The organism is Candidatus Binatus sp. (assembly GCF_030646925.1).
Taxonomy (GTDB): Bacteria; Desulfobacterota; Binatia; order Binatales; family Binataceae; genus Binatus.
This window is the reverse complement of sequence record NZ_JAUSKL010000083.1, coordinates 1-56,037: the sequence shown is the minus strand read 5'-3', so window position 1 is coordinate 56,037 and position 56,037 is coordinate 1. Positions and strand designations below refer to the sequence as shown.

Annotated in this window: 58 protein-coding genes and 1 pseudogene (1 of these 59 only partly in view); 17 read left to right on the top strand and 42 right to left on the bottom strand. The window is 61.4% G+C overall.

The features are described 5' to 3' along the window. The 4 genes from accC to rsmI form a co-directional block, all read right to left on the bottom strand. Positions 1 to 636, bottom strand: partial view of an acetyl-CoA carboxylase biotin carboxylase subunit gene (gene accC, locus Q7S58_RS14535; RefSeq protein ID WP_304827084.1) — the 5' portion only. It extends 750 nt beyond the left edge of the window; the window shows 636 of its 1,386 coding nt (coding positions 1–636); its start codon is at positions 634 to 636; the stop codon falls past the left edge of the window. Positions 637 to 646: 10 nt separating this feature from the next. After that, positions 647 to 1,201, bottom strand: coding sequence for an acetyl-CoA carboxylase biotin carboxyl carrier protein (gene accB / locus Q7S58_RS14530; protein ID WP_304827081.1), 555 nt, complete (start codon positions 1,199 to 1,201; stop codon positions 647 to 649). Positions 1,202 to 1,209: 8 nt separating this feature from the next. Continuing rightward, complete coding sequence (aroQ, locus tag Q7S58_RS14525; RefSeq protein WP_304827078.1) at positions 1,210 to 1,737, bottom strand: type II 3-dehydroquinate dehydratase; 528 nt, start codon at positions 1,735 to 1,737, stop codon at positions 1,210 to 1,212. An 84-nt stretch (positions 1,738 to 1,821) separates the two neighbouring features. After that, a complete protein-coding gene (rsmI, locus tag Q7S58_RS14520; protein WP_304827075.1) occupies positions 1,822 to 2,706 on the bottom strand; it encodes a 16S rRNA (cytidine(1402)-2'-O)-methyltransferase in 885 nt (294 codons plus the stop codon). A 53-nt stretch (positions 2,707 to 2,759) separates the two neighbouring features. On the opposite strand from rsmI, the gene purU reads away from it, so the two are divergent. Beyond that, positions 2,760 to 3,623, top strand: coding sequence for a formyltetrahydrofolate deformylase (gene purU / locus Q7S58_RS14515; RefSeq protein WP_304827072.1), 864 nt, complete (start codon positions 2,760 to 2,762; stop codon positions 3,621 to 3,623). A gap of 216 nt (positions 3,624 to 3,839) precedes the next feature. Here the strand turns inward: purU and Q7S58_RS14510 are convergent, their stop codons facing one another. The 18 genes from Q7S58_RS14510 to Q7S58_RS14425 all read right to left on the bottom strand — a co-directional run bounded on the left by Q7S58_RS14510 (position 3,840) and on the right by Q7S58_RS14425 (position 19,293). Then, a complete protein-coding gene (locus Q7S58_RS14510) occupies positions 3,840 to 5,327 on the bottom strand; it encodes an NADH-quinone oxidoreductase subunit N (RefSeq protein WP_304827069.1) in 1,488 nt (495 codons plus the stop codon). A gap of 12 nt (positions 5,328 to 5,339) precedes the next feature. Next, positions 5,340 to 6,839, bottom strand: a complete 1,500-nt coding sequence (locus tag Q7S58_RS14505; RefSeq protein ID WP_304827065.1) for a NuoM family protein — start codon at positions 6,837 to 6,839, stop codon at positions 5,340 to 5,342. Between the two features lie 45 nt (positions 6,840 to 6,884). Then, positions 6,885 to 8,960: an NADH-quinone oxidoreductase subunit L gene (gene nuoL, locus Q7S58_RS14500; protein ID WP_304827062.1), complete on the bottom strand. Its 2,076-nt coding sequence runs from the start codon at positions 8,958 to 8,960 to the stop codon at positions 6,885 to 6,887. 19 nt (positions 8,961 to 8,979) lie between these two features. Beyond that, entirely contained in the window at positions 8,980 to 9,144 is a 165-nt protein-coding gene (locus Q7S58_RS14495; RefSeq protein ID WP_304827059.1) for a hypothetical protein, read from the bottom strand. Further along, entirely contained in the window at positions 9,137 to 9,451 is a 315-nt protein-coding gene (gene nuoK / locus Q7S58_RS14490) for an NADH-quinone oxidoreductase subunit NuoK (RefSeq protein ID WP_304827056.1), read from the bottom strand. Before nuoK ends, Q7S58_RS14495 begins: the two co-directional genes overlap by 8 nt. A gap of 13 nt (positions 9,452 to 9,464) precedes the next feature. Next, positions 9,465 to 9,962 carry an NADH-quinone oxidoreductase subunit J gene (locus Q7S58_RS14485; RefSeq protein ID WP_304827053.1) on the bottom strand — a complete coding sequence of 166 codons (498 nt, stop codon included), beginning with the start codon at positions 9,960 to 9,962 and terminating at the stop codon, positions 9,465 to 9,467. A 13-nt stretch (positions 9,963 to 9,975) separates the two neighbouring features. Beyond that, complete coding sequence (locus tag Q7S58_RS14480; protein WP_304827050.1) at positions 9,976 to 10,584, bottom strand: NADH-quinone oxidoreductase subunit I; 609 nt, start codon at positions 10,582 to 10,584, stop codon at positions 9,976 to 9,978. A 9-nt stretch (positions 10,585 to 10,593) separates the two neighbouring features. Continuing rightward, the gene (gene nuoH, locus Q7S58_RS14475) at positions 10,594 to 11,778 is read right to left on the bottom strand and encodes an NADH-quinone oxidoreductase subunit NuoH (RefSeq protein ID WP_304827047.1); all 1,185 of its coding nucleotides are present in this window, start codon (positions 11,776 to 11,778) and stop codon (positions 10,594 to 10,596) included. A gap of 131 nt (positions 11,779 to 11,909) precedes the next feature. Beyond that, positions 11,910 to 13,028 (bottom strand): NADH-quinone oxidoreductase subunit D, encoded by a 1,119-nt coding sequence (locus Q7S58_RS14470; protein ID WP_304827045.1) that lies wholly within the window; start codon positions 13,026 to 13,028, stop codon positions 11,910 to 11,912. After that, positions 13,025 to 13,534 (bottom strand): NADH-quinone oxidoreductase subunit C, encoded by a 510-nt coding sequence (locus tag Q7S58_RS14465; RefSeq protein WP_304827042.1) that lies wholly within the window; start codon positions 13,532 to 13,534, stop codon positions 13,025 to 13,027. The genes Q7S58_RS14470 and Q7S58_RS14465 overlap by 4 nt, the downstream gene beginning before the upstream one ends. A 2-nt stretch (positions 13,535 to 13,536) precedes the next feature. Further along, a complete protein-coding gene (nuoB, locus tag Q7S58_RS14460; RefSeq protein WP_304827039.1) occupies positions 13,537 to 14,043 on the bottom strand; it encodes an NADH-quinone oxidoreductase subunit NuoB in 507 nt (168 codons plus the stop codon). 11 nt (positions 14,044 to 14,054) lie between these two features. Further along, positions 14,055 to 14,447 (bottom strand): NADH-quinone oxidoreductase subunit A, encoded by a 393-nt coding sequence (locus Q7S58_RS14455; RefSeq protein ID WP_304827037.1) that lies wholly within the window; start codon positions 14,445 to 14,447, stop codon positions 14,055 to 14,057. A gap of 136 nt (positions 14,448 to 14,583) precedes the next feature. Beyond that, positions 14,584 to 14,844: a zf-TFIIB domain-containing protein gene (locus Q7S58_RS14450; protein WP_304827034.1), complete on the bottom strand. Its 261-nt coding sequence runs from the start codon at positions 14,842 to 14,844 to the stop codon at positions 14,584 to 14,586. 17 nt (positions 14,845 to 14,861) lie between these two features. Further along, positions 14,862 to 15,200: an FmdB family zinc ribbon protein gene (locus Q7S58_RS14445; RefSeq protein ID WP_304827031.1), complete on the bottom strand. Its 339-nt coding sequence runs from the start codon at positions 15,198 to 15,200 to the stop codon at positions 14,862 to 14,864. A gap of 211 nt (positions 15,201 to 15,411) precedes the next feature. Next, positions 15,412 to 15,651 (bottom strand): hypothetical protein, encoded by a 240-nt coding sequence (locus Q7S58_RS14440; RefSeq protein WP_304827028.1) that lies wholly within the window; start codon positions 15,649 to 15,651, stop codon positions 15,412 to 15,414. A 65-nt stretch (positions 15,652 to 15,716) separates the two neighbouring features. Then, positions 15,717 to 17,474: a glycosyltransferase family 39 protein gene (locus Q7S58_RS14435; RefSeq protein WP_304827025.1), complete on the bottom strand. Its 1,758-nt coding sequence runs from the start codon at positions 17,472 to 17,474 to the stop codon at positions 15,717 to 15,719. Beyond that, entirely contained in the window at positions 17,471 to 18,496 is a 1,026-nt protein-coding gene (locus Q7S58_RS14430; RefSeq protein ID WP_304827022.1) for an isoaspartyl peptidase/L-asparaginase family protein, read from the bottom strand. Before Q7S58_RS14430 ends, Q7S58_RS14435 begins: the two co-directional genes overlap by 4 nt. Beyond that, positions 18,496 to 19,293: a methyltransferase domain-containing protein gene (locus tag Q7S58_RS14425; protein ID WP_304827019.1), complete on the bottom strand. Its 798-nt coding sequence runs from the start codon at positions 19,291 to 19,293 to the stop codon at positions 18,496 to 18,498. Before Q7S58_RS14425 ends, Q7S58_RS14430 begins: the two co-directional genes overlap by 1 nt. A 100-nt stretch (positions 19,294 to 19,393) precedes the next feature. On the opposite strand from Q7S58_RS14425, the gene Q7S58_RS14420 reads away from it, so the two are divergent. Continuing rightward, positions 19,394 to 20,521, top strand: a complete 1,128-nt coding sequence (locus Q7S58_RS14420; RefSeq protein ID WP_304827016.1) for an alpha/beta hydrolase — start codon at positions 19,394 to 19,396, stop codon at positions 20,519 to 20,521. Positions 20,522 to 20,551: 30 nt separating this feature from the next. Here the strand turns inward: Q7S58_RS14420 and Q7S58_RS14415 are convergent, their stop codons facing one another. From Q7S58_RS14415 to Q7S58_RS14405, 3 genes are all read right to left on the bottom strand, one after another. Continuing rightward, positions 20,552 to 21,445 (bottom strand): SDR family NAD(P)-dependent oxidoreductase, encoded by an 894-nt coding sequence (locus Q7S58_RS14415; RefSeq protein WP_304827013.1) that lies wholly within the window; start codon positions 21,443 to 21,445, stop codon positions 20,552 to 20,554. A 126-nt stretch (positions 21,446 to 21,571) separates the two neighbouring features. Further along, complete coding sequence (locus tag Q7S58_RS14410; RefSeq protein ID WP_304827010.1) at positions 21,572 to 22,561, bottom strand: hypothetical protein; 990 nt, start codon at positions 22,559 to 22,561, stop codon at positions 21,572 to 21,574. Positions 22,562 to 22,638: 77 nt separating this feature from the next. After that, entirely contained in the window at positions 22,639 to 23,796 is a 1,158-nt protein-coding gene (locus Q7S58_RS14405; protein ID WP_304827007.1) for a CaiB/BaiF CoA-transferase family protein, read from the bottom strand. Between the two features lie 294 nt (positions 23,797 to 24,090). Here Q7S58_RS14405 and Q7S58_RS14400 point away from each other — a divergent pair, with 294 nt between their 5' ends. From Q7S58_RS14400 to Q7S58_RS14390, 3 genes are read left to right on the top strand one after another with little or no spacing between them, the layout of a single operon-like run. Continuing rightward, positions 24,091 to 25,245, top strand: coding sequence for an ABC transporter permease (locus Q7S58_RS14400; protein WP_304827004.1), 1,155 nt, complete (start codon positions 24,091 to 24,093; stop codon positions 25,243 to 25,245). A gap of 30 nt (positions 25,246 to 25,275) precedes the next feature. Continuing rightward, a complete protein-coding gene (locus tag Q7S58_RS14395) occupies positions 25,276 to 26,298 on the top strand; it encodes a methyltransferase (RefSeq protein WP_304827001.1) in 1,023 nt (340 codons plus the stop codon). 22 nt (positions 26,299 to 26,320) lie between these two features. Continuing rightward, the gene (locus tag Q7S58_RS14390; protein WP_304826997.1) at positions 26,321 to 27,484 is read left to right on the top strand and encodes an ABC transporter permease; all 1,164 of its coding nucleotides are present in this window, start codon (positions 26,321 to 26,323) and stop codon (positions 27,482 to 27,484) included. A gap of 2 nt (positions 27,485 to 27,486) precedes the next feature. Here the strand turns inward: Q7S58_RS14390 and malQ are convergent, their stop codons facing one another. The 4 genes from malQ to Q7S58_RS14370 all read right to left on the bottom strand — a co-directional run bounded on the left by malQ (position 27,487) and on the right by Q7S58_RS14370 (position 30,935). Further along, a complete protein-coding gene (gene malQ / locus Q7S58_RS14385; RefSeq protein WP_304826994.1) occupies positions 27,487 to 29,034 on the bottom strand; it encodes a 4-alpha-glucanotransferase in 1,548 nt (515 codons plus the stop codon). A 109-nt stretch (positions 29,035 to 29,143) separates the two neighbouring features. Further along, on the bottom strand, positions 29,144 to 29,791 hold the full coding sequence (locus Q7S58_RS14380) for an EthD family reductase (RefSeq protein ID WP_304826991.1): 648 nt from the start codon (positions 29,789 to 29,791) through the stop codon (positions 29,144 to 29,146). 18 nt (positions 29,792 to 29,809) lie between these two features. After that, a complete protein-coding gene (locus tag Q7S58_RS14375; RefSeq protein WP_304826988.1) occupies positions 29,810 to 30,568 on the bottom strand; it encodes an SDR family NAD(P)-dependent oxidoreductase in 759 nt (252 codons plus the stop codon). 10 nt (positions 30,569 to 30,578) lie between these two features. Next, the gene (locus Q7S58_RS14370; protein ID WP_304826985.1) at positions 30,579 to 30,935 is read right to left on the bottom strand and encodes a tetratricopeptide repeat protein; all 357 of its coding nucleotides are present in this window, start codon (positions 30,933 to 30,935) and stop codon (positions 30,579 to 30,581) included. Positions 30,936 to 31,032: 97 nt separating this feature from the next. On the opposite strand from Q7S58_RS14370, the gene Q7S58_RS14365 reads away from it, so the two are divergent. Next, positions 31,033 to 31,350 (top strand): metal-sulfur cluster assembly factor, encoded by a 318-nt coding sequence (locus Q7S58_RS14365; RefSeq protein ID WP_304826982.1) that lies wholly within the window; start codon positions 31,033 to 31,035, stop codon positions 31,348 to 31,350. Positions 31,351 to 31,501: 151 nt separating this feature from the next. Here Q7S58_RS14365 and Q7S58_RS14360 read toward each other — a convergent pair whose 3' ends face one another. Continuing rightward, positions 31,502 to 33,112 carry an FAD-binding oxidoreductase gene (locus Q7S58_RS14360; RefSeq protein ID WP_304826979.1) on the bottom strand — a complete coding sequence of 537 codons (1,611 nt, stop codon included), beginning with the start codon at positions 33,110 to 33,112 and terminating at the stop codon, positions 31,502 to 31,504. A gap of 130 nt (positions 33,113 to 33,242) precedes the next feature. On the opposite strand from Q7S58_RS14360, the gene Q7S58_RS14355 reads away from it, so the two are divergent. Then, on the top strand, positions 33,243 to 34,124 hold the full coding sequence (locus Q7S58_RS14355; protein WP_304826976.1) for a haloalkane dehalogenase: 882 nt from the start codon (positions 33,243 to 33,245) through the stop codon (positions 34,122 to 34,124). Between the two features lie 33 nt (positions 34,125 to 34,157). Then, entirely contained in the window at positions 34,158 to 34,952 is a 795-nt protein-coding gene (locus tag Q7S58_RS14350) for an enoyl-CoA hydratase/isomerase family protein (RefSeq protein WP_304826973.1), read from the top strand. 288 nt (positions 34,953 to 35,240) lie between these two features. Here the strand turns inward: Q7S58_RS14350 and Q7S58_RS14345 are convergent, their stop codons facing one another. Next, positions 35,241 to 35,408, bottom strand: a complete 168-nt coding sequence (locus tag Q7S58_RS14345; RefSeq protein ID WP_304826970.1) for a type II toxin-antitoxin system HicB family antitoxin — start codon at positions 35,406 to 35,408, stop codon at positions 35,241 to 35,243. A 114-nt stretch (positions 35,409 to 35,522) separates the two neighbouring features. Beyond that, positions 35,523 to 37,043: a hopanoid C-3 methylase HpnR gene (hpnR, locus tag Q7S58_RS14340; RefSeq protein WP_304826967.1), complete on the bottom strand. Its 1,521-nt coding sequence runs from the start codon at positions 37,041 to 37,043 to the stop codon at positions 35,523 to 35,525. Between the two features lie 290 nt (positions 37,044 to 37,333). On the opposite strand from hpnR, the gene Q7S58_RS14335 reads away from it, so the two are divergent. Together Q7S58_RS14335 and Q7S58_RS14330 are read left to right on the top strand one after the other, a co-directional pair. Further along, the gene (locus tag Q7S58_RS14335) at positions 37,334 to 38,347 is read left to right on the top strand and encodes an aldo/keto reductase (RefSeq protein WP_304826964.1); all 1,014 of its coding nucleotides are present in this window, start codon (positions 37,334 to 37,336) and stop codon (positions 38,345 to 38,347) included. A gap of 37 nt (positions 38,348 to 38,384) precedes the next feature. After that, positions 38,385 to 38,798, top strand: coding sequence for a VOC family protein (locus tag Q7S58_RS14330; RefSeq protein ID WP_304826961.1), 414 nt, complete (start codon positions 38,385 to 38,387; stop codon positions 38,796 to 38,798). A gap of 561 nt (positions 38,799 to 39,359) precedes the next feature. Here Q7S58_RS14330 and Q7S58_RS14325 read toward each other — a convergent pair. Next, a complete protein-coding gene (locus Q7S58_RS14325) occupies positions 39,360 to 40,904 on the bottom strand; it encodes a YifB family Mg chelatase-like AAA ATPase (RefSeq protein WP_304826958.1) in 1,545 nt (514 codons plus the stop codon). Between the two features lie 241 nt (positions 40,905 to 41,145). Here Q7S58_RS14325 and Q7S58_RS14320 point away from each other — a divergent pair. Beyond that, positions 41,146 to 41,852 (top strand): annotated as a pseudogene (locus Q7S58_RS14320) (DUF899 domain-containing protein). Positions 41,853 to 41,925: 73 nt separating this feature from the next. Here the strand turns inward: Q7S58_RS14320 and Q7S58_RS22240 are convergent. The 4 genes from Q7S58_RS22240 to def form a co-directional block, all read right to left on the bottom strand. Then, positions 41,926 to 42,117 carry a DinB family protein gene (locus Q7S58_RS22240; protein WP_370655524.1) on the bottom strand — a complete coding sequence of 64 codons (192 nt, stop codon included), beginning with the start codon at positions 42,115 to 42,117 and terminating at the stop codon, positions 41,926 to 41,928. A gap of 151 nt (positions 42,118 to 42,268) precedes the next feature. Further along, complete coding sequence (rsmB, locus tag Q7S58_RS14315) at positions 42,269 to 43,660, bottom strand: 16S rRNA (cytosine(967)-C(5))-methyltransferase RsmB (protein ID WP_304826951.1); 1,392 nt, start codon at positions 43,658 to 43,660, stop codon at positions 42,269 to 42,271. A 16-nt stretch (positions 43,661 to 43,676) separates the two neighbouring features. Then, positions 43,677 to 44,639, bottom strand: a complete 963-nt coding sequence (gene fmt / locus Q7S58_RS14310; RefSeq protein ID WP_304827141.1) for a methionyl-tRNA formyltransferase — start codon at positions 44,637 to 44,639, stop codon at positions 43,677 to 43,679. Between the two features lie 19 nt (positions 44,640 to 44,658). Continuing rightward, on the bottom strand, positions 44,659 to 45,201 hold the full coding sequence (gene def, locus Q7S58_RS14305; protein WP_304826947.1) for a peptide deformylase: 543 nt from the start codon (positions 45,199 to 45,201) through the stop codon (positions 44,659 to 44,661). Between the two features lie 158 nt (positions 45,202 to 45,359). Here def and Q7S58_RS14300 point away from each other — a divergent pair, with 158 nt between their 5' ends. Beyond that, positions 45,360 to 45,563: an addiction module protein gene (locus tag Q7S58_RS14300; RefSeq protein WP_304826943.1), complete on the top strand. Its 204-nt coding sequence runs from the start codon at positions 45,360 to 45,362 to the stop codon at positions 45,561 to 45,563. Next, positions 45,560 to 45,874 (top strand): hypothetical protein, encoded by a 315-nt coding sequence (locus tag Q7S58_RS14295; protein ID WP_304826940.1) that lies wholly within the window; start codon positions 45,560 to 45,562, stop codon positions 45,872 to 45,874. Before Q7S58_RS14300 ends, Q7S58_RS14295 begins: the two co-directional genes overlap by 4 nt. 11 nt (positions 45,875 to 45,885) lie before the next feature. Here the strand turns inward: Q7S58_RS14295 and Q7S58_RS14290 are convergent, their stop codons facing one another. Beyond that, the gene (locus Q7S58_RS14290; protein WP_304826937.1) at positions 45,886 to 46,839 is read right to left on the bottom strand and encodes an alpha/beta fold hydrolase; all 954 of its coding nucleotides are present in this window, start codon (positions 46,837 to 46,839) and stop codon (positions 45,886 to 45,888) included. A gap of 38 nt (positions 46,840 to 46,877) precedes the next feature. Then, positions 46,878 to 49,379: a primosomal protein N' gene (gene priA / locus Q7S58_RS14285; RefSeq protein ID WP_304826933.1), complete on the bottom strand. Its 2,502-nt coding sequence runs from the start codon at positions 49,377 to 49,379 to the stop codon at positions 46,878 to 46,880. Positions 49,380 to 49,557: 178 nt separating this feature from the next. On the opposite strand from priA, the gene aroC reads away from it, so the two are divergent. The 4 genes from aroC (at position 49,558) to Q7S58_RS14265 (ending at position 52,826) form a co-directional block, all read left to right on the top strand. After that, complete coding sequence (aroC, locus tag Q7S58_RS14280; RefSeq protein ID WP_304826930.1) at positions 49,558 to 50,724, top strand: chorismate synthase; 1,167 nt, start codon at positions 49,558 to 49,560, stop codon at positions 50,722 to 50,724. A gap of 51 nt (positions 50,725 to 50,775) precedes the next feature. After that, on the top strand, positions 50,776 to 51,351 hold the full coding sequence (locus Q7S58_RS14275) for a shikimate kinase (RefSeq protein WP_304826927.1): 576 nt from the start codon (positions 50,776 to 50,778) through the stop codon (positions 51,349 to 51,351). Between the two features lie 19 nt (positions 51,352 to 51,370). After that, positions 51,371 to 52,447, top strand: a complete 1,077-nt coding sequence (gene aroB / locus Q7S58_RS14270; RefSeq protein ID WP_304826924.1) for a 3-dehydroquinate synthase — start codon at positions 51,371 to 51,373, stop codon at positions 52,445 to 52,447. Positions 52,448 to 52,583: 136 nt separating this feature from the next. Continuing rightward, on the top strand, positions 52,584 to 52,826 hold the full coding sequence (locus tag Q7S58_RS14265) for a helix-turn-helix domain-containing protein (RefSeq protein ID WP_304826922.1): 243 nt from the start codon (positions 52,584 to 52,586) through the stop codon (positions 52,824 to 52,826). 47 nt (positions 52,827 to 52,873) lie between these two features. Here the strand turns inward: Q7S58_RS14265 and Q7S58_RS14260 are convergent, their stop codons facing one another. From Q7S58_RS14260 to Q7S58_RS14250, 3 genes are all read right to left on the bottom strand, one after another. Next, positions 52,874 to 53,824 carry a phosphotriesterase gene (locus tag Q7S58_RS14260; protein ID WP_304826919.1) on the bottom strand — a complete coding sequence of 317 codons (951 nt, stop codon included), beginning with the start codon at positions 53,822 to 53,824 and terminating at the stop codon, positions 52,874 to 52,876. Between the two features lie 112 nt (positions 53,825 to 53,936). Further along, the gene (gene lspA / locus Q7S58_RS14255) at positions 53,937 to 54,512 is read right to left on the bottom strand and encodes a signal peptidase II (protein WP_304826916.1); all 576 of its coding nucleotides are present in this window, start codon (positions 54,510 to 54,512) and stop codon (positions 53,937 to 53,939) included. A 4-nt stretch (positions 54,513 to 54,516) separates the two neighbouring features. After that, the coding region (locus tag Q7S58_RS14250; RefSeq protein ID WP_304826913.1) for a class I tRNA ligase family protein at positions 54,517 to 56,037 on the bottom strand (1,521 nt) is incomplete at its 5' end.

Genomic DNA, 56,037 nt, shown 5'->3' with positions numbered 1-56,037 from the left:
AAATTCCACGTGGCGCGCGCGCTCGAGATATTTCTCGAGATACATTTTGCGCGAGCTGAACGATGCCTCCGATTCTCCCTGCGCCAGCGGGAACAGGCGATTAAGTTCGGCCGCGTCGCGCACGATTCGCATCCCTTTGCCGCCGCCGCCCGCCGCCGCCTTGATCAACACCGGATAGCCGAGGCGTTTCGCGTCGGTCTGCGCCTCGCGCACTTCGGTCACGCCGGTACCTTCGCTGCCCGGCAAGACGGGCACTCCCGCCCGCCGCATGATTCGGCGCGCGCGCGGCTTGTCGCCCATCAATCGGATATGGCGCGCGCGAGGTCCGACGAAGCTCAGCCCCGACTTCTGGCACGCCTCGGCAAAATCGCCGTTCTCGGAAAGAAAGCCGTAGCCTGGATGCACCGCGTCGGCGCCGAACGTTGTCGCGGCGCTCAGGATCGCAGGGATGTTGAGGTAGCTGTCCTCGGCAGCCGGCGGCCCGATGCATACCGACTCGTCCGCCATGCGAACGTGGAGCGCGCCCTTGTCGGCGGTCGAAAATACCGCGACCGTCGAAATCCCCAACTCGCGGCAAGCGCGGATAATGCGGATTGCGATCGTACCGCGATTGGCTACCAGCAGTTTTTTGAACATCGGTGCTCCGTCACGCAACTTCGATAATCATCAACGGCTGTCCGTACTCGATCGGCTGTCCATTCGACGCAATTATTCTCACTACTCGTCCCGCCGCCGGCGATTCGATCTCGTTCATCATCTTCATCGCCTCGATAATGCAGAGCGGCTGTCCTTTGCGCACCGAAGTTCCTTCTTCGACGAACGGAGTCGAATCAGGCGACGCTGCCCGATAAAACGTTCCCACCATCGGGCTCTCGATCAGCTTCTGATTCGCGGCAAGCTCGATCCCGCCCGCGCTGCTGCCCTCTTCGGCCTTCGCCTCGAGATGCCGCGCCGCCATCTTGATCGGCGACGTTCGCGCCGACAGTTGAATGTTGCTATCAGCTTCGGTTTCGTCGGCGGTCGCGCGCGCGCCGCCGCGAACCAGGCGCACCTTGCCCTTCTTGTCCTCGATCTCGAGTTCGACCAGCCCGTAGTCTCTCATCAGGACCAGCAGCGCTTTGATTTCGCGAACTTCCATCTGCTCGTGAGTCCCTCTCAGCACCGATGCCCGCTTGGGAAATTTTGCGCCGTCGCTTCGCATACCTTCACCTACGTACGCCCTGCGCGAGACGTTTCGGCCCGCGCCGCTTCGACGATCGTGCGCGCCGCCTGCAAAGCCAGGTCGTAGCTCTCGGCGCCGAATCCCATGATTCGTCCATGCGCGATATCGGCGATCGTCGAATGATGCCGAAACGGCTCGCGCTTATACACGTTGGACAGATGCACTTCGATTACCGGAATCGCCACCGCGAGGATCGCATCGCGAATCGCGACGCTGGTATGCGTGTACGCCCCCGGATTGATAATCAGTATCTCAGACTTGTTCCGCGCCTGCTGAATCCGATCGACGATCGCGCCCTCGCTGTTCGATTGAAACGTCTCGACCTCGAGGTTCATCTCGCGCCCGCGCCGCTGCAATTCGCGATCGATATCGGCGAGCCGGGTGCGTCCGTAAACTTCAGGCTCCCGCTCGCCGAGTAGATTCAGATTGGGTCCGTGCACGACCAACACCGCGATTGGTCTCCCCGCAATGTCCCTGGCGCCCGAGCGGGCCTGTGGCGAGGCCTTCGTCCTCATCACCATCCGCACACTACTCCCTGTGGCATTGAACCCCACGGGGAATTCAACTGCAAGTGCACGCTGTCGCCTAATCTTCGCCGCTCATTCATCGCCAGCCTCCTCCGATGCGTTAGATTTGATCGCGTCCTGATAAATCTCGCGGCGCGGCCTGCCGCTCAAGCGCGATAGCACCGCGCTCGCCTGCTTCAGGCTTAAGCCCGCCTCTCGCAGAATCTCGACGGTTACCGGCGTTCCCTCGATTGTTGAATCTGTCGAATTTTCCGGCGCACCTTCGACCACGATCGTCACTTCGCCGAGCGCAGGTTGCTCGCGAAATCGCTTCGCCAGTTCGTCGAGAGTTCCGCGGATTGTCTCTTCGTAGGTCTTGGTGATTTCCCTCACCACCGCCGCCTTGCGCGAACCGCCGAATGCCTCCGCCATTTCCGCGAGCGTGTCGGCAAGCCGGCGCGCCGCCTCATAGAAGACCATCGTGCGATGCTCTCTTCGCAAGGCTTCGAGCAGTTTTCGCCGCGCTCCACCACGCTGCGGCAAGAATCCCTCGAACGTGAATCGATTGGTGGCGAGCCCCGCAATCGACAACGCCGCGACCGCCGCGCACGCGCCGGGTACCGCGATCACCTTGATACCCGCGTCGAGCGCCGCGCGCACCAGCCGAAATCCCGGATCCGATATCGCAGGAGTGCCCGCGTCGGTGACTAGCGCGATTTTCTGGTCCGCAGCCATCCGCTCGATCAGTTCCGGCGTCCGCCGCTCCTCATTGTGCTCGTAGTAGCTGATCATCGGGACGCGAATTGCGTGGTGCGCCAGCAGCAATCCCGTTCGCCGCGTGTCTTCGCAAGCGATCGCATCGACTTCGCTCAGGACGCGAATCGCGCGCGCCGAAATATCATCGGCGTTCCCGATCGGAGTCGCCACGACGTACAGCACGCCGGCGCCCGCGGTTTGTCTAATCTTCGTCGTGGACATTAGAATTCAGGAGAGCATCAACGACCGACTGCACTCCGACAGGACGTATCAACGTGGCGCAGGGTAAAGCGACTCTTCTCATTTCTTGCATCGATCGCCCCGGCATCATAGCGCGCGTCTCAAGCCATCTGTTCATGCTTGGCTGCAATATTATCACCTCCGACCAGTACGCCGACGACGAAGACGGACACTTCTTCTGGCGCATCCACTTCGAGAGTTTGCGGCTCCCGATCGCGGAATTGTCCAAGGAGTTCGACGCCAGCCTCCCGTCGCTCCTGCCGTGGGATCGCTTGCGATGGAATCTGTTCGACTCGGCGAAGCGCGATCGAATCGTAATAATGGCGTCGCGGCTGCCGCACTGCCTGATGGATTTACTGAGCCGCCATCGCTTCGGCGAGCTCGACGGCGACGTGGTGGGCGTGGTCAGCAATCATCCCGATCTGGAGCCGCTCGCGCGTCCGTTCGAGATCCCGTTCAAGGTGATTCCGGTGCTGAAGGATCGCAAACGCGAAGCGGAAGAGGAGTTGCTGAAGCATCTGACCGAGCTCCGCACCGACACGGTCGTGCTCGCGCGCTACATGCAGGTGCTATCCGGCGATTTTCTGCGTGCGTGGAACAAGCCGATCGTCAATATCCATCACAGCTTCCTGCCCGCGTTCGCCGGCCAGCGCCCGCACAAGCAGGCGCATGACAAGGGCGTCAAGTTGATCGGCGCGACCGCGCATTACGTGACCGAGGAACTCGACGCAGGGCCGATCATCGCGCAAGCGACGACCGCAGTGACTCATCGCGACACCGTCGCGGACCTCGCGCGCAAGGGCAAGGACCTCGAAGTGATGGTGCTGGCGACGGCGGTGCGAGCGCATCTGCGCAAGGAAGTGCTGTTGCATCACAACCGCACGATCGTGTTCAGCTAGTTCGCGCTAGTTGTTCGGTTAGCGCACGGAGTTTTTCGCTAACGCGGAAATCGCCCAGTTTGTCATTCTGAGGCGCAGCCGAAGTATCCCGGATCTTTTTCCGGCTTTTGTTCAAGCGCCGACTGCACCCTCACCGTCTCGTCGCGTTCCGCGACTTCGACCGCCTCTCCCGCAACGAAGCGGGCGAGGCAAAGGCAGAGCGGGTGAGGCATTCGATCAGGTGGGGCCCACAAAGAAAGTCAGCGATCGATCCGCGAACGCGATGATCGGCTGCCAGTAGAGTCCGAGCGCGATTGTCGCGCACGCCAGCACACCCATCAGTCCGTAATTCCACGTCTGGAATTTGACCACGCCTTCGTCGCCTTGCGGTTGATCGAAGAACATCGTGCGGATCGGTCGCAGGTAGTAGTAGAGCGAGACCACCGAATTCAAAATTCCGACGATCGCGAGCACGTAGAACTGTCCACGGATCACCGCGGCGAACAGATAGAACTTGCCGATGAAGCCAATCGTCAGCGGGATTCCGGTCAGCGAGAAAAGAAAGATCGTCAACGCCACCGCCGGCACGATTCCGCCGCGCCATGCGAGCCCGCGATACGCGTCGATATCTTCGCGACCGGTCGAGTTCGCGACGATCATGACGACCAGGAATGCGCCCGCGTCCATCAGGTAGTACGCGAACAGGTAGAACAGCATCGCGCGGATACCGTCGTTGGACAGCACCACGAAGCCCATCAGCGCGTAGCCGGCCTGCGCGATACTCGAGTAGGCGAGCAGCCGCTTCATGTTGGTCTGCTGCAGCGCGGCGAGATTTCCGAGCGTCATCGTGATGATGCAGACGAAGAGCAATAGCTGAGGCCAATCGACGCCCGCGAGCGCGGTCCAACTGCCACCCGCGGTGAGCGTCGAGATCGCCGGAAAAAAGAATCGCGTGAGCAGCGCAAAGCCGGCCGCCTTCGAACCGATCGCGAGAAAAGTCGTAATCGGAATGGGCGCGCCGGTATAAACGTCTGGCGCCCACATATGGAACGGCACCGACGCCACCTTGTAGCCCATGCCGGTAAGTATCAGCACCAGTGCGATGAACACCGCGAGCACCGGCAGATGCCCCGGCGCTGAAAGCGCGCGATTGATCACGGTGAAATCCAGCGAGCCGGTGATTCCGAAAATCCAGCTCATCCCGTAAATCATCGTGCCCGACGCGACGCCGCCGTAAATCAGATACTTGAGCGCGGCTTCCAGCGAGCGCCGATTGTGCCGCAAAAATCCGGTCAGGATGTATGACGTCAGGCTGACGAACTCGAGCGCGAGGTACGCCATCAGCAGGTTCGCCGACTCCGCCATCAGGAACATCGCGAACGCGCTCGCGAGCAGAATCGCGTAGTACTCGCCCTGGTCGCAAGTCTTCACTTCCTCCGAGCCGATCGACATCCACACACCAATCACCGCGGCCAGCGCGATCAGCGCGCGAAAGTAAATCGCAAACGAATCGAACACCAGCATCCGATGGAACAGCCATGCACCCGCATGCGGCGCTTCGAGGCCGATCGCCATCAGACTCGCAGCCGCGGTTATCAACGCTAGATCGCCGAGGTACTGCTTGTCGGCCACCACCAGATCGAGGATCACGATGATCAGGATGCCGGCCACCATGATCAGCTCTGGATAGAAGAGCGTAAGGCTCGCGATATTTCCGAGATCCATCTAGTCCGAGTCTCAGCGCATCATCGCGACAGCCGCGCCCGAGGTGGACAGCACGACCTGATTCAGGTGCACGAGCGACGTATTGAGCAGGTTCAAAATCGCCTGCGGATAGACGCCGAGAATCAGCACCAGCACGCCGAGCGGCACCAGCGTAAACGCCTCGCGGAACGTGATATCCGTCAGCGTGTTGTACTTTTCATTCAGCGGGCCGAGATAGATGCGCTGAAAAGTCCACAGCAGATAGCCGGCAGTCAGGACGGCCGTGGCCGCGCCGAACACGGTCATAATTGGATGGAGTTGCCACGCGCCGAGCAGCACCAGCACTTCCGAGATGAAAGCGGACATGCCGGGCAGTCCCATGCCGGCGAAGAATGCGAAGCCGGTAATCGCCGTGTAAATCGGCATCTGCTGCGCGAGTCCGCCGAAGCCGTTGATTTCGCGATGATGCGCGCGGTCGTAAATCATGCCGACCAGGATGAAGAGCATCGCCGTGATCGTGCCGTGGTTGAACATCTGCAGCACCGCGCCGTTGATTCCGGCCGTGGTGAACGCCGCCAGCCCGAGCATCACGTACCCCATGTGGCTGATCGACGAGTACGCGATCAGTTTCTTGTAGTCGGTCTGCGCCATCGCGCACATCGCGCCGTAAACGATGTTGACGGTTCCGATCACGCCGAGGAACAGCCACGCGAGCTGCATCGTAGCGGCGGGCAGGACTGCGAAATTAACCCGCAGGATTCCGTAGGTGCCCATCTTCAGCAGCACGCCCGCCAGGATGACCGAGATAGCAGTGGGAGCTTCGACGTGCGCATCGGGCAACCACGTGTGAAACGGGAACGCCGGTATCTTGATCGCAAAACCGATGAACAGGGCGATCCACGCGACGCGCTGGAATCCGATCGAGTATTGGCTAGAGTTCGCCGCCAACTCGGTGAGATCGAAGGTCGGCGTCGCACCGTAGTAGTAGAGGCCCAGCATCGCGAGCAGGATCAGCACCGAGCCGAGCAGCGTGTAGAGAAAGAACTTGATTGCCGCATATTCGCGGCGCGGGCCGCCCCAGATGCCGATCAGAAAATACATCGGCAGCAGCATCACTTCCCAAAAGATGTAGAACAGGAAGAAATCCAACGAGACGAACACGCCCATCATCCCGGTATCGAGCAAGAGCAGCATCGCGTAGTAGCCCTTCTCCGCGCGGCTGATGCCGAAGCTAGCGAACACCGAGAAAAAGCAGATGATCGCCGTCAGCAGCACCATCGAGATGCTAATCCCGTCGATGCCGAGGAAGTAGCTGATGTGATACGACGGAATCCACGGCGCTTTTTCGGCAAACTGCACCGCCGTCGTTGTCGTGTCGAAATGCTCGTACAGATACCAGGCAATCGCGAGCTGCGGAATGGTAGCGGCGACCGCAATCCATTTGAAGATCGCCTTCATCGTGTCCGGCAGCGCGAGCACGACGAACATCGCGAACAGCGGGATAAAAGTTATGAGCGTAAGCGGGTGACTCATTTCGCTTTTTGATCTCCGTTCAGGCCGTTCGCGGCGCTGAATCCATCAAGTCCTTGCGACCGCGCGCACCAGCAGTATCAGCATGATTGCGGCGAGGAATCCGTACAGGTAACCGTTAATCGATCCGGTCTGCAGCCGTCGCAGTCTGCCGCCCACGTCGAGCGTGAAGTTGGAGGCATAGTTCACCAATCCATCGACTATGTAGTTGTCGATCAGTCCCGAGATCGACGAAACCAGCACCGTGATTCGCCCCGCGAGATTCACCACGCCGTCGATGATGTTCGAGTCGAACCATGCGAACGCGCGGCACGCCATCAGGTACGGCTGCACGAACATGAAATCGTAAAATTCATCGACGTAGTACTTGTTCAGCACCCAGTCGTAAATCGCGCCGCCGAACATCTGGCTGAAGCGCTCGGGATCGATTCTCTTTTGCCGATACATCATGTCGGCGACGAACCATCCGATCACGACCATCGTGAAAGTAATGAACCCGAATGCAGCCTCGGTCGCATGACTATGGATTCCCGATTCGGTGAGATGCCGCGTCAGTTCCGAGTTGAAGATCGGCTCGAGAAATTCCTCGAACGGCTTGAACGTCGCGATGAACTCCGGAATTTTCACGATTCCGCCGACCACCGACAGCACGCCCAGCACGACCAGCACGTATGCCATCGACGGCGGCGATTCGTGCAGGTGATGCTCCTGCTCGTGGGTGCCGCGGAACTCGCCGAAGAACGTCATGTACACCTGCCGGAACATGTAGAACACAGTGAGGCCCGCGCCCATCAGCAGCATCGCCCACACCACGACGTGTCCATGCGCAAACGCCTGCCAGATAATCTCGTCCTTCGACATGAAGCCGGCGAACGGCGGAACGCCGGCCAGCGCGAGCGTCGCGGCGAGAAACGTGATGAACGTAATCGGCATCTTGTGCCGCAGCCCGCCCATCTTGGTCATGTCCTGCTCGCCGCCCATCGCATGGATCACCGAGCCCGAGCCGAGGAACAGGCAAGCCTTGAAGAACGCATGCGTCATCAGGTGAAACACGCCCGCGCTGTATGCGCCGACCCCGACCGCGGCGAACATGTATCCAAGCTGGCTGACCGTCGAGTATGCGAGCACCTTCTTGATGTCGTTTTGCGTGGTGCCGATCGTCGCCGCCACCAGCGCGGTCAGAGCGCCGATCACGGCGACCACTGTCATCGTGAACGGCGACATCGAGAAGAGAAAATTCAGGCGCGCAGTCATGTACACGCCGGCGGTCACCATCGTCGCCGCATGGATCAGCGCGCTGACCGGCGTCGGACCCGCCATCGCGTCCGGCAACCAGACGTACAATGGAATCTGCGCCGACTTGGCCGTCGCTCCGGCGAACATCAGGAGCGTCACGAAGCCGACCAGTTGATGCGCCGAATGGAAGCCGGCGAAGTTGATCGTCATCCCTTGCAGCAACGGCGCGTACTTTGCGACCTCGCGCGTCACCAACGTGGGATGTCCGACCGACTCGAGCGCGCCATACAAGCTGTAAAGCGCGATCACGAACGCCCAATCGCCAATGCGATTGACGATGAAGGCTTTGTTGCCCGCCGTGCTGTTCGCCGGGACCTTGTACCAGAAACCGATTAGCGCGAACGAGCAGAGGCCGACGCCTTCCCATCCGACGAACATCAGCCACATGTTGTCGCCGAGCACCAGCATCAGCATCATGGCCGTGAACAGGTTCAGCCATCCGAAAAAGCGCCAGAAGCCATCGTCGTCGTGCATGTAGCCGATCGAATAGATGTGGATGAGCCCGCCGACGCCGGTGATGACGAGCGTCATCACCAGCGAGAGCGGGTCGAGCCAGAACGCGATATGCAAATCGAGTCCGCCGACGTGAAACCAGGTCCAGAGATCGTCTAGCAGGAAGCGATTTTCCGGCGGCATTGCGATCAATCTGAAGAAGCCGGTGACTGCGATTGCGAACGCGAGTATGACGACGCCGCATCCGACGATGGCGATCGCGGTCTTGCCGAAGTTTTTCTGAATCCACTTGCCGGCGAGGAAATTGATCGCCGCGCCGATCAGCGGCAGCAGAATAATCAAGCGTATGAAATTGACCGAAGTCGGATGATCCATCGTCAGGCGAGCCGCAAAATCAGGCGGACCGCTCCCTGTTGCTCACGTCGAAGGAAAATTCCCGGGCGAAATCAATCGCGCTGATATAAGCAGAAAATTGGCGGCGATCAAACAAGATTGACCCCGCGAGCCGCGATCGCGCCCACGCCGCATCCACGCTCCAGACCCCGCCAACTTCATCCACTTAGGGTCTCGGTCGCGTCCACGTCGATAGTCTTGAAATTCTGGTAGATCGCGAGCACCACGGCGAGTCCGATCACCGCCTCGGCCGCCGCCAGCATGATCACGAAGATGGCGAAAATCTGGCCGTCGTATTTGCCGCCGCCGTAAAATGCAAAAGCAAGGTAGTTGATGTTCGCGGAATTCAGAATCAACTCGACGCCCATCAAAATTCCGATCGCGTTGCGCCGCGTCAGAACCGTGAACAATCCGAGCCCGAATATTATGAGGCTCAGGACCAGAAAGTGGTCCAGCGTGATTCCCCCGCCCATCCGATAGCCGCTCCTACTCCCTTGCTTCGTGGCGCGAAATAACGATCGCGCCGATTAGCGCCGCCAGCAGCACCAGCGACGCGACCTCGAACGGCAACACATACTCGCCGAGAAACGCGTTGCCAATTCCGTATGTCGTCGGCATCGGCGCTGCGACGGGCGCCTGATGCCACACCGTCCGCTCGACCGCATAGAGCATCACGGCGATCGCGACTCCGACCGTTACCAGCGCCGAGCCGGTACCGACGGCGCGATTCGACACGGTAACGTCGGCGATTCCGGCGGTCAGCATTACCGCAAAAAGCGTCAGCACCAGGATGCCGCCGACGTACACCAGCAACTGAACCATCGCGACAAAATCCGCCGCGAGCAAAATGTAGATGCCGACCACGCCCATGAACGCGCCGAGCAGCGCGAAGGTCGAATGCACGATATTGCGCGAAAACGCGACCAGCGCCGCCGAGCCAACCGTCAGCGCCGCGAGCGCGTAGAATATTATCTGTGGAAGCATCGCGATTGGTCCGTTACGCCGCGTCACCTGCGTCTGGCTGATCGAGAGCCTTATCCGCCGCGGCTTTGTTGGCTGCGTCCTTGTCGCTGCCGGGGATCGCCCACTGATCGAGATACGCCATGCCGCGATTCAGGATCGGCGCGATTCGCGGATCGGTCTCCGGACCTTTCTTCGGCTTGTACGCGATCACCGGATCCTTGACGAAGCGCCGAATCAGGCTTTCGAGTGAATAATCGGCGCCCTCGAACTCGGTCGTATGATGAATCGAGCCGGTCGGGCACGGTTCGCTGCAGAGCCCGCAATACATGCATTTGGCGATATCGATATCGAACTGTGACAGCAGCAACTGCTTCGTTACCGGATCCTTGTCGGCGACAATCGTGATGCAATCGATCGGACACGCACGCTCACACGCGAGGCATCCGGTGCAGATCTCCAAATCAACTTCCAGAATTCCGCGATACCGGAACGGCAGTGTATCCTGCACCCGCACCGCCATCCGATCGGGATACTGCACGGTGTACGGCTTGCGCATGAAGTGCGACGCCGTAATCGCCATCCCCTCGAAAATCGTGGAGACGGTCTGCTTGATATTCTGAACGTACGCGGAAACTCCGGTCATCGACTGCCTCTATATCGTCGGCTTGAAATACATTTCCATCCGCGAACGCCTTAGATAGAAGATCACGCGCTGGATGAAAATCACCGCGACCACGATCGCGCCGGCCAGCATGATGTAACCCATAAACGCGTTGCCGTCGGGCCAAATCGCGACCCAAATCGCGGTGCCGATCATGTTAATGAACGCAATCGGCACGAAATACTTCCAGCAGACCGACATGAGCTGGTCGATTCGCACGCGCGGCAGCGTCCCGCGCACCCACATCGAGACGAACACCAGCGCCAGCACTTTGACGTTGAAGGTGATCAACTCGAGCACGTTCATCAGCACGGGATTTTTCGTGACGTGGGGGAATTGCCATCCGCCGAGAAATAGCGCCGTGATGATCGCGCCGATGATAAACAGATTTCCCCACTCCGCCATGAAGAAGAAGAGATAGCGCATGCCGCTGTACTCGGTCGCGAAACCGGCCACGAGTTCCGATTCCGCTTCGGGCAAATCGAACGGCGTGCGATTGCCTTCCGCCAGCGCCGACACATACAGGATGTTCGCCGCGATAAACGTGAACGGGTTCGCAAAGATGAACCAATGCTGCGGCGCCCAGCCCTGCCCCTTGATAATTCCCTGCATCGAGAGCGTGCCGGTCATCAGCACGATCGGAAAAATCGAAAGGCCTGCGGGAATTTCATAGCTGACGATTTGAGCCGCCGAGCGGATCCCGCCAATCAGCGACCATTTATCGTTCGACGCCCATCCCGCCATCAGCACGCCGACCACGGTGAGCGCGGTGACCGACGTCATGTACAGGATGCCGACATTGAGGTCGGCGAGAATCAGCGACGACGAGAACGGCATCACCGCCCACGGCAGTACGAACGCCAGCACGACCAGGTACGGCGCGATCTTGAACAGCGTCGCGTCTGAATCGTCAGGGACGATGTCTTCCTTGCAGACGTGCTTCACTCCATCGGCCAGCCATTGGAGGAAACCGTTGGGCCCCACGCGATTCGGCCCGACTCGCGACTGGATACGCGCCCATACGCGGCGCTCGACCCAGCTAACGATTCCGGCGAACGGGAATGCGACGCCGAGGAACACAACGGCGCTCAGCACAAAGATCACGAGCGCAGCGACGAGGCTCGAATTGGTGCCGAAGGTGCCCGCTGCGACGAGGTTATGGATTAAGGTTTCCATCAATTATCCAGATCCGGGATTCCTCGCGGCAACTTACCTACTTCGAGTCGGCCCTCCGGCCCGACTCGGCTCCGCGCGCGCGGGAATGACAGAAGGCAGAAAAGACGAATGATAAAAGGAAGCGCATCGACTTAGCGATCAATCTCCGGCGCGATCACGTCGAGGCTCGCGATCAGCGTGACGAGGTCCGCGATCATCAACCCCCGGCTGAGTTTCTGGATGATACCCATCGCGGCGAATGAACCGGTCCGCACGTGCACGCGCCACGGATAGCCGGTGCCGTCGCTGACGACGTACCATCCCATGTCGCCACGCGCACTCTCGACGCGAATCTGGCATTCGCCCGCGGGCGGTTTGAAATTGCGCGGTACCTTGGCCAGCACCGGTCCCGACGGAATCTTCGCGAGCGCCTGGCGCAGGATCTTCACGGACTCCCGCATCTCGTAAACCCGCACCATGTAGCGGTCCATCGAGTCGCCGAGCGTTCCCCACTGCCCGTTGCCGATTGGAATATCGAAATCGAAATCGGGATACACGGAATACGGGATGTCCTTGCGGATGTCCCACTTGATTCCGCATCCGCGGAGATTCGGCCCGACCAGGTTGTAGTCGATCGCCTCGGCCGCCGTGATTATTCCGATATTCGCGAGGCGCTGAACGTAGATCTGGTTGAACGACAGCAGATTGTTGAATTCGTCGAGAATGGGCTCAAGGTGATCGAGATAGGCCGACGCCTTCTCGCGCCACCCCGGCGGAAGATCCCACGCGACGCCGCCGATTCGCATGTAGTTGAAGGTCAGCCGCGCGCCGCATAGCTCCTCGATCAAGTCGTTGATCATCTCGCGCTCGCGGATCGCATGCGTAAATGGCGTCATCGCGCCGATATCCATCCCCATGGTGCCGATCGACAGCAGATGAGACGCGAGCCGGTTGAACTCGGCCGCAATCACCCGGCAGTATTCGCCGCGCTTCGGCACCTCGATATGGCCGAGGCGCTCGCACGCGCTGCCCCAGCCCTGATTGGTGAACATCGCGCACACGTAATCGACCCGATCGGTGTACGGCATGAAGCCGTGATAGCCGACCTTCTCCGCGATCTTCTCGATCGAACGATGCAGGTACCCGACGTCGGGAATCGCCTCGCGCATCACCTCGCCGTCGGCGCGCACGACGAATCGCAGCACGCCGTGGGTCGAGGGATGCTGCGGGCCCATGTTGAGCGTCATTTCTTCGGTGCGCAGAGTACTCATTTCTTTTTGGTGTCGAGCCGGATAATCGGGCTCTCTCGTACGGTTGAGATACCGTGATATTCGAGCGGTTCAACGAAGTCCTTGCGCAGCGGATACCCCTGCCAGTCCTCGGGCAACAGGATTCTCCGCATGTCGCTGTGGCCTTCGAAATTCACCCCGAGCAGATCGAAAATTTCGCGCTCCATCCAGTTCGCCGACTTCCAGACGTTCTCGAGCGTCTCGATCGACGGATTGTCGCGCGGCAATTTCACCTTCAGCACCGCGCCGTGGCGTTTCTGGTACGAGAAGAAGTGATAGACGACCGCGATATGATCCTTGTAATCGACGCCGCTCTGATTCGAGAGGCAATCCATCTGCAACTCGGGGTCGCTTTTCAGAAAGCGCCCGATCTCGACGATCGATTTCGGATCGACCACGGCGAACGGATCGAGCTTGCGATCGGCTACTTCCAGCACGCGATCGCCAAACTGATTCTTCAGCCGTTCAAGTATTTGCAGCGGTTCCATGCTCAGGCGGCGGCGACTCCGTTCGCGCTCGGTCCGCGCGAGAGCCAGCGCTCGGTCATCATTTTTTCCTGCAACTTCAGCAGGCCTTCGGTGAGCGCCTCGGGACGCGGCGGACATCCAGGCACGTACACGTCCACCGGCAAGATTTTGTCCACGCCGTCGCAGACCGAGTAGGCAAGCTGGAACAGCCCTCCGCAACTCGCGCACGAGCCCATCGAGATGACGTACTTCGGGTCGGGCATCTGATCGTAGAGCAGGCGCGTGCGAAGCGCCATCTTCAAGGTCAGCGTGCCCGCGACGATCATCAGATCGGATTGGCGCGCCGAGGCCCGCGGAGTGGCGCCGAAACGTTCGATATCGGCGCGCGGCCCGCCGGTATGCATCAATTCGATCGCGCAGCACGCGAGCCCGAACAGCATGTACCAGATGCTCGATTTGCGCATCCAGTTGAGCAACTCGTCGGTTTTCGTCGTGAGGACGTAGTCCGGAAGCGTATTGAGCAAAGGCATTAGAATAGACCTCAGTCTTCAGTCGGCACTTTTTTGACCCATTCAAGGTCGTGCTTGACCCACACGTAGGCCAGGCCGACGAACAGGATAGCCAAGAAGATCAGAATTTCGCTGAGCGCGTAGAGTCGGCGGCCGGAGCGAACCCAATCGAGATAGACCGTCGCGATCGGATAAACGAAGGCGACTTCGACCTCGAACACCACAAAGATCAGCGCAATTATATAGAACCGGACGTTGAAATTGATCCACGCGCGGCCGGTCGGCGGCTCGCCGCATTCGTACGGAATCAGCTTGCGATCATAGGGATTCGAGGGCGCGAGCAGCTTCTGCAAGCCGAACATCAGCGCAACGAAGCCGATTCCGATGATCGTCAGGGCCAGCGGGACGCCGAAGTTAAAATACATTTGATGATACCGAGTTCTGCTTAGTTGGCCCAATAAGGACTGTCAAGAAGCCCGCCTTGATTCACACACAGCCCAGCTTAAGCAATACTTAATCAACGATTCGCCTCTACTAACCCGACACAGTGTCGATACGCGCCTACTTTCCCGCCTTTTCCATCAGCGTATTGAGCGCCTTCTGATCGAGCCACGCGCCCTCGCCTTTCGGGCATACCAGCATATGGATTCCGCGATCGTGCTTCGCTTCCAGAAATTCCTTGCAGTGCGGACAGGCGATGTGCTCCATCCGCTTGCGCATCGATTCGAGCAGTTCGGCGTCGCGCTGGCGCGCCCATTGATCCTCGCGGGCGGCCTCGACGTCCTTGAACTTTTCACCCAGCCGGTTTTTCTCATCGCTCATGACGATTCCTCGGCGATTCAGGTCATTTCTTTGATCAGTTTGCCGCTGCGAGCTTTCTCGACGGTCGATTCGAACTTGGGGCCTAAGTCAACGCCCATTTCCTTGGCCCGCTTCTTCGCCCAGATGCCGACGTTGCGCGAATCCTTGTAGAACGATTCGTCGCGCGGCTTCGACGAATCGAAATTGTTGAGCCGCGAGGCTTCGCTCTCAACCACCGCGAACGACGACATCACGCGCTTGAGCCGCACCGAGCCGCACTCGGGGCATTCACGACGCTCGCGCCGGCGCGCCGAACCCATCACGACGTGCGAGCTGATGAGCTTGCAGCGCCCGCATTCGTACTCAAATATCGGCATTGGATAATCAGGATATCGCGCCGGAGTCAGCCCCGCAATTGAGCCCTGTAGTCGCCATGCTTGTGAATTTCCGGCGATGATTTTCTCCGTGTCATTTCGAGCGCAGCGAGAAATCCCGGATCCGGGTTCCCTCGTCGCTTCGCTCGCTCGGGATGACACGAAAATGCGGCACAAGGAATGTTGAGGTGTAACGAAGCTAAGTAGTCGCAGCTCACCCCGGCGGCTTGCGCCAGGTCTCGCGATTATCGAGAATCGGCGCCGCGAGCGGATTCCCCACCAGCAGCAACAGCCCGATCCCACCGACGACCACGCCGCATCCGAGCCACCAGAGCGAGCGATACTCGATCCCCAGCGCGAGCATCGCGAGCGCCCAAAGCGGGATTATCAGCGAGGTGACGAAACGCATCATCGCACTCATCGCGTTTTCTGCTCTTTCGCGTGGATCGGCCATCAGCAGTTATCTAGCCGCTTAGGGCCCGAGTTTCAAATCGATGAGATCAAACTCGAGCGCCGACGTTAATCATTGGGCGGTGGCGACGGCATCAATTCGTACAGCGCGGGCGGACCGCCGCCGCCGATCAGTTCGGATTTCAGAATCAGCCTGAGGCGCGCGCGATCCTCGGGACGCATCGCATCGAATTCGCGTGGCGTCGCGACCAGGTACACGGGATGATCCGCGGCGGGCTTGGGGCAGAGGCCTTTCCGCAGCGCTGGAACCGCGCTGCCGTAGTAGTAGGAAAATTCGTAGTTGATGCCGGCCGGAATGCACACCGGCGCACCCTTCGCCGTCTCGGCAACTTGCGGCGCGAAATTCTTGAGACTGCGCATCGCAGCGAGCTTCGGTCTCAGCGTCGCGGTCCACAAAATACTCGCGGCGAGCCCAGTCAGCGCAAACGCGAAGCCTGCACCGACGGCAAGTCTGCGCTTGTAACTCCAGACTGCGAGCGCCGCCGCGGCGATCAGCGCGATTGCGCACGCCACGAAGGGAAATTGCATCGACGCCATTCCCTGGCCGAAAATCGCGGCGAAGGCAGCGTCGCTCGATTGCAAATTTATTCCGAGCGGCAAATCGGGACGCGACCTCGCCAGCATAAATTCCGCGATGATCGCGACGGCACATCCGGCGGCGAATATCACGACGATCAAGTCGCGGAGTTTCGCGGCGGGTCCGCGCGCGCGATCGATTTCGGCAAGAGAAAATATCGACGCGCACAGGATCGCGATTCCGGGCAGCGCCGGCAGCACGTAATCGTCGCGCTTGACGCTCGCAATCGAGAAAAACAACAGCACCGCAATCGTCATGCTGGCTTGATAGATGATCGCGCGGCGTTTTTCGCGTGCGAATTCGCCAGTCCACAGCGCCGTAACCGCCGGCGCCACTAAAAGAATCATCGGGAACGCAGCGCCGAGTAGTCGGGTCGCGATGTAATAAAATGGCCGATAGCTCTCGCCGGTGCCGCCGAGCTTGGCCGGCATGAAATGCCCAAAATTTTCGGCGAACAAAATCCTGAAGAAGCGCTCCTTGCCGTAGATCGCGGCCGGCACGTACCAGAGCGCGCCGATCGCAATTGCGGTCGCGGCGATTTGCCAGACCCATCGCCTGCGCGCGATCACAAGCGGGTTCCGCCACCGAAGCAAAAGATAAATCGCTGGTGCAAGCGCGCATAGCACGATCGCAACCGGTCCCTTGGTCAGCACTCCAAGTCCAAGGAATACTCCGGCCGCTATCGGTACCCGATTCGTACGACTCGATTGGTCCGCATTATCGCTTTCATCGCCGGCGACCAGCGGAAACATCGCGGCGTTAGCCGCAAACAGCAGCAGCGTGAGCAACATGTCGGTGAGCGCGGTGGTCGCGCGCGACGCAAATCCGTAGGTGCCAATCAGGAACAGAAACGCGAGCCATCCTTCGACCACGCCGACGTGCGACGCGGTCCACGCGAGCACCGCAAGTGCGAGAATCGTCCCCGCGACGAGCGATACCGCCCGCGCGCGGACCTCATCGACGTTGCCGCCGGAAATTTTCGCCGTACTCGCCGCCAGCCAGTAAAACAGCGGCGGCTTGCGATCGGCGAAGCCGTACGCATCGGCCGGAATCAGCCAATTGCCGTCGCGCACAATACTTTGAATCCACTCGGCAGATTGCGGCTCGGCGTCCTTTTGAAACGGCGCGCCGATTCCCTGTCCAAGCACGATCAGCGCGAGCACTGCCGCGAGCGCGAGCATCGAAGAACTGATTGCCGGCGACTTCGATACCGCCGACTGCGCGTTCACTTGCGATCCCGGCCGACCCGCGCGATCGGTGCGAGCCACAGATGACGCAATCCGCCCGCCGGATCGAAGCGCGCCACCTGCATCGAGGCCGCGTTGTGCGCGTAGCCGATTCGTCTGCGGCGATCGAGCAGGATTACTCCGGCCTCGGCACCGGTCGCGTCGATCATCTCGGCGATTGCTTCGCGCGCGACCACCTCGGGCGATCCTTCCGCGAGCGCCAGCACCGCCTCGCGGCATAGCGACGTCAGGATGATCGCTTCGCCCTGTCCGGTCGCCGACGCCGCGCCCAACACATGCGCGAAAGTTCCCGCGCCGATGATCGCCGAGTCGCCGATACGCCCGAAGAGTTTTCCTGGCACGCCGCCGGTCGAGGTGGCCGCCGCGATTCCGCGGTCCTGGTCGATCGCGATTGCGCCAACGGTGCCGTGCTCCGGCAGCATCGATGCGCGCGCCGCGGCCTGCGCGAGTTCCTCGGCCTGCTGCCGCTTCCGCGCGCGCCATCGCTCGCGGGCGCGCGGCGAAATCATTTCGGCCGGCTTGACGAGTCGCATCCCGCAGTTCCGCGCGAAGCGCTCCGCGCCGAGCGCGGCCAACAGGATATGCGGCGAGCGTTCCATCACCGCGCGCGCGAGCATCACCGGATTTCGCACCCGGCTCACGAGGGCGACCGCGCCCGCACTCACATCATAGTCGTCGTCTTCCGCCGGATGCCGCGTCTCCTTGCCGCGCTTCACTTCCGGGCCGCTCACCGGATGCGCATACATCACCGACGCATCCATCTCGAGGTTGCCTTCGGAATTCAGCAGCGAGCCGTATCCCGCGTTGAACAGCGGATGATCTTCGAGCGCCGCGACCGTCGCGACGACCGCGTCGAGCGCGCTCCCGCCGCTTTGCAGGATCTTTGCGCCGAGCCGCGCCGCCGCGAGCATTCCGCGCCGGCGCTCGCCTCGTTCGTCACCGGCAGTTGCTGCGCCCGCGCCGCCATGCGCGACCAGCGCCGGAATCGTGCGCCGCGACGCCATCAGCCGGGCCGGCGGCCCCAAATGAAGATGCGCCTGAAGTCGAACGTCATCGGACCGGTGGCGCCGTAGGCGCGCTCGAGCCGCTCGGTGTAGGCGGCGAGGAATTCTCCCTGGCGATCGTCAGGCAGCGCATCGACGAACGGCCGGAGCCCCGTCGAGCGATACCACTGAACGACCTCCGCCGGGCTGTCCATCGGATGATGAAACGTGACGTAGTACGAATCGACGTCCGCGTATCCAAGTTCGGTGAGCATCCTAAGATAATGCTCCGGCACCGCGTCCTTGCGAAAAGGGATCTGGATACCGCCGAGCAATTCACGCCACGGCGATTCGCCGAGCAGCCGGTCCATCTCGACTTTGGCGGTCTCGATCGCGTTGGCGGGCATCTGGACCGCGAGCCGTCCGCCGGGCTTCAGCGCCGCGAGGCATCGTGTGAAAACGCCGCGATGGTCCCGCAGCCACTGGATGGTCGCATTCGAGAATATCAGGCTGTATTCGCGGTCGGCGCTGAACGTCGAGACGTCGATAACTGCAAACGACAGGCGCGACTTCAGATCGATCGGCAAGCTATCGCGCAGCTTCTCCGCCGCCTCGATCATCGCGGGCGACGAATCGACGCCGCGCGCCGCGCCATGCGCCGAGCGCCGCGCGAGTTCGACCGTGTTGTCGCCGGGGCCGCATCCGAGATCGATCATTTGTTCGTCGTCGGCAAATTGAAGTCGCGAAAAAATGTGCTCGACCGGCTCCGCGCGATAGCGGCGGAAGCGGTTGTAGAGTTCGGGGTTCCAGTCGGCCATCGATATCTCTTTTCCTTGAGCGAGGAGCATAGGTGGGACAAGTATTGCTAACAACCCACGCTGCTTGCGGTCAGGGCTGCTTATGACAAATCATAACCTCATGAGCGACGAGTCAAATCCGCAAGCCGTCGGCGACGCCGGCGAACCCGAACCAAAACGGCGTGGCATCCTCGGCGTCGGGTCAATCATTCTCGGCGTGCCACTGCTGCTGTGGATGGTCACGGCCTTCATCGTCTCTCGCAGCCTCAAGTATCCGCCTTCCCTGGAGAAGGGCACCGGCCATGACGTCCTGGGAGAGCATATCCCCATTTTCACTCGCGGGTCGGTGAGCAACATCCGCGCGGCGACGGGGCTCGAACCGCAAAGGCTGGATTGTGGAGCAGTGCGGGACGATAGCTTTCGCGGGCGCTCGGTGCCGGTGATCGGATGGTTTTTCGCAGGCAGCCGTCCCGAGGTCATCGTGCTGCTGCCGCCGGCTGGAGGGGACGAAGTCCAGATAATACCCTACGTCAAGTTTCTTCACGCGGCGGGTTACAACATTCTGGCCGCGTACAGCGCGAACAATCCGAAATACGGGATTACCTGGGGCTTAACCAAGCGCAAATTCGCGTTCGAGATCGTTCGCGAACTTAACGAAGACGGCTACGACAAAGTGGCTGCAATCGGGATTTCAGAAGGAGGTGCGGCAGCTATCCTTGCGCAGTCCGAAAAGCCGGTGTTCAAAGCGATCGTCGTCGACAGTTCGTATGCGAACCTCGCCCAAACTCTGTTGCACAGTCCCGCAATGGCAGGCCTCAATCCCGCGTTTGCGCGCACCGTGATTTGGGAGGCGTACTGGTGGTTCGGCAAAAACCTGTTCAACGTCTCGCCCGCGAAAGCGGCAGCCAATCTCGGCAAGTGTCCGCTGCTCATCATCCAGAATAGCGGCGATCCGCTGACCCCGGTCGCTGACGGCGAGGCGATACGCCAAGCCGCCAGTGGTCCCGCCGAACTGTGGATTACGCCGTCGAAAGGCCACGCCGACGCGATTTTCCAGGTGCCGAAGGAATACGCCGCTCACGTGACCGCGTTCCTGGACAAGGTCTTCGGGCCGGCGCCCGCCGTTGCTCAGGCAATCCCCTCGCCGATTCCCGCGGCATCGCCGTCGCCAAGCCAGCACAAACTCCGCGAGCGATTGAAGATGCGTCATCGCACGACCACGACCAAAGCCCAAGCCGCGTCGCAGTAACGGCGCATCCGCGTGGCGAGCGCGATCCGCTTACATCCGCGGCGGTTCCAGATCGACGAGCAGCGTGGACTTCAACTGATCGAATAGCCGATCGATATTCCATGGGCCGTCATTGTAGAGGATCTTGTCCGCTACGATATGGCGATAACGCATGATTCGATAACCCGACGCACCGAAGCACTGGCCAGTGACTTTCTCAGCAGCGTCGCTCGCGAGGAACACCACGATCGGCGCGACGTTGGCCGGATCGCGCGGCGTGCCCTCGACGTTCTCGGACTGCGGGATTCCCGTCGCGCCCGGCATCCGGCCGGCAGGGATCGTATCGGTCATTCGCGTCGACGCGCCCGGCATGATCGCGTTCACGGTGATGCCGTATTTCTGAAGCGCGTTCGCGCTCGAATACGTCAATCCGAGGATTCCCGCCTTGGCCGCCGCATAGTTCGGCTGGCCGGGACTGCCGAGCGCCGAGTTCGACGAAAAGTTGATGACTCGTCCGAACTTGCGCTCGCGCATATGCGCCGTCGCCGGACGCATCGTGCAGTAATGCCCCTTCAGATGCACCCGGATCACGTCGTCCCACTCCTGCTCGCTCATGTTGAACAGCATGCGATCGCGCAGGATGCCCGCCACGTTGACCAGGATGTCGAGCTTGCCGAACTCCTTGATGGCCTGATTGACGAGGCCTTCGCCGCCCTCGACCGTCGAGATATCCATGTGATTCGACACCGCGTTGCCGCCCGCCGCCTTGATCTCTTTCGCAACGTCGTCGGCCGGCGATGAAGTCTCCTTTTGCCCGGCGACCGTCACGCCGAGATCGTTGATCACAACTGCGCATCCCTGCGCGGCGAATGCCCTCGCGATTCCGCGGCCGATACCGCGGCCGCCGCCGGTGATAGCGGCTACTTTCCCGTCGAGCTTGCCCATGCTGAATCTCCTTGTCGTGTGTGATGTGGGAATCCAAACTTGAGTTTTGGTTCCCTGAGGCTTATAGCGCAAATCTCGCGATTCGGAACAGAAGCGCTCCGGGTATCGCGCAAATCGAGGCTTGTCCTACTTTGCGAACGGCTGCGAGTAGAGAAACTCGCCGTCGATATCGCCGGACGTCGTGAGCTTGCCGATCTTCCCGTTCGGCTCGGTGAACCATAAATTGCCGTCGGGACCCGCCGCGATAAAGGTCGCCGCCGTGGTCTCCGACGTGCGGAATTCGGTGAATTGTCCATCGGGGGTGACGCGATAAATCAGATGCGCCTTGACCATCGTCACCCACAGGTTTTTGTCCGAGCCGCTCGCGATACCGAGCGGCACTCCCGAGGTGGGAAACTGGAATTCGCTGATCGCACCCTGCGGCGTGATTCGACCGACCTTGTTCACCTGCGGCTCGGTAAACCAGACGTTGCCGTCGGAGCCGAGCGCGAGCATCGCAGGACGGCTATCGGGCGTGCCGATTTGAAATTCGGTCAGCTTGCCCGCCGTCGTCATCCGCCCGATGCGATTCACCTTGTCTTCCGCGAACCACAAATTGTTGTCGCTGCCAGCGATGATCTCGGCCGGGCCCGATTTTTTTGGCACGGGAATCTCAGTCAGCGTGCCGTTGGGGCTTAGCCGCCCGATCCGATCCGCGACGTGCTCCGTGAACCAGAGATTGCCGTCGGAGCCCGTGGTGATACCAGCCGGGCCGCTGTTCGAGTTGGGCAGTTTGATGTACGCGACCTTGCCGTCGGCGGCTACGCGCCCGATTCGATTGCCGAACGTGTCGGTGAACCAGATTGCGCCGTCGGGTCCGGTCGTGATTCGCTCGGCGAAGCCGTCTTCATCGATCTCGAATCGCTTGGTCGCGCCGTACGGAGTTATGCGCCCGATACCCGCGCCCTGGAACTCCGTGAACCACAGATTGCCGTCCGGCCCGGCAGTGATCGCGTAAGGAGCATGGGCGCTGATCGCGGCGCCACCCGGCGACGGCGTCGCCGACGGGATTGCCTGCGCGTGCGCCGACGGCGCCGTCACGGTTGGCTGCTTCGCGCCGCAAGCTCCGATGCTCAATGCGGCAATCGCGCAGCCAAGCAATCGCGAAATCGACGCGATGCGCGCCCGCTGATTCGGATTTGCCGCGGGCCTGCTCACCTCACAACTTGATCGGCTCGCAGCTTCGCAATCTCGTTCGCACTGAATCCGAAGTCGCTCAGTATCTCATCGGTATGCTGACCCAGCGCCGGCGCGTGCCGCCACAGTTCCGGTTGCGTGCGCGAGAACTTCGCCGGCGATCGCACCGCGCGCACACGCCCGGCCGCCGGATGCTCATACTCGAAGAAAGTCTGGTTCACGGTGAACTGCGGATCGGTCCAGATCGAATCGAAATCGTTGAGCGGACCGCATGGAACGTCCGCCGCCTCGATCCGCTCGAGCCAGTACGCCGACGGCTTCGTGGGAAAGAGCGTGATCAGGCTCTTGATCGATCGCTTGACCCGTTCCATGCGCGGTTCGTCGCCCTCGAACCATTCCAGATGCCCCACCGCACCGAGAATTCCCGCCCAATGCTTGTCCGTAAGCGGCGCGATCGTGATGTAGCCGTCGGCGGTCTGGAACGGCTCGAGCGTATTCATCGAAGGCGGCACGCCGCGCTGATCGGGCAGATAGGTATGCCGCGAGGCGACGTCGGGCATCAGGTAGTACGCGACCGCATCGATCATCGCGATCGTCAGATGCTGTCCGCGTCCGCTGCGCTGCGCTTCGTTGAGCGCCGCGAGAATCGAGATCGCCGCCGTCATCGCAGTGACCTTGTCGGCGATAATATTTTTCACCGCGCGCGGCCGCCCCTGCGTACGCTGCGAAACCATCACTCCCGCCATACCCTGGATGATCGGATCGTAGGCAGGCTTGTTCACGTATGGGCCTTCGAAGCCGTAGCCGGCAATCGAGCAATAGACGATCTTCGGATTGCGCGCCGCGACCGCCTCGTAACCCACGCCCAGCCGCTCGACCACGCCGGGCCGCACATTCTGGATCACCACGTCGGCCTGCTCCGCCATCTTGAGCAGCACCTCCGCTGCGCCGTCGCGCTTCAGATCGAGCATGATCGCGCGCTTGTTGCGATTCCAGTTGAGAATTCCGATCGTCATGCCGCCGCGATCGCTGCCGCTCGGCATGCGCGTCACGTCGCCCACGGGCTGCTCGAACTTGACTATGTCGGCGCCCAAATCACCGAGCATCATCGTGCAGAACGGTCCCGATACGACCATGCTCATATCGAGCACGCGGATCCCTTTCAGTGGTCCCATGAAAATCTCCCCGAGTTGCGCATCAAGTCCTGCTTATAGTTCAAGCCGATAGGCCGTCACAACTTGGCTTCGATCCGCTGCGCGCGCAGATCGCCGGGCCTACGGTATCGAGATGATCGAAATGGTCAACTCCAGGAGTTGATCGAACTTGCACAACGTGTCGCGTTTGGGCGATAACTGCCGGACTGATCGATTCGGTTATTCGTCGGTGACCGATGGCGCGTCTTACAACATCATCAGCAGCGCTCGCGGCGTCAAATTCCTCGGCGGATTACTCGGATTAAGGGGACCGGGTTGAACCTGTTCAAACTCGTCGGACGCAACTTGCAGCGCAATCCAGCGCGATCGATTCTGACCGCGCTCACGATCGCGCTCGCCACCTTTATATTTCTCGTGCTCGCGTCCGTGCCCGCCTCGATGGACAAAATTGTTCGCGACGCTTCGGCGACGCTGCGCCTGATCGTGCTCAATCGAAGCCTGCCGCTCTACGGACTCCCCGCCCGCTACTGCAACGACATCCGCGAGATGCCCGGATGCGCCGCGTGCGTCGCAATCACCGGATGGCCCGCGACCTACCGCGACGCCAGCGCGCAAATCCTTGCCGTCGCCGAAGGCCTCGAAATCGCCGACGTGTTTCCCGACTACGATCTCGGCGGCGAGGCGAGCCGCGCGCTGCAACGGGAGCGCCGCGGCGCCTTCGCTGGGCGAATATTGATGGCCCGCAACGGATGGCGGCCCGGGCAGCAGGTGACGCTGCGCGGCGTCGATCGCGATCATCTCGCGCTCGATTTCGTGATTCTCGGCGAGATGCCCGCGAAGCGCTATCCAAACATGTTCGCGTTCCGCCGCGACTACCTCGAGGAGGCGCGCCGCGCGATCGGCCATCCCAATCCGGACCTCGCGCTGAACCTCGTCGTGCGCGTGAACAGCCCCGCGCAGGTCGATTCGTTGATCAAGGAAATCGATCGCTACTTCCGCAACTCCGACTATGAAACCCGCACACTGACCGAAAGCGACGCGCTGGCCGGCGGCCTTTCTTCCGTCGGCGATATCCGCGCGATCGTGCTGAGCCTGTGCGCAATCGTGATTCTCACTTTTTTCCTGATCGCCGCCAACTCGACCGCCATGATGGTGCGCGAGCGCATGAACGAAGTCGCCGTGATGCGCGCGCTCGGCTTCAGCCGCTCGACGATTTCGCTGATGCTGTTTGGCGAGTGCGGCGCGATCGGCCTCGCCGGCGGTGTGATCGGCGGAACGACCGCGCTTTACATTTTCGGCGCGGGACTGTCGCTCCGGGTGACGGGCGATATCGGCGCTCTGTGGGTTACGCCCTCCGGCGCGATTGCGGCTATTATCATCGCGGTCGCAATCTCTTTGATCAGTGGTCTCGGTCCTATCTGGAGCGCTATCAGGACGCCGCCTGCGGAGGCGATCGGCAAAGTTGTTTGAAGCAGAGCCCCTTGTTCGACGGTTTTCGGCATGAACGATTCGCTGCTCGATAATTCATCCCTGCGGGAGAAAATCTCCAACCTGTTCGTAGGCGGCATCGTCACCCAGATCGTTTACGTCGCGGCCAAACTTGGAATTCCTGATTTGCTCGCCTCGGCTCCGATGACCGCGGAGGAAATCGCCGCCAAAACGGGCGCGCATCCTCCTACACTGGTAGGCATCCTGCGCGCGCTGGTCGCGCTCGAGGTGCTGGGCGAGATGCCCGACCGGCGCTTCGCGCTCAAGCCAATCGGCGAATTCCTGCGCTCGAACCCCGGATGGCGCACGCAGGCGATCTTGCTCGGCGAGGAATATTTTCGCGCCGCGGGTGACCTGCTCCACACCGCCCTCACGGGAGAGCCTGCATTCGACCACATCTTCGGCATGGGCTTTTACGAATACTTCACCCGCAACGAAGCCGCCGCGTCGCGCTTCAACGAAGTGATGACGATGACGGCGCCGCTCCGCTATTCCGACGTGACGGCCGCCTTCGATTTCTCCCGCGCCAAAAAACTCGTCGATATCGGCGGTGGCCACGGCGCCATGACGTCGATCGTCCTGCGCGCCAATTCTGGCTTGCGCGCGGTGCTTTTCGACTCGCCGCCGGTGGTCGAGGGCGCCCGGCGCAGAATCGAAGTGGAAGGCCTGGGAGCGCGCTGCGAATTCGTCGGCGGCGATTTCTTCAAATCGGTGCCGGCCGGCGGCGACGCCTACCTGCTGTCATCGGTGATGGTGAATTGGGACGACGAGCGCGCGCTCGCGATCCTGCGAAACTGCCGCGCCGCGATGACAGTCGGCGCCGACCTCGTGATCGCCGAGTATGCGATGCTCGAAGGCCGGAATTACGCAACTTCGACGTATGTCGCCGCGGTCGCGGCGCTCGCAATCCAGGGCAGTCACGCGCGGTCGCAAGCCGACTACGATACGCTGCTTGCGAAAGCCGGCTTCCGAATCGAAAAGATCACCCCCCTCCTGTACGAACCCTACGTCCTGCTTCACGCGAGACCAGTCTGAGAGAATTGGCCGGGCGCGCCGCGTGATACCGATCAAGTACAACGTGCGCAGTCTGATGGTGCGGCGGATGACGTCCGCGATGACCGCGATTGGCGTCGCGATGGTCGTGTTCATCCTGTTTATCCTGTTCGGCTTCGTCGCCGGTCTGCGCGCCACCGTTCTCCGGGCCGGCTCGCGCGGCAACTGGATCGTGCTGAGCCGCGGCACCACCGCCGAGCCGCAGAGTTTCGTGACGCGCGAGCAGTACAACGTGATCAGGACGCGTCCCGAGATTGCTGCGAACGCCAACGGCGCTCCGCTGGTATCGCCCGAGATGGTCACCGCGTTCAATCCGCTGCCCGATGGCGCGCTCGATCAGAGCAACTTCACCTACTTGCGCGGCGTTTATCCCACCGCATTTCAGGTTCATCGCGGGATCGAGATCGCCAGCGGGCGGATGCCCGAGCCGGGCCAGGCCGAAATGATCACCGGACGGCGGCTCGCAAAAAAATTTCCGCATCTTGCGCCGGGTCATGAGCTGCATTTTGGACATCGCACCTGGCGTATCGTCGGCACATTTTCCGATCGAGGCAGCGCGCGCGAATCCGAAATCTGGACCGACCTCGACGTGTTGCAGCAGGACGTCCACTTCGGCAACGGATTCTCCTCCCTGCACATCGTGATGAAGCCCGGGATGGACGAGAGTCTGCGGGCAGCGCTGCTTAAGGATGCGCGACTCAGCCTCGACGCGATTCCCGAGGATCGCTTTTACGAGCAGCAGTCGCGGCTCGCGGATAGCTTTGCCGGACTCGGACTCATCGTCGCGGGGATTCTCGCAATCGGCGCGATCTTCGGCGGCATGAACACGATGTACACGTCGGTTGCGCGGCGTACGCGCGAGGTCGGCATCCTGCGCGCGCTCGGCTTCAGCAATTCGTCCATCCTCGTGAGCTTCATCGTCGAGAGTATCGTGCTGGCGCTGGCCGGCGGAGTGATCGGCGAGGTTCTCGGCGTGCTCGTTGCCACCATGACCGGACTGAGCTCGCATCTGATGAGCGTCGAGATGCTCATCTTCTCATTCAGGATGACGCCATCGGCGTTTATCTCTGGACTTGTCGCGGCGCTGATAATGGGCGTGCTCGGCGGATTGCTGCCGGCATGGCGCGCCGCCAAAATCACCCTGCTCGATTCGATTCGCGCCGCGTAGCGCTATGCGCTGAACCGTCCGCTGCGCATCGCGATCTCGCGAACCAGCGCGACCTGTGCTTGAATCGCCCGGCTGCGCCGCAGTTTTTCGATCGGGAGCGGCAGTCGATAGGTCCAATTCGAATCGCCGACCTGCCCCGGCCGATTGATCTGTACGCTCCAGCCGAACAAATCCTGGAACGGAGTTAGCACCAGGCGCGACGGCGCCTGATAAAGCGCGCCGAGAATCGCATCGCGCGCGCGCCGATTCAGCATCTCGCGCGGATTTGCTTGCGCCTCGACGCCGAGCGCTCGCACCAGTTTCTCGCGTTCGCCAATCGGCTGTTCGCGCCACCAGATCGTCAGCGCTTCGGTATCGTGAGTGCCGGTCGTCGCGAGCGAAAGCTCGGGATACTTAACCGGGCTCAAGTATGTTTCGGCGGGAGAATCCCAATCGACGCGCTCCCACTGCATCACCTTGTACCCGGCGACGCCGAGCTCCGTCAGCGATTGCCGAACCCACGGCGGCACCGTGCCGAGATCCTCCGCGATGATCGTCGCCGCGCCGGCCTCGTGCTTGATCGCGTTGATTATCTCTTCGCCCTGCGTCTTTTGCTGCGCTTCATCCGCGGGAGTGAAAATTCCGGGCTGATTTTCGTCGGCGCCGAAGTTGAAAGTGCGATACAAGCCGACGACGTGATCGATCCGAATCAGGTCGAAGAGCGCGCTCGCGCGGCGCACTCGCGAACGCAGAATCCGGTAGCCACCCGCGCGCATCTTTGCCCAATTCGGCAGCGGCAGTCCCCAGCGCTGACCCCTCGCGTTGAAGGTGTCGGGCGGCGCGCCTACGCTGCGCGTCAGGTCGAAATCATCCTGATTGGCCCAAACTTCGGCACTGTCGCGGCCCGGCGAGAACGCCAGATCGCCGCCCAGCGCCACGCCGCGCGACGACGCGTACCTCCGAATCTCGTTCCATTGCCGATGCGCAATAAATTGCCAGTAGCAATACATCTCGATTTTGTCGGCAAGTTCGCGCCGCGTTTGCTCGAGCGCCGTGGCCTCGCGACGCATCAACTCGCGCGGCCACGCTTCCCACTTCGCCCACTCGAAGCGATCCTTCAGCGCGCGAAACAGCGCGTAGTCGTGGATCCATTCCGCGTTGTCCTTGATAAACGCGTCGAGTTCCGGTCCTTCGTCGCGGCCGCCGCGCGCGCGAGTCGCGCGGAATGCGCGCTCCAGCAGCGCGAGCTTTTCGCGCCGCACGACTGCGCGCGGAATCCGCCGTCCGTTGCCGATATTCGTGCGCGCGCGCCCGAGCACGACACGTCCCACGCCGCCCAGGTCGCGGATCGCGATGTACATCGGATCGATCGCCTGCACGCAAATCGCGCTGTACGGACTCAGTTCTCCGGGCGCCGTCTCGTCGAGCGGCAGAAGCTGGATCGCGCGATGCCCCATCGAGAGCGCGAAATCGATCATCGGCGCCAGATCGGCAATTTCGCCGCGGCCGAGTGTCGCGCGCGTGCGCAAGGAAAACAGCGGTATCAGAATTCCCGCGGACCGTGCCAGCATGATCAACAAGATTACTGAGACTCGTGCCGCGAGATCGATTGTGCCGGCAAACCTGCGGATTCAGTCGGCGAGCGTGAATCCAGTTCTGAATCGGATCCCGAATTCGATCTTAAATTTCCACTCGAGCATCGAGGCGCCGCACCTGCGCGTTGCGAATCGTCGCAGCTTCGTCCTGCTGCAATTCCAGACCGAGCTGCGACGCATACGCCGCCCGATATGCCTCGAGCGAATCGAACACCAGGATCGCCATCCGGTTGCGCGTGACATCGCCGCCCGGCGCCTGCATCAGCTTCCCGATGATGTAGTTGCGCAGCCCCGGCAGTCGCCGCGCGATCCCGGTATGCTTGCTGAGATAGCGCTCTTCCGCCGCGCTCGCCCCCGCACTCTGCTCGAGATCGAACTCGGCGATCATCGTGAAGCATCGCTGCTCCGCGCGCCGCGAATCGAACGGCACGATCACTTCGCCTTCCGCCGAATGCGACGTCAGATCCTTCAGATGCGCCTGCGTATCGGTGATTAGCGGCGGCACTACGTCCGATCGCATCGCGGCTTCCGCCGCAGTGCTGCTGTCGTAAGTCATGATCGCGCCGCGAATTCGATCAGGCTCCTTGCCGCCCGTCTTCATCAGGCGTCCGGTGTAGTACTGCCGAAGCCCGGGGAAGCGCCTCGCCAGGGCTACGTGATGCCCCAGGTAGTTTCGCTCTTCCGCTTCGAGATCGCCGCTCTGAAAGTTGAACGAGACGTATGTGATGTACATTTGTGCTCCGAAATACTTTTAGATGACGAAGCCGCCGTTCGGACTGATCACCTGCCCCACCATGAATTTCGAATCGTCGCACGAGAGATAAAGCGCCGCCGCCGCGATATCGCTCGGCTCGCCGAATCTTCCGATCGGCGTCATCGCGATCACCTGCTGCTTGAATTCCGCTTCGATCGGCGCGGTCATCGGCGTGTTGATAAATCCGGGCGCGATACAATTCACCAGGATGCCCATGCCGACCACTTCGCGCGCCACCGATTTCGTGAACGAGATGATGCCGCCCTTCGCCGCGCAGTAATCCGCCGCGAACGCGAGCCCGGTCGTCCCCGCGATCGAGCCGATATTCACGATTCGCCCCGCGCCTTTCGGAATCATCACCTTGAGCGCTTCGCGGGTGCAGAAGAACGTCGAATCGAGATGCGTCGATAGCATCTTGTGCCAGTCTTCGTCGCTCTTGTCCTGCGTCGGAATGATCTCGCTCGATTCGCGCGTGCGCCCGATCCCCGCGTTGTTGATCAGCACGTCGATCGTGCCGAACGCCGCGATAAAATCCGCGAACATCTTCTTCACCGCCGCGCTGTTCGCCACGTCCGCGACGAACGGCCGCGCCTTGCCGCCCGCGCGCTCGATCTCCGTCACGACGTTCTGCGCCGATTCGGGCCTGATGTCGTTAACGCCGATCGTCGCGCCCTCGCGCGCGAACGTCAGTCCCATCTCGCGCCCAAGCCCCGAACCGCCGCCCGTGATCAGTACAATCTTGTCCTTCAGCTTCATCGCGACCTCGCTACGCTTTTGGCTTGCCTTCTTTCAGTTGCCGTTTCCAATCGAGCCGGCGCGCCTCTGCGCCAGCGGCTTCAGCTTCGGGGACCATCCCTTTCTTCTGATAGAACATGCTGAGGTTGGTATGCGCCAGGATATCTTCGGGATCCTCCGCGATATGCCGCCGCGTGAGTTCGATCGCTTGGTCGAGATCGCCCTTCGCCTGGTAGCACATCGTCAGCCCGTGGAGCGCATCGATATACTTGGGATCGATTTCGAGCGCCTTCTGGTAGAGCGCGATCGCCTCGTCGTATTTTTCGTCGGCGTAGGCGTCGATCGCATCGTCGTACAATTCCTCTTTCTGATTTTCCGCATCGGCCATGATTGATGAAGTCTCCCGGGCCGCCCGCGCGAGCGACAACGCGATCGTCGATGCCGATATCGCCCGGCAGCACCCTCTTATATACTAGATACTGCCGATGGAGAATTCACCCGCACCGACGGAGGCCGACGTTTACGAGGTTCTCCGCGAATGCTACGACCCGGAGATTCCGGTCAATCTCGTGGACCTCGGCCTGATCTACGGCGTCACGATCGAAAATCGAAACATCAACGTGATTATGACGCTCACCGCACCCGGCTGCCAGATGAGCACAATGATCACGCAGGACATCCAGGACAAGCTGCTCGGCATCCCGGGCGTCGAAGATGCCGCCGTCGAGATCGTCTGGGATCCGCCGTGGACGCCGCACCTGATGAGCGAGGCCGCGCGCAAACAACTCGACCTCAACGACTGAGCGCGAATATCTATTACATCGAACGCCGAAGTCGCGGAACGCGACGCGAAGCCGACTTCGGGCCGAAGGGCCGAATCGCTCCAAGATAAAGGTGCAGGTGAGGGTGTCGTCGGGCCGTTCGGAAATCCGAACGGCTCGACGACGCTCCCCTTCACGGATCGATAAGCACGCCCGCATTCAGAATTCCGCGCGGATCGAGCGCCCGCTTCGCCGCCCTGAGCGCATTCGCAAACCCCTCTGGCCGTTGACGATCGTACCACGGCCGATGATAGCGCCCGACCGCGTGATGATGCGTGATCGTGCCGCCCAGCGCGATCAATCGATCCGAAACTGCCGCCTTGATTTCATCCCACTGCTCGATCTGCGAGCCGCGCTTGCCCGGCGCCAGCACTGTGTAGTACGGCGCTGGCCCGTCGGGATAAACGTGCGTAAAGCGGCACGTCACCGAGCCTTTGCCGCACACTCGTTTGATCGCGTCGGTCGCGGTCTCGATCATCTGGCGATGAAATTCCGGGAAGCGGTCCCACGTGATCGAAGTCTCGAACGTATTGCTCACCATCCCCATCGCAGCGACCGTGTCCATCAGGTACGGCGCGTTGAGAAACGAATTGCGCCACGCACCCGCCGATCCTTCGTGTGTCGCCTCGGCGTCAGTCCGCGTCTTCGTCGCCTCGGTCGGCACCTTGCCGCCATGATCGGCGCAGCATTCGAGCGCGCGCTTCATCCACGGTTCCAGCGGATGGTCCGCTGACTCGAATGCGAGCACCAGCACCGCTTCGTTGCCATTGCCGGCGCCGGAGTTGAAAGCCTCGCCCTCGTCGAGCACGCGGCAATTCGCCGGATAGAGTCCGGCTTGCGAGATCTGCCGCACCGCCTCGGCGGCTTTGAGCAAATCCGGAAACGGCACCGACGCACCCGCGCGATACGTCGGACGATCTTGCACGCGCATCCACGCTTCCGTGATGATTCCTAAAATTCCCTCCGAGCCGATGAACATTCGATCGGGACTCGGACCGGCGCCCGAACCGGGCAATCGCCGCGATTCGACGATTCCCGTCGGCGTGACGACGCGCAGCGACTCGACGAAGTCATCGATATGCGTGTAGAGCGTCGCGAAATGCCCGCCCGATCGCGTCGCGATCCATCCGCCCAGCGTCGAGAATTCGAACGACTGCGGAAAATGCCGAATCGTGTAGCCGTGCGGCTTCAACTGCGCGTCGAGCGCGGGGCCATACACGCCCGCCTGGATTCTTGCCGCGCGCGAAATTTTATCGACCTCGAGCACGTTCCCGAGATGCTTCAAATCGATCGAAACCGCGCCCTTGAAATTGCCGCTGGACGGCGGCTCGACTCCGCCGACCACGCTCGACCCGCCGCCGTACGGCACCGCCGCGAGATTCGCGCCGTCGCACCATTCGAGCACGCGCACCAGTTCCTTCTCGTCGCGCGGAAACGCGACCACGTCGAACGGATTCGGATACTCGCGCCGATACGCGCGCACCAGGTCGCGAAAATCCTTGCCATACGAATGATTCGCGCGCTCGTGCGTGCTGCTCGTGCAGATTGCCTCGAGCGCCGCGGGCGGTTGCACGCGCGGCTCGCGCAGATTCAACTCGCTTTCCTTCGGCGCCGGCAAAATTTCGAGGGGACCTAAGTCGAAGCGCTTCGCCATCCGCTCCGCGATATGCCTTTGCTGTTCCGCGTTCGGGCCCTGGTCTTCGAAGCCCCAGCCCCAGAATTTTCGCTTGCGTTCCTGAGCCATCTTAAGTCGCCTCGCGCGATTTTTCGATTCCGATTTCGCGATTCTGCGCCCGCCGCGCGCGCCAGCGCAAACGTCGGCTTGCACCGCTCGATGCGAGGTCGTATCAATCTCGATCATTCAGGAGAAAATCATGAGCGACGCGCAAATCTCCGCCGCGGATCCGCATCCGCGCAAAAAAATCGATCTGCTTGGCACCTCGATTTCCTGCGTCGATACCGGCAGCGGTGACCCGGTCGTGTTTCTTCATGGCAATCCTACTTCGTCGTATCTCTGGCGAAATATCATTCCGCATGTAGCGCCGCTCGCGCGATGCATCGCGCCGGACCTGATCGGGATGGGCGCGTCCGGACCTTCTGCCACCGGCAGCTATCGCTTCGTCGATCATGCGAAACATCTCGATGCGTTCTTCGACGCGCTGAATCTCAATCACCGCGTGACGCTGGTGGTGCACGATTGGGGCTCTGCGCTCGGCTTCTATTGGGCCTCGAGGCATCCCGACGCCGTCATAGGAATCGCGTACATGGAAGCGATCGTGCGTCCGCTCGAATGGTCCGAATGGTCGAAGACTGCGATTGAAATTTTCAAGGCGCTCCGCAGTCCCGCCGGTGAAAATATGATTCTCGACAAGAACATCTTCGTCGAGCGCATTCTGCCGGGCAGCGTGATGCGCAAACTCACCGACGCGGAAATGGATGCCTATCGCAAGCCGTTCGTGACCGCCGGCGAATCGCGCCGCCCGATGCTCACCTGGCCGCGCGAGATTCCGCTCGACGGCGAACCGGCCGACGTCACCGCGATCGTGCGCGGCTACTCCGAGTGGCTTGCGAAAAGCCCGATACCAAAATTGTTTATCAATGCGGATCCCGGCGCGATCTTGATTGGCGCGCAACGCGAGTTTTGCCGCCGATGGCCCAATCAGCGCGAGCTGACCGTCAAAGGAACCCACTTCATCCAGGAAGATTCGCCCGCCGAAATCGGCGCCGCGATCGCCGCTTGGTATCGCTCGCTCTAACCCGCGCAGTTCGAAGACTATCGAGGCGAAAAAATGGCTGAATATTCAAAATTGATTTTCGATCTCCGCGATCACGTCGCGCACATCACTCTCAATCGGCCTGACGCGGCCAACGGAATCGACCTCGAGCTCGCATCCGAGATTCGGCACGCGGCGCGGCGATGCGCCAACGATCGCGCGGTGCGCGCGGTACTACTTAGCGGCGCCGGCAGGATGTTTTGCGCCGGCGGAGACCTCAAGAGCTTCGCCGCGCAGCCGCCAGAAGAATTGCCCGGATACATCGAGCAGGTGACCTTGCATCTGCATCAGGCGGTCGCGCATTTCGCGCGGATGGACGCGCCGGTCGTTGTCGCGGTGCATGGCAGCGCCGCCGGCGGCGGCTTCAGCCTCGCATGCTCGTGCGATTTCGTGTACGCGGCGGAGTCGGCGAAATTCACGATGGCCTACACGCGGGCCGGCCTCACGCCCGACGGCTCCTCGACGTACTTTCTGCCGCGGATAATCGGCTATCGGCGCACGCTCGAACTCGCGATCACCAATCGCGTGCTGAGCGCGCGCGAAGCGGCCGAAATGGGACTGGTGACGCGCGTAGTGCCCGATGCAGACCTGATGAGCGAGGCGTCGAAGTTCGCAACTCAGCTCGCCACTGGTCCGACCGCCGCATACGGAGGCGTCAAGCGCCTGTTAATCGAAAGCTCGACGAACACGCTCGAGGCGCAACTCGCGCTCGAGACGGATTACATCGCAAGGATGTCGGCCAGCGCCGACGGCCGCGAGGGCATCGCATCATTCCTCGCCAAACGCCCCCCCAAATTCTCCGGCAGGTGATGCGTAGTCGTTATCCGGTGCGCGAGAGGGGGTCTGCCCCGACTTGGTCATTCTGAGAGTTGGTGAATTTTTCGTCGATGAGCGAACCTCACCACTTTGTCATTCTGAGCCGAAGGCCGCGTAGTCGAAAGATCCCGGATCTCTTTTGATCGGCTTTGCGTCGCCTGCACCCTCACCAGCCTCATCGCTAACGCGCTTCGGCTACCTCTCCCGCAACAAAGCGGGCGAGGTATTTAGAGAGAGATCCTTCGACTCCGGCAGCCTTCGCTCAGGATGACGGAGCTAGGCTTACCGAACCGGCGTCTGCCGCTCCGCCAACACTTCGACGGCAAGCAGGATGATTGCTTCGCGGGCCGCGGCTCGCGTCTCACCATACGCAAGTACGCCAGGCAATTCAGGAACTTCGGCGATCCAGCGCCCGTCGGTCTCGCGATCAAATTCAATTCTGAACTTCAAATCACCCCTTTTCTAACAGCGCGTAGCGCGCATCTTTTTCTTACTGCCCCAGGAAGCCCTGAAACCAGTGAGGGGTTTCAGGCATTGTTCCGCTCCGCTCTCTCCTCGCGACGACTATCTGCCGCCGCCGGGCGCGACGATCGGCGTTTCCGCCTGCGGCCGCCCCGGCTTTGGCATGTGTATATACAGTTGTTCCGCCGACGGCCGCCCCTCCGCATGCATCGGCGGCGGACGCATCGCGTACTTCACTTCCTTCGCGTGCTCGGCCACTTGCCGCTCCGCGTTGTACACGCTGTTGAACTTCCAGAGCATCTTAATGAAGTTGGTCTGCCCTTGAAGCGCGAGCTTGCCCGCGATCGACGCCACCTGCCTAAGCGCCGCGAACCCTAGATGCTTCCGATTCAGCACGTCCTGCGTCTTCACCAGCTCCTGGTAGAATTGCAGGAGCGGCAGCTTGGTCGGCAGCACCGCATGCTGGATATCGAACAGCCGGTAGTCGAGCGTCGTCAGCTTGCGCGCTTCGGTGAACCACAACTCGGTGCCGGGATACGGCGTCGCGACCGTCAGATGCACGATCTCCGGGATGCTCATCGCCCATTCGCGAATCACCTCGAAGCGCTTCTCATCCCACGACGGGTCCGCGATCAGATTGATCGCCACGGTGATCCCGATCTCGCGCGCGATTTCGAGCGCCTTGAAATTCACGCCCATCGACGAGCGCTTGCGATGCAGCTTCAGGCCCTCTTCGTCGATCGCCTCGAGCCCGAGGAACATGTATTCCATCCCGAGCTTGCGCCAGTACCGGAACACTTCCGGATTGCGGCACAGCACGTCCGCGCGCGTCTCGAGGTAGTACTGCTTCTTGATTTTGCGTTTCTCGATCTCGTTGCCGATCGCAAACCCATGCTCAGGATGAATGAACGCGACGTCATCGACGATGAAAACATTGGGCTCCTTGATCGAGAGCATGTCTTCGGCCGCGGCCTCCGCCGTCGATTTGCGATAGCTGCGGCCGTAGAAAGTCCACGCGCTGCAAAACGAGCAATCCCACGGGCATCCGCGCGTAAACTCGATCGACGCGCAGGGATCCAGCACTCCGATGAAATACTTGTTGCGCCGCCGTCCGAGGTCGCGCGCCGGAAAAAACTGGTCGAGATTGTCGAGCATGATCGGCGTGGGACCGGCGCCCTGCGTCGTCACCACGCCCGGCACTTTCGCCATCGCGTTGGTGCCGATCGCGTCGAGCAGCATCGGCGTCGCCGTCTCGCCTTCGCCGCGGATCACCGCGTCGATCGATCCTTCAGCGTGCTCTAGAATCTCGTCCGCGACGAACGACCCGCTATGCCCGCCGGTGAACACGAAGCAGTCCTTCATCAACTGCTTCACGTCCTTGGCGAGATCGATCACCTCGGGCACGTTGGCGAGGTAATTCAGCGAGAACCCGATCGCCTGCGGCCGGAAGTTCTTCAGCTCATCGAACAGATCGCTATGCTTGAATATCTGCAGGTCGATAATCCTGACATCATGCCCCGCCGCTCGCACCGCCGCCGCCACGCGTTCCATTCCGAGCGGTTCCAGGCGGAGATAGATCTCGCTGTACATCAGCGGACTCGGATGAACAAAAAGGACCCTCATACCTTCCCTCCGGTGGCAATTATCGCGCGGCATCAAACAGCTCAGGTGTTCCCGCCCTTTCGACCAGGCTGGTCGTCGAAAACCTCGCCTGACCAATCGGCCAGTCCAACTTCTGCGCCATCCTATTCCGTGGCGCGCGTTAGATAAATAGGGCCTGCCAAGAAATCTTAACATCCGCGAAACGTCGCTAAACGGCCTTGACAACGACCGCTAACCGCCGGACTTTGCAATGAGCCGCGATCGACTCCAACCGAAGTTGCAACGGCTGAAAAACCCGCATCGGAGCAACCATGCAGTACGACAAACTCGGCAAAACCGGCATGACCGTCTCGCGCATCTGCCTCGGATGCATGAGCTATGGCGATAAAAAATGGCGCGATTGGGTGCTCACGATGGACGACGCGCGCGACCATTTCGCCGCCGCGATCGAAGCGGGCATCAATTTTTACGACACCGCAGACGTTTACTCGATCGGCGTCAGCGAGGAGGTCACCGGCCGCTGGCTGAATGAGATGGGGAAGCGCGACGAACTGGTGGTCGCGACCAAAGTCAACGGGCCGATGGGACCCGGGCAAAATCGCGCAGGCCTCAGCCGCAAGCACATTCTCGCAGCCGTCGACGCCTCTCTCCGCCGCCTCAAGATGGATTACATCGACCTCTATCAAATCCATCGATGGGATTTTGCGACGCCGATCGAAGAAACGCTCGAGGCGCTCGATTCAATCGTCCGCGCGGGCAAGGTGCGTTATCTCGGCGCCAGCTCGATGGCGGCGTGGCAGTTTGCCAAGGCGCTGCATCTGCAGAAGGAAAACGGATGGCATCGATTCATCTCGATGCAAAATCACTACAACCTCGTTTATCGCGAGGAAGAGCGCGAGATGAATCCGCTATGCCTCGATAGCGGCGTCGGCCTGATCCCGTGGAGTCCGCTCGCGCGCGGCTTCCTGGCCGGCAATCGCGACAAGGCCGGCAGCGGTCCGACCGTGCGCGCCAAGAGCGACGAATTCGCCAAGGGGATGTATTTTCGCGAGAACGATTTCGAAGTGCTCGACGTCGTCGAAAGCATCGCGAAGGAACGCGGCGTCACGCCGTCGCAGGTCGCATGCGCATGGATTCTCCAGGCGCCCGGCGTCAGCGCGCCAATCATCGGCGCGACCAAAATCAATCATCTGAAGGAAGCGATCTCAGCCGTGGACGTGAAGCTCAGCACCGACGAGGTCAAAGCCCTGCAGATGCCCTATCGGCCTCATCCCATTCTCGGGCACACGCAGCCGGAGCCGTCGCGGATGGTGCACGGGCATTAGCCCCTCGTCCGCACTGCTGCGGCAGTAGGAGAAAAAAATGGAAATCAACGGCGTCGCGCATGTGATGCTCACAGTGGGCAACTTTGATGCGTGCCTGCCCTTCTACGAAAAGCTGCTGCCGTATCTCGGGATGAAACCAGTCATCAGGAACAACGACACGCTCTATTGCGTCGGCGGCAGGACCGCGGTTGGGATCGTGCGGGCCGACGATATTCATCGCGGCGAAAAATTTCAGCAACGACGCGTCGGGCTGCACCACGTATGCCTGCGCGCCCGCGAACGCGCCCACGTCGATGAAGCGTACCAGTACCTCTGCAGCATCGACGCGAAAATAGTTCATCCGCCGGAAGAGGGATCGTGGGCGCCGGGATACTACTCAGTGCTGTTCGAAGATCCGGACGGCATCCGCCTCGAGATCAATCACGTCCCCGGCAAAGGCCTGTTAGCATGAGCGGCAACGCCCCGCCGGTCCCGAGGTTTTACGCTCTTTTGTGATTCTGAGCGCAGCGAAGAATCCCGGATCTCTTACCGCGCCAGTTATCTTCCGGGATTCTTCGCCTGCGCAGCCTTCGGCTCTGAATGACACAAGGTGTTGAGCCTGGAAATTTTACGTAATCTCCAAACCGCGGCCTGCCCTTTCCGTCATCCCGAGCGAAGGCTGCCGGAGTCGAGGGATCTCGGTGTCCGCTCGACATCGCGCGCGGGTTGTTACTCGGTCGAGCGGCAAAACCCGGCTTACGCCCGCCGCCCCCTTTAGAGTTGTCCGAACAGATCCGGCTAGCCGGCGGCGTTCGAAAGGTAGCTGGCAATCATCAATGCCCCCACCGTTAGTGCCGAGCCGATGACCACAAAAACGGCCATTTTCGCTGCGCTGCCCATCGATGACCCTCCTCGAGAAATCCCGCAATCACGGAGCTTTCCAACCAAATGGTCATAAATTCAGCTTATTTGATGAATCAGCTATACCAATGCGCAAAGCAAATCAAGGGCCCGAAAACGGGCCGTTTCCCGGCTAAATTGCGGTGCGATCGAGCGAACGATACTGGATCGCCTCGCTCACGTGATGCGCCCCGATTGCGACGCTATCGTCGAGGTCGGCGATTGTGCGCGCCACCTTGAGGATTCGCGTGTAGGCGCGCGCGCTCAGCCCGAGCCGATTGATCGCAAGCTCGAGCAGCCGCTCGCCCGCGCTCTCGATCTGGCAATGCTTGTGCAAATCGCGCGAACCCATTTGCGCGTTGCAGAAAAAAGGCATCCCCGCGAAACGTTTGAGCTGAATTTCGCGCGCTCGATTCACCCGCTCCCGAATCGATTGCGAAGCTTCGCCTGCGGTTTGCCCCGTCAGTTCCTTATATTTGACTGCGGGCACTTCGATATGGATATCGATTCGATCGAGCAGCGGACCCGAGATGCGCGAGCGATAGCGCTGGATTCCAATCGGCGCGCACGAGCATTCATGCTGCGGGTCGGTGTAAAATCCGCAGGGACACGGATTCATCGCGGCGACCAGCATCACGCTCGCCGGGAACGTCAGCGTACCCATCACGCGGGAAATTGTGATGCGTGCGTCTTCGAGCGGCTGGCGCAATACCTCGAGCACGTTTTTGCGGAACTCGGGCAACTCGTCGAGGAACAACACCCCATGATGCGCGAGGCTGACCTCGCCGGGCCGCGGGATTGTGCCGCCGCCGATAAGTCCGGCATCCGAGATCGTATGATGCGGCGCGCGAAACGGCCGCGTCGAGATCAGCGCGCGTCCGTCGAGCAGCCCCATCACGCTGTGCACCTTGGTGGTTTCGATCGCCTCCTCGAAGGTCATCGCGGGCAGAATCGAGGGCAGCCGTTTCGCGAGCATCGTCTTGCCCGATCCGGGCGGCCCGATCATCAGCACGTTATGGCCGCCGGCCGCCGCGACTTCGAGCGCGCGCTTGGCCTGCTCCTGGCCCTTGACCTCGCTGAAGTCGACGTCGTACACGCTCGCCGCGCCGAACACGTCTTCGATTCTGGTCGAGGTCGGCTCGACCGTCCGCAAGCCGGCGAAGAACTCGAAGACTTCGCGGAGCGACTCGACGCCGAGCACCGCGGTGTCGCCCACGACCGACGCCTCGCCGGCATTCTCGCGCGGCAGGATCACTCCGTCGAACTTGCTGGCGCGCGCGAGCAATGCCGACGCGAGCGCGCCGCGGATGCCCTTGATTCGTCCGTCGAGGGCCAACTCGCCCAGCACCAGGTAACGGCGTAGTCGTGCTCGATCCTTGAGCGCGCTGCTGGCCGCGAGGATTCCCAGCGCGAGCGGCAAGTCGAATGCTGAGCCCTCCTTGCGCGTATCCGCCGGCGCGAAATTGATCGTCATTTTGCGGGTCGGAAATTCGAAGCCGGAATTTTTGATCGCCGATTTCACCCGGTCGAGCGACTCCTTGACCGCGCCCTCCGCGAGTCCGACCATCCGATGCGGCGGCGTGCCCGCCCCGATGTCGACCTCCACTTCGACCGGGACCGCTTCGACTCCTACCAACGCGCTCGAAAGTACGCTCGCGTGCAAACCAGGCTCCCCCATCGACGGTTCTCGATGAACCGTTGACGCGGGATGACATTAGCGCAACCACGCGCCGCTGGCGATGCGCGCTAACTGCCGGTGTTGTCGGTGTAACCGCCGGGCGCTCGAGTCACTGGATGCATCCTATCGCCACTCTGAAGGTTCTCCACGATGCCTTGAAAGACGGATTGACAATTGAGTAATCAGGTACCCATCAGCGAAACCGATCGGCGAACAAATCCGCTCGGGAAAGAGGTCCGGCATGCAAAATGGAAAAATTGTTTCGCGGGACGAATGGCTCGAGGCGCGCACGCAGTTCCTCGCGAAGGAAAAGGAATTCACCAAGCTCCGCGATGAATTGAATCGGCAGCGGCGCGATCTCCCGTGGGTGCGCGTGGAAAAGGATTATGTTTTCGATGGACCGGACGGCAAGCAGACTCTAGCCGATCTCTTCGCCGGCCACACCAGCTTATCGTCTATCATTTCATGTTCGACCCGAGTTGGGCCGAGGGATGCAAGCACTGTTCGTTCTGGGCCGACAACTACAACGGAATCGTCGTGCATCTGGCGCATCGCGACGTGACCCTGGTCGCCGTTTCGCGCGCGCCGCTCGCCAAGATCGAAGCGTTCAAGCGCCGGATGGGATGGACGTTCCCGTGGCTGTCGTCATTCGGCAGCGACTTCAATTTCGACTATCACGTGTCGCATTCGCCGGAAGAGATTGCGCAGGGCGAAATCGAAATCAATTACCGCCGCGAGAAAACTTCGATGACCGAGAACGCGGGTATCAGCGCCTTCTATAAGGACGACGGCGGCGCCGTGTTCCACACCTATTCGTGCTATCAGCGCGGCCTCGACATGATGAACGGCGCGTATCACTTGCTTGACCTCGTGCCCAAGGGACGCGACGAAGACGGGCTGCCGTTCCCGCAAGCGTGGGTCCGCCACCACGACAAGTACGAGGATTAGGCCTCGCATCGAGCTTGTCGTTTGTCCGACTGCTTCGATCCGATAACTTGACTCAATCCGCAGGCGCTATCATTCACACAGCGGTGCGGAACATCGCGAGCAGATCGGTTACGCTCGGATCGCGGCCAAGTTGATGCATCATCGCCGTAAGCTGCCCGCGATGATGCGTCTGATGATTGAAATAGTGCGTGCGTAGATGCCGTGATTCATGCGCGAGTTGTACTGCGCCATCGTCTTGTGCTGCGTGATTAAGTCCATCGCCGATTCCTTTTCATCCCGGTGATCCCGTGCGACCTACTCCGTGTCATTCTGAGGCGAAGGCTGCGCAGCCGAAGGGTGAAACCCGGATCCGGGATCCCTCGTCGCAAGGCTCGCTAGGGATGACACGGAATGACTGCGGCAATCTGCTCCCGTTGTCATCGACGTTTCAGGCGCGCGGCGAAGAATCCGTCCAGCCCGCCGATATCGGGACGCGTCTGCATCAAGCCGCGCGCATCGAGCACGCCCTCAAACTCCTCTCGATGCTCGAGTTCACGATCGATGTCGAACTCGCGATGATGCTGTAAAAACGAATCGATCACGCCGATTCCTTCTTCGGGCGCGATACTGCAAACCGAATAGACGACCGCTCCGCCAGATCGCACGATCGAGGAGGCGTGCTCGAGCATCCGCAACTGGATCGCCGCCATCCGAGCCGGATCCTGCGGACCGACGCGCCAGCGAATCTCCGGATGCTCCCGCAGCGTGCCGAGTCCGGTGCAAGGAGCGTCGAGCAGAACGTAATCGAACCGCATCGGCGGCAGCGGAATCGCGGACGCGAGGTCGGCGCGCACGAAGCTGATATTGTCGTGACGCAATCGATTCGCGACGTCGCGCGCATTCTTGAGACCGGCAAAATTAAGGTCCAGCGCGATAACCCGGCCGCGCTCGCCGACCATCTCCGCGAGATGAGAACTCTTTCCTCCCGGCGCCGCGGCACAATCGACGACGGTAGCGCCGATCGGCGGGGCGAGCATCCGCGCGACCATCTGCGACGCCTCCGACTGTGCGTGAAAAAGTCCATCACGATACGCGCTCGATTCGAAGTTTGCCGCTCCATTGAGCACGATCGTTTCGGGCGCGCGGCCGCCGTCGCCAATTTCGAATCCTTCTTCGATGAGCCGCGCGATTATTTCGTCGCGCGTGCCGCGCTTCAGATTCAGGCGAATCGCGTTCGGCGCGGCTTCGTTGTTTGCGGCCATCAGGCGCTCGGCATCCGCAGCGCCGAATGACGCGACGAAGCGCTCGACCATCCACCGCGGATGCGAATACGCGATCGCGAGAAAACGATTTTCGTCGCGCGCGCGATTCGGCAATGCGGGCTGCTCGCGAGTCGCGCGGCGCATGACGGCGTTCACGAAGCCTGACGCCTTGCGCGCCTCCGGAATTCTCTTCGCGAGGCTGACGGCGGTATCGACCACCGCGTGCTGCGGAACGCGATCGAGAAACCGCAACTGGAAGAGGCCCATCCGCATGATCGCGAGCACCGGCGGCTGAATCCCATCGAGCCGGCGGCCGGTCAGCAGCGCGAGTTCGTAATCGATGCGTGCGCGCCATGCGATCGTGCCGAGCACCAGCCGCGTGATAAGCCGCCGATCGCTCAGCTTGAATTCCGGCAATCGCGCGCCGAGCAGCACGTCGGCATATCCGTTTTGCTCGTCGACGCGAAGCAGAATCTCGACCGCCGCGAGCCGCGACGCGATTCCTTCGTTGGCGGCGCGCGCCGCGGGACTTGCGCGTCGAATCGAACTGGCAGGGCGTTCGCTCATTTGTCCAGCCTCGCGCTCATGCGCCCAGCCGCGCGCCAACGCCGATGCGCTTGCCGCGAAAAAAATCCGCGGCCGGCATCCGTTTGCGTCCCGGCGCCTGCACCTCGATCAGCCGGAGCCGTCCGACGCCGCATTGCACGATCGGACTCGGCTTCAGGTTCACGATCGTGCCAGGCACTTCGCTACTCGACCTTTCATTTTCGACGGCCGCGCGCCAGATGAGAATTTCCTCGCCCCCGAGCGTCGTTCGCGCGACCGGCCATGGATCGTACGCGCGCGTCATCCGCTCGATCGCGCTCGCGGGTTTGCTCCAATCAATCGCGGCGTCGGCTTTTTCGATTTGCGACGTGTAAGTTGCCGCCGCTTCGTCCTGCGGAGTTTCTTTGAGCTCGCCGCGAATCAGCAACGCGATCGCCTCGAGTATCGCATCTGCGCCAAGCTCAGCCAGTTTTTCCTTGAGCGTGCCTTGTGTGTCGTCGGGCGCAATCGGAATCCTGCGATGCAGGTACGTCGGGCCCGCATCCATTTGCTCGATTATCCGCATGATCGTCACGCCGGTTTCATGCTCGCCGGCGAGAATCGCCGCTTCGATTGGCGCGGCGCCGCGATATTTCGGCAACAACGACGCGTGCACGTTGATCGGCGCGATCTTCGGTACGTCGAGAATCGATTGCGGCAGAATTCTCCCGTACGCCGCGACGACGAGCAGGTCGGGCTCGAATGCTATCAGCTCGGCGAGAAACTCGGGCGTGCGAATCTTCACCGGCTTAAGCGTCGGAATCGCGTGCCGCGCCGCCACTGCGCCGACCTCGCTCGGCTCCATCTGAAGACGGCGTCCGCGCGGTTGATCGGGCCGCGTGATGACGCCGACGACGTGAAAGCGCGCATTCGACGCCGCATCATCAGAAGGCGGACGCGACGCCGCGATCATGCGCTCCAGGATATGAGCCGCCAGACTCGGCGTGCCCATGAAGACGATCCTGAGCGGCGTTGCTGCCTTAAATCCGGACGGTGGAGGGGCGCTCGCTATCGGCCTTGCCCTCCTTGATGAGCTTTTTCAGTTTGCGCTTGTAGAGTTCGCGCTTGATCCGGCTGATCCGATCGATGAACAACTTGCCGTCGAGATGATCGATCTCATGCTGCAGCGCGACCGCGAGCAACTCGTCGGCTTCGAGCTCGATTTCCTTCTGTTCCGGCGTCCACGCGCGCACCAGCACTCGCGCGGCGCGTTCGACGTCGGCGGTGTAATCGATCACCGAGAGGCATCCCTCTTCCCACACGATGCTGCCTTCGGCTTCGACCACCCGCGGATTGATCAGCTTCAGCAGATGCTTGCCAGGATCTTCGTGATCGGTGTCGAGCACGATGATGCGCTGCGATTCGCCGACCTGCGGCGCGGCCAGGCCTACGCCCGGCGCGGCGTACATCGTCTGCACCATGCTGTCGATCAACGCGGCGGTCGAGCCGTTGATATCGGCGACCGGAGCGGCGGGCGTCTTGAGTGCGTCGTCGGGAAATTTGCGGATTCTGAGCAGCGCCATCTGGATGAACCGTGTAGCTTGAATCTATCAAACGCTCGATGGCGCCGAAAGTTACTCCCGACTGGCATCGATTCGTTCGGCCCAGCTTCCGTTATGAGCGTCGAGCGGATTAGACTAGAGCCATGTCCGAATCCGCGAGAAAAGTACTGAGGGATGCCTTGCTGCTTCCGGATGCTGAGCGCGCCGAACTGGTAAGCGAGTTGCTCGACAGCCTGCCGCGCCCGACGACCGGCGATGAACGTTCCGACGAGCAATGGATAGCAGAGGTGGAGCGTCGCGCACGCGAGGCGCTCTCCGGTAGCGGCGGACTGTCGTGGGAAGCGGCCCGGGCCCAAGTAAGCGAGCATCTGCCGCGCAAGTGAAGTCTGTCCGGCTCGCGCCCGAGACAGTCGCAGAGCTTAGCGAAGCGGCGGCGTGGTACGAGTCGCAGCGCCCCGGTCTGGCCGAGGACTTCCTCAACGAATTCGAAGCCGTATTGCGGCTGATCGAAACCCGGCCAGCATCGTTTCCAAGACTGCTCGACGCCGCTCCTGATCTAAACATTAGGCGCGCGCCACTGTCGCGCTTCCCTTATTCAGCGGTATTCATCGAGTTACCTGCGGAGATTCGAATCGTGGCCGTGGCGCATCTAAAGCGGCGCCCCGGCTACTGGCTTAATCGCGTCGGCAAGTAGCGGAGGGATCTTCAGGCGCCGTCGGCGGCGAGGCCGTGTTCGGCCAGAAAAGTTTCGGCGGCGCGAAAACTTTCGGCTGGCCGCTCGATTTGCAGAAAATGCGTCGTGTCAGGGATCGCTTCGTACGGCAGGCCCGATTCTTCGGCGATCGCTTTGCCGATCAACGCGGGCGGCATCACGTCTTCGAGCGCGGGATCGCCGCAGACCAGCTTGAGCGGCACCGGGCATCGAGCGATCTTCTGCCACAATCCGGGATCGGCATTGAACGCGAATATCTGCGCCTCGAACTCGCGCGGACAGGCAAGAATCCAGTCGCCGCTCGCGCGATCGTGGCGCAGCGTCGCTCGCGCCATCAGTTCGTCCGCGCCCGGAACCCAGCGCTTGAAGCGCCGCGCAAATTGTTTTGCGAGATCGAGCGGATCTTTGTAGCGCTCGGGCCGGCGCGCGGCGCGCGACGACAGCGAATCCTTGTCGTTCTGCTGCAGGTACCGAACCGGATGCCCCTCGCGCGGATAAATCGGCGGATCGTAGAGCACCAACGCGTCGAAGCGACGGCCGAACTTGAACGCGTGCATCGCAGCCGCGACGCCCGACATCGAATGGAACAGGCCGGCGGCGCGCTTTACCCCAAGCTCGCGATTGACCGCATCGAAGACCGCGTCGAGATCGTCGATAAAATTGGGCCAGGTGTGCCCTTCGGCAGTATGCAGCGGATTGTGCCCGTGATTGCGGAAGTCGAAAGCGATCACTTCGTACTTATCGCGCAGCGGCCCCCAGAACGGAAAGTAGCCGTCGATCGCGAGTCCGTTGCCGTGACTCAGGAACAGTCGCGGACCCGCGGGATTCCCGTGCTGGCGAATGCGGATGATCGCGCCGTCCTTCATCCTCGCTTCGAACGTATGGCGCGACTGCGGCACGTGATGAATTGCGGAATTAATCGGATGATGTGGATGTTGTTCGCTCATCTGGTTTTTTTGATTCAAAGCATCCTGATTTTTTTGAGTCAAAGCATTCTGACTGGATCGATATCGATCGCGAGATAAATTTCGCCGCGTTCAGCCGCATCGCCAAGTTCCGCGCGCATCGACGCGAGCGCCTCGCGCATCGGCTTCAGTTCGCGCGATTTTATCATCACTTGCCATCGGTAGCGCTGCTTGATTCGTTCGATCGGAGCGGGCGCCGGGCCGAGGACGCGCATGCCGTCGGGCGTCGCCGCTCGCGCGAGCGATTTCGCGACTGCCTCGGCGAGCTTGCGCACGCGGTCTGAATCGACGCCTTCAATTCGCACCATCGCGAGTCTCGCAAACGGCGGATACATCAGATCGCGCCGCAACTGCAACTCGCGCTTGATGAAGCGCGCGTAGTCCTGGTCCTTCGCCGCGCGGATGCTGTAGTGGTTGGGCGCGTAGGTCTGGATAATCACGCGGCCGGCGCGCTCACCGCGGCCGGCGCGGCCGGCGACCTGCGTGAGCAACTGAAACGTGCGCTCCGCAGATCGGAAATCCGGCATGTTGAGCGCCATGTCGGCGAGCACCACCGCGGCCAGCGTGACGCCGGGAAAATCGAAACCCTTGGTGATCATCTGAGTGCCGACGAGGATATCGATTTCGCGCGCGCGCAACTCGGCCAGCATCCGCGCCCGCGCTCCCTTGAGTCCGCTGGTGTCGGAATCCATCCGCTCGATACGAGCATCGGGAATCAACTGCGCGAGCGTCTCGGCGAGGCGTTCGGTGCCGAAGCCCTGGCCCTTCAGTCCGTAGCCGCGGCATTCGGGACAAGTATCCGGCGCTGCTGTGTGACTGCCGCAATAGTGGCATCGGAGCGAGCGGTCGCGCATATGAAACGTCATGCTGACGCTGCAATTCGCGCAGGCAATCACGTTGCCGCAGATGTGGCATTGCAGAAAATTGTGGAACCCGCGCCGATTCAGAAAGACGATACTCTGGCCGCCCGACGCGAGGTTCTCGCGCAGCGCGGCGATCAATGCGGATGAAAGTGGTAATGTCTCCGATGCGGATTCCTTCTTTCCGACAGAGCCACCTGCAACTGCGCCATTGATCGATTTAGGCGCGCCCGCGGCGATTTGCGCGTCGGAGATTTTGCGAGCCTCGGCAATCTCGCGGCGCATATCGATAATTTCGACCTGCGCCAGTGCGCGCTCGTTCACGCGGCGCGACAATCTAAGCAAGCGGTATCGTCCGCGCCGGGAGTTGGCGAACGATTCGCTCGACGGCGTCGCTGAACCGAGCACGACTGGACATTTCGAAAATCCCGCGAGGGCGACGGCGAGATCGCGCGCGTGATAGCGGATGCCTTCCTCATTTTTGTACGACGCGTCGTGCTCTTCATCGACGACGATCAGGCCGAGGTCGTGAATTGGCGCGAAAATCACCGAGCGCGGACCGATCATGATTCGTGCCTCGCCGCCGAGCGCCGCCATCCAACTGGCCCATCGCTCGGAGACGTTCTGCGCGCTATGTGCGATACCGACCAGCGAGCCGAAGCGCGCGCGAAACGATCGAACGATTTCGTCGGCGAGCGCAATTTCAGGGACCATGAACAAAACGCTGCGGCCTTCCAGGAGAGCGCGTGCGGCGAGGTTGAGATAAATTTCGGTCTTGCCGCTCGCGGTCACGCCCCAGAGCAGAAAGGCCTCGTAGCGGCGCTTTTCGATTGCCGGCATGATCGCGTCGAGCGCGATTCGCTGCTCGTCGGTGAGATCGAATCCCGGTGTTGCGGCGAGTTGGTGCGCATCAGGAGGTGCGGCCTCGATTTCGATCAGGCCGCGGCGCGCGAGGCTTTTCAGAATCGCGCCGGCGCCGTCGATTTCGAGTTTCAGCTCTTCGACGCGCCTTCCCGATTCTCCATTCTTTTGGATCGCGTCGAGCACCGCGCGCTGTCTGAGGCCGCGAACGCCGGTGACATCCGCGTCGTGCGCGATGCGAGCAATCGTGTCGGACGCGTCGCGATGCCGCCCCTGCATGCTATCGCGGCGCTGAAGCGTTCCGTCGCCGATGAATCGAGCAAGCGCTGCGCGGACTTCGTTGCGGGTGCCGAATTTTTCGAGTTGGCGCGGCGTCATCGGACGTTTGGACACGGCCTCGACGATCGCACGCTCGACGATTGTGAAGGTTGCGCGAGCGAGTGGATCCGGTTCGGCGCCGAGGCGATACGCGGTGCGTGATTCGACCCTCGCGAGCGCGGGAATCACGCTGCGATAGGCCTCGGCGAGCGAGACCATGTAGTACGACGAAAGAAATTCCATCAGCTCGAGATGAGCGCGATCGAAGAGCGGGCGCGGTTCGAGCAATTCGATGATCGGCTTCAGCGGCTCGCGCGAAAGTTCCTCGCCGAGCCCGGTGACGATGCCGGTCAGGCGGCGCGATCGCAGCGGCACGAGCACCAGATGGCCCGGCTGGATGCGGCCGTCGAGTTCGCGCGGAATCGCATAGGTGAGTTGATCGAATCCCCGCGCCGTGCCGACGATTACAATGTTTGCCTGCATCGCAAGTTGCCGCGCGCCACGCGCCGGATCGGCGAATGCAATAATGCGCGGCCGCCGGAGCGCGCGCCACCACCTGCTGCCAAATCGAATCGCGAAAAGGCCCCCGCTTTCACGCGCGCCGCGAGTCTGGTTGAATCGAATTGCCCCGGCTCGAGCGAGTCGCGGGCCAGGATAATAGATGCTTCGTTTCCTCACCGCTGGAGAATCGCACGGCCCCGAACTGGTCACGATAGTCGAGGGAGTACCCGCCGGCTTCGCGATCAATCTCGCGACGATCAACCGCGACCTCGCGCGCCGCCAGAAAGGCTATGGCCGCGGCGGCAGGATGCTGATTGAAAAGGACGAAGCGCGCCCGGTGTCGGGAATCCGCTTCGGCAAGTCGCTCGGCAGTCCGATCACGCTGATAATCGAGAATCGCGATTTCAAAAACTGGGTCAAGCGGATGTCGATCGATCCGGCTGATCGCGGCGAGGCGACGCCGGTGACGCGCGCGCGTCCCGGCCACGCCGATCTCGCGGGCGTGCTGAAATACAACCTCGACGATATCCGCGACGTGCTCGAACGGGCGTCGGCGCGGGAAACCACGGCGCGCGTGGCAATCGGCGGCCTCGTGCGGCAGATTCTCTCGCCATTCGGAATCGACGTGCTCGGTTATGTCGCGACGATCGGCGCAACCGATGCGGACACGCCCACCAATCTCGGTATCGACGAATTGCGGCGCATCACGGAGGAATCGCAGGTGCGCGTGGCTGACGCGGAGGCGGAGAAAAACATCATCGCCGAGATCGATGAATGCAAAAAAGCCGGCGACACGCTCGGCGGAATCGTCGAGGTGATCGTGAGCGGCTTGCCGGTCGGCCTCGGCAGTCACGTGCATTGGGATCGCAAACTCGACGGACGGCTCGCGCACGCGCTGCTAAGTTTGCAGGCGGCCAAGGGCGTCGAGCTGGGCCTCGGTTTTACCGCGGGAAGAATTCGCGGTTCCGCGCTGCATGACGAAATCGGCTACGACGCCGAGGCGCGGCGCTTCACGCGTCATTCGAACAACTCGGGCGGCACCGAAGGCGGGATGAGTACCGGTGAGCCGCTCCGGGTGAGAGTTGCGTTCAAGCCGCTTTCGACGCTGATGCGGCCGCTGCGTTCGGTCGATATCAAGACCAAGGCGGAAGCGGTCGGCGCGATCGAGCGATCCGACGTGTGCGCAATTCCGGCGGCCGCAGTGATCGCGGAGGCGGTCGTTGCATTCGAGATCGCGGCGGCGTTTCTGGATAAATTTGGCGGTGATTCGTTGACCGAGATCGCTCGCAATCTGAAGGGTTTCCAGGAGCAAGTCCGCAATTACTAAGCGGCAAATTTCAAGCGGAAGAATCGCCGCGGCCTCGCGACGCGATCTCAGATGACGCCGAAACTCATCCTCACCGGATTTATGGCGAGCGGAAAAAGCACGGTTGGTCCGCTGGTAGCAAGTCGGCTCGGCTGGCATTTCCTCGATAGCGACGCGGAAATAATCGCGCGCGCTGGCAAACCGATCGCGCAAATTTTTTCCGATGACGGCGAAGCAAAATTTCGAGCACTCGAACGCGAAGCGATAGCTCGGCTCGCCGACATCCATCGGCGATGCCCTCACTGCCACGGCATTCGGCCCGAAGTAATCTCGACTGGCGGCGGCGCGCTGATGGATCGCGCGAATTGCGAAGCGTTGAAGCGAGCCGGCGTGGTGATTTGCCTGACGGCGCGGCCAGAGGTCATCGCGGCTCGCGTGGCTCGATCGAAAACGGTGCGGCCGAAGTTGATGGAGCGCGGAAAATCGACGCTCGAGCGAATCAAGGAATTGATGGAAGAACGGCGCGAGGCGTACGCGCGCGCAGATCTGCAAATTGACAGTTCCGAACTGAGCGTCGAGCAGGCGGCGGACCTGGTGCTCGCGGAGTTTTCGGCGTGCGCGGCACGAAGAGGCATGGTGTCCAGATGAGCGGGACGCGGGCATAGCGATGCGCACGATTGAAATCGCGCTCGGCGCATCGTCGCACTCCGCGCACGTCGGCGCAGGACTTCTGGATCGCCTTGGCGAACTGGCGCTGGACGCGGGGCTGAGCGCGGGGCCGTGCGCGATCATCACCGATTCCAACGTCGAGAACCTCTACGCTGCGCGCGCCGCGGACGCGCTCCGAAAGAGCGGTTTTGCGCCGACTACGATTTCATTTCCGGCGGGCGAGGCGAGCAAATCCGCGGCGACGCTCGAGACGCTCTACGATCGCATGACGGCGGCGAACCTCGATCGCAATGCAGCGATATTCGCGCTCGGCGGCGGTGTCGCCGGCGATCTCGGCGGATTTGCCGCGGCCACATTTTTGCGCGGCGTGCCGCTGGTGCAGGTGCCGACAACGGTTGTCGCACAGGTCGATTCGTCGCTCGGCGGCAAGACCGGCATCAATCATCGGCACGCGAAGAATCTGATCGGCGCGTTTTACCAACCGCGCCTGATTGTCGCCGACGTGGCGACGCTCGCGACCCTGCCGGAGCGCGAATTGCTCGAAGGTCTGGCCGAAGTAATCAAGTATGGCGCGATCATGGATGCGCCGATGATCGCCGATCTCGAGCGGACGCTCGATTCGATTCTCGCGCGCGACGCGAACGTACTCGAAGACATGGTGGCGCGATCGCTCGCGCACAAGGCCGCGGTGGTTTCCGCCGATGAACACGAGGGCGGGCTGCGCAAGACGCTGAATTTCGGACACACGATCGGCCACGCGATCGAGGCAAGTGCGGGTTACGGAAAATACTTGCACGGCGAGGCGGTCGCGATCGGGATGGTCGCGGCGGCGCGGCTATCATCGCGTTACGCCGGCTTCTCCGCCGACGAGGCTTCGCGATTGGAGCGATTGATCGCGCGCGCCGGATTGCCGACCGAATTGCCGGCCGGATGGCAGACCGACGACTTCATGCGCGCGCTCAAACTCGACAAAAAACGCGTCGAGGGCGCGGTCGAATTCGTGCTGCTCGATCGGCTCGGGCATTCACTCACGCGGCGGCTTACGATCGACGAAATGCTGAGCCCGCTTGGCTGAAATGGACGATCGTTGTCTGGATACGACGCGTGTGATTTGCTTGAAGAGTAGTTAGTCGTGCGGGGCCGTCCGGTCCCGGGCCAACCACACAGGGAGGGAATTTCGAGGGGAGAAACGCCAAGAGCGAGGTTTTCTCATGGAACGTTTCGACCAGATGAAGAGCAAGGTTCTGACGGTTCAGGAAGTTTCGAGCTACCTGAGAGTGCATCCATCGACGATCTACCGGATGCTGAGAAGGCATCAGTTGCCGGCTTTCAGGGTCGGCAGCGACTGGCGCTTTACCGTCGAGGCGATCGACAAATGGCGCGAGCATGTCGAGTCCGGGATATCCGAGCCGGCGAAGAATCACAGGCCGGAGCATCACGGCGCATCGAAGTAGATGCGCCGCGATCGATTCGTTAGCGATTTGCCCGCGCGCAGTTCGCGCTAATTGAAATACTGCCGCGGATTCTCGACCAGCATCGCGCGGATTTTTGCTTCACCGACGCCGGCCTCCTTGAGCGCAGGCACAATGTTCTTGAACACGTGCGTCGGCGTCCAATTCTTAATCAGCTTTGCGGTTTCGGGCGGCAGCTCGAGTCCGCGTCCCAGCCAGCATGCGACCGTGTCGTGCGATAGCACGAGCTGATTCTGGTAGCCCACGCCGAGCAAGCCGATCAGCGACGCGAGGCGCAATTTGTCGGGATGCGCGAAATCCAGGCCGAAGCGATCGAAGCCGAGGACGCAGCCGCGATCAAGCATCGCCACGTGATAGCTCAAGTCTGACGATCCGCAGCTATGCCCAATGATCACGTGTTTCAGGTCCACTCCTTCCGACGCGAAAATGTCGAGCTGCTCGCGGCCCATCGTGCCTTCTTCGGTATGCGTCGTGATTGGCACGCCGGTGATCTTCTGCGCCCGCGCGGCCGCGCGGAGGCAATTCTCTTCATAAGTGGTGATCATGCCCTTGCCGGTCGCGCACTTGATGATTCCCGCCTTGATTCCAGTATCGGCGATGCCCTTGTTGATCTCGCTGACATAGACCGCCGCGATATCGTCAACGGTGCGCTGCTTGAAATATGCGGTGTTGCCGAGGTCCTCCTTGTAGAGGCCGGTCGAGCAGATGATGTTGATGCCAGAGGCCGACGCCACTTCCGCCATGAAAGTGACGTCGCGGCCGATATCCATCGGGCACGGATCGACGAATGAAGTCAGCCCGAGGTCGCGCAATTCCTTCAGCCGCTCGACGCAATTCTTGAGCGCGGCCTTGCGTTCGAACTTCGGCGCCTGGCAATCGAGTTCCCATCCGGCCCATCCGATCAGCAGATGCTCGTGCATCAGCGTGGTTCCGAGTTGCTCCGGATTGATGGTTCCCGTGACCGTGTTGATTGCTTTCATCGAAATGCTCCTCTGCGTGGCACAGGCTTCAGCCTGTGCTCTTGGATGCTTGGGGGCCGCTGCTACTTCGCGAAACTAGACTTGACAAGGCGCTGGCGTCAAACCCGCGCGATCAGTCCGCGGCTGGAAGCTTTTCATCGTCGCGCGCGAAAAAAGTCGCCAGCACGATCATGACGACGCCAATCGAGATCGCGCTGTCGGCGACATTAAAGATCGGATAGCTCCAGTCGTAGTAATGCAGGCGGATGAAATCGATCACCTGGCCGTGGACGGAGCGATCGATCAGGTTGCCGGCCGCGCCGGCCAGAATGAGCGCGAACGCGATCGAGGTGATCGAGATGCGCTCGGCGCGAATCAGCATCGCCAGCAGCACGACGATCGCGGCCGCCGACATCGAAAACAGAAACGCCTCGCGGAACCACGGCGAGTACGCGGCGAACATGCTGAATGCCGCGCCGGGATTTTGCGTGTAGGTAAGATCCACGTAGTGATTGATGAGCGGGATCGTCTGGTAGAGCGACATGTGCGCCTTGACGAACAACTTGCTCGCCTGATCGAGCGCGAGCACCGGAATCGTGACGAGAATGAGCAGCAGCATCGGCGAGCGGCGCGGCGGCGCGGTTGCGACCGCGACGTTTGCCGACACTGCCGACTGATCCGACTCTGCGATCGCGCCTTCGAGGCTCATCGGATTACGCCCTCACCACGGTGCGGCATCGCGGACACAACTCGGGGTCGCCGCCGTCGTCGAAATAGGTCCAGCATCGCGCGCACTTCACGCCCGGCGCGTGCCGTCCGACAATCGTGATCGCTGGATGGGTCGGCGCGCGCGCGAAATCGCCATTTACCGAAAAGTCCTCGCGCCCAGCCGCTTCGCGGCGAATCGACGCAGCGTTAGCGTCGTCGAGGGCTTCGACTTTCGACACGATAAACAGGTCCTTCAGCAAGTCGCGATTCGCTGCGATATCGAGACCCTCGCCCACCGCGATGCTGACCGACGCTTCGAGCGAAGCACCGATCGCACCAGCTTTGCGCATCGCCTCGAGCAGTTTCAGCGCCTCGTCGCGGATTTGCAGCAGCCGCGCCCAGCGCGATTCGAGGTCGCCGTCGCGCCGCGCTGGATCAGCCGGATGCATCGTCAGTAGATGCACGCTGTCGAGACGAGCGCCCGGCAGATGCGCATAGATTTCCTCGGCAGTGAACGGAATCAGCGGCGCGAGCATCCGTAGCAGCGTGTCGAGCACGATGAATAGCGTCGTCTGCGCCGAGCGGCGCTTGAGCGATTTCGCGGCGTCGCAATAGAGGCGGTCGCGCGCGACATCTATATAGAGCGAGCTGAGATCGACCACGACGAAATTAAGTATCGCGTGATACGCGGCCTGAAAATCGAACACGTCGTAGGCGCGCCAGACTTCATCCTTGAGCTTCTCGGTGCGGTCGAGCATGAAGCGATCGAATTCGAGCATCTCACTCAACTGCACACTGTCGCTCGCGGGATCGAAATCGGCGAGATTGCCGAGCACGAAGCGGCAGGTGTTGCGAATTTTTCGATACGACTCGGAAACCGCGCCGTAAATCGTCTGGCCGAGCGCGATTTCGGTGGTGTAGTCGAGCGACGCGTACACCAGCCGCAAGACGTCGGCGCCAATTCGGTTCACAGCGTCGGCGGCGTCCTCGGAGTTGCCCAGAGACTTCGCCATCTTGCGCCCTTGCTCATCGACGGTCAGGCCGTGATTGATCACGTTGCGAAATGGCGCGACACCGCGATCGGCGACGGCGCACACCAGCGACGAGCCGAACCATCCGCGCGCCTGCTCGACCGCTTCGAGGTAGGCGTCGGCGGGCCAGGTCAGTTCGGGCCGCGCCGCCAGCACTGCGGCCTGCGACGCGCCGGAATCGAACCACACGTCGAGGACGTCGTTTTCCTTGATGAAGGCCGCGCCGCCGCATTTCGCGCATTTGAGATTCGGCGCGGCGAAATCCGCCGCCGGCCGGCTGAACCACGCGTCAGAGCCTTCGGCGGCGAAGATATTCTGCACCCGATCCATGGTCGCGAGATCGAGCGCGACTTCGTCGCATTCGGCGCATCTAAGCGCCGGAATCGGCACGCCCCACGCGCGCTGGCGCGAGAGCGTCCAGTCGGGACGCGTCTCGGTCATATTGCGGATGCGATCGCGCGACCATCCGGGGAACCATTTCACGCTGTCGATTGC

Coding starts and splice junctions, on each gene's coding strand:
- Q7S58_RS14505 (WP_304827065.1), bottom strand. CDS start 6,839: ATGAGTCACCCGCTTACGCTCATAACTTTTATCCCGCTGTTCGCGATG.
- Q7S58_RS14430 (WP_304827022.1), bottom strand. CDS start 18,496: ATGGCGTCGCGGCGCACGATTCCGGCGCTGGTCGCGCATGGCGGCGCG.
- Q7S58_RS14370 (WP_304826985.1), bottom strand. CDS start 30,935: ATGGCCGATGCGGAAAATCAGAAAGAGGAATTGTACGACGATGCGATC.
- Q7S58_RS14465 (WP_304827042.1), bottom strand. CDS start 13,534: ATGGAACCGCTGCAAATACTTGAACGGCTGAAGAATCAGTTTGGCGAT.
- Q7S58_RS14455 (WP_304827037.1), bottom strand. CDS start 14,447: ATGTATTTTAACTTCGGCGTCCCGCTGGCCCTGACGATCATCGGAATC.
- aroB (WP_304826924.1), top strand. CDS start 51,371: ATGCGCACGATTGAAATCGCGCTCGGCGCATCGTCGCACTCCGCGCAC.
- Q7S58_RS14510 (WP_304827069.1), bottom strand. CDS start 5,327: ATGGATCTCGGAAATATCGCGAGCCTTACGCTCTTCTATCCAGAGCTG.
- def (WP_304826947.1), bottom strand. CDS start 45,201: ATGGCGCTGCTCAGAATCCGCAAATTTCCCGACGACGCACTCAAGACG.
- Q7S58_RS14325 (WP_304826958.1), bottom strand. CDS start 40,904: ATGGGGGAGCCTGGTTTGCACGCGAGCGTACTTTCGAGCGCGTTGGTA.
- Q7S58_RS14485 (WP_304827053.1), bottom strand. CDS start 9,962: ATGCTTCCACAGATAATATTCTACGCGCTCGCGGCGCTGACGGTTGGC.
- aroQ (WP_304827078.1), bottom strand. CDS start 1,737: ATGAGGACGAAGGCCTCGCCACAGGCCCGCTCGGGCGCCAGGGACATT.
- Q7S58_RS14275 (WP_304826927.1), top strand. CDS start 50,776: ATGACGCCGAAACTCATCCTCACCGGATTTATGGCGAGCGGAAAAAGC.
- nuoB (WP_304827039.1), bottom strand. CDS start 14,043: ATGCCTTTGCTCAATACGCTTCCGGACTACGTCCTCACGACGAAAACC.
- nuoL (WP_304827062.1), bottom strand. CDS start 8,960: ATGGATCATCCGACTTCGGTCAATTTCATACGCTTGATTATTCTGCTG.
- Q7S58_RS14480 (WP_304827050.1), bottom strand. CDS start 10,584: ATGACCGGAGTTTCCGCGTACGTTCAGAATATCAAGCAGACCGTCTCC.
- malQ (WP_304826994.1), bottom strand. CDS start 29,034: ATGCTGGCACGGTCCGCGGGAATTCTGATACCGCTGTTTTCCTTGCGC.
- Q7S58_RS14405 (WP_304827007.1), bottom strand. CDS start 23,796: ATGGGACCACTGAAAGGGATCCGCGTGCTCGATATGAGCATGGTCGTA.
- Q7S58_RS14360 (WP_304826979.1), bottom strand. CDS start 33,112: ATGGCTCAGGAACGCAAGCGAAAATTCTGGGGCTGGGGCTTCGAAGAC.
- rsmB (WP_304826951.1), bottom strand. CDS start 43,660: ATGAGCGAACGCCCTGCCAGTTCGATTCGACGCGCAAGTCCCGCGGCG.
- Q7S58_RS14380 (WP_304826991.1), bottom strand. CDS start 29,791: ATGTACATCACATACGTCTCGTTCAACTTTCAGAGCGGCGATCTCGAA.
- hpnR (WP_304826967.1), bottom strand. CDS start 37,043: ATGAGGGTCCTTTTTGTTCATCCGAGTCCGCTGATGTACAGCGAGATC.
- Q7S58_RS14420 (WP_304827016.1), top strand. CDS start 19,394: ATGAGCGACGAGTCAAATCCGCAAGCCGTCGGCGACGCCGGCGAACCC.
- Q7S58_RS14355 (WP_304826976.1), top strand. CDS start 33,243: ATGAGCGACGCGCAAATCTCCGCCGCGGATCCGCATCCGCGCAAAAAA.
- priA (WP_304826933.1), bottom strand. CDS start 49,379: ATGCAGGCAAACATTGTAATCGTCGGCACGGCGCGGGGATTCGATCAA.
- nuoH (WP_304827047.1), bottom strand. CDS start 11,778: ATGGAAACCTTAATCCATAACCTCGTCGCAGCGGGCACCTTCGGCACC.
- Q7S58_RS14445 (WP_304827031.1), bottom strand. CDS start 15,200: ATGCCGATATTTGAGTACGAATGCGGGCGCTGCAAGCTCATCAGCTCG.
- Q7S58_RS14470 (WP_304827045.1), bottom strand. CDS start 13,028: ATGAGTACTCTGCGCACCGAAGAAATGACGCTCAACATGGGCCCGCAG.
- aroC (WP_304826930.1), top strand. CDS start 49,558: ATGCTTCGTTTCCTCACCGCTGGAGAATCGCACGGCCCCGAACTGGTC.
- nuoK (WP_304827056.1), bottom strand. CDS start 9,451: ATGGGCGGGGGAATCACGCTGGACCACTTTCTGGTCCTGAGCCTCATA.
- Q7S58_RS14265 (WP_304826922.1), top strand. CDS start 52,584: ATGGAACGTTTCGACCAGATGAAGAGCAAGGTTCTGACGGTTCAGGAA.
- Q7S58_RS14290 (WP_304826937.1), bottom strand. CDS start 46,839: ATGAGCGAACAACATCCACATCATCCGATTAATTCCGCAATTCATCAC.
- Q7S58_RS14330 (WP_304826961.1), top strand. CDS start 38,385: ATGGAAATCAACGGCGTCGCGCATGTGATGCTCACAGTGGGCAACTTT.
- Q7S58_RS14335 (WP_304826964.1), top strand. CDS start 37,334: ATGCAGTACGACAAACTCGGCAAAACCGGCATGACCGTCTCGCGCATC.
- lspA (WP_304826916.1), bottom strand. CDS start 54,512: ATGAGCCTCGAAGGCGCGATCGCAGAGTCGGATCAGTCGGCAGTGTCG.
- rsmI (WP_304827075.1), bottom strand. CDS start 2,706: ATGTCCACGACGAAGATTAGACAAACCGCGGGCGCCGGCGTGCTGTAC.
- Q7S58_RS14415 (WP_304827013.1), bottom strand. CDS start 21,445: ATGGGCAAGCTCGACGGGAAAGTAGCCGCTATCACCGGCGGCGGCCGC.
- Q7S58_RS14350 (WP_304826973.1), top strand. CDS start 34,158: ATGGCTGAATATTCAAAATTGATTTTCGATCTCCGCGATCACGTCGCG.
- Q7S58_RS14440 (WP_304827028.1), bottom strand. CDS start 15,651: ATGGCCGATCCACGCGAAAGAGCAGAAAACGCGATGAGTGCGATGATG.
- Q7S58_RS14260 (WP_304826919.1), bottom strand. CDS start 53,824: ATGAAAGCAATCAACACGGTCACGGGAACCATCAATCCGGAGCAACTC.
- Q7S58_RS14425 (WP_304827019.1), bottom strand. CDS start 19,293: ATGGCCGACTGGAACCCCGAACTCTACAACCGCTTCCGCCGCTATCGC.
- Q7S58_RS14450 (WP_304827034.1), bottom strand. CDS start 14,844: ATGAGCGATGAGAAAAACCGGCTGGGTGAAAAGTTCAAGGACGTCGAG.
- Q7S58_RS14395 (WP_304827001.1), top strand. CDS start 25,276: ATGAACGATTCGCTGCTCGATAATTCATCCCTGCGGGAGAAAATCTCC.
- Q7S58_RS14365 (WP_304826982.1), top strand. CDS start 31,033: ATGGAGAATTCACCCGCACCGACGGAGGCCGACGTTTACGAGGTTCTC.
- Q7S58_RS14375 (WP_304826988.1), bottom strand. CDS start 30,568: ATGAAGCTGAAGGACAAGATTGTACTGATCACGGGCGGCGGTTCGGGG.
- accB (WP_304827081.1), bottom strand. CDS start 1,201: ATGCGAAGCGACGGCGCAAAATTTCCCAAGCGGGCATCGGTGCTGAGA.